The 55223-nt window shown below is 64.0% G+C and carries 54 protein-coding genes and 2 pseudogenes (1 of these 56 running past the window's edge); 26 read left to right on the forward strand and 30 right to left on the reverse strand.

The annotated features are described in order from the left end of the window. The 5 genes and pseudogenes from WKW77_RS32590 to WKW77_RS32610 all read left to right on the forward strand — a co-directional run. Positions 1–148, forward strand: a pseudogene (locus tag WKW77_RS32590) (3,4-dihydroxyphenylacetate 2,3-dioxygenase); the annotation flags it as partial. Between the two features lie 11 nt (positions 149–159). Further along, positions 160–963, forward strand: coding sequence for a 2-oxo-hept-4-ene-1,7-dioate hydratase (hpaH, locus tag WKW77_RS32595; protein WP_340361039.1), 804 nt, complete (start codon positions 160–162; stop codon positions 961–963). An 11-nt stretch (positions 964–974) separates the two neighbouring features. Next, on the forward strand, positions 975–2435 hold the full coding sequence (locus WKW77_RS32600) for an NAD-dependent succinate-semialdehyde dehydrogenase (RefSeq protein WP_340361040.1): 1461 nt from the start codon (positions 975–977) through the stop codon (positions 2433–2435). Between the two features lie 25 nt (positions 2436–2460). Further along, positions 2461–3183: pseudogene (locus WKW77_RS32605) on the forward strand (class II aldolase/adducin family protein); the annotation flags it as partial. A gap of 45 nt (positions 3184–3228) precedes the next feature. Next, positions 3229–4197 carry a Bug family tripartite tricarboxylate transporter substrate binding protein gene (locus WKW77_RS32610; protein WP_340361041.1) on the forward strand — a complete coding sequence of 323 codons (969 nt, stop codon included), beginning with the start codon at positions 3229–3231 and terminating at the stop codon, positions 4195–4197. A 30-nt stretch (positions 4198–4227) separates the two neighbouring features. Here the strand turns inward: WKW77_RS32610 and WKW77_RS32615 are convergent, their stop codons facing one another. Continuing rightward, on the reverse strand, positions 4228–4599 hold the full coding sequence (locus WKW77_RS32615; RefSeq protein ID WP_340361042.1) for a hypothetical protein: 372 nt from the start codon (positions 4597–4599) through the stop codon (positions 4228–4230). On the opposite strand from WKW77_RS32615, the gene WKW77_RS32620 reads away from it, so the two are divergent. Beyond that, positions 4598–5572 (forward strand): Bug family tripartite tricarboxylate transporter substrate binding protein, encoded by a 975-nt coding sequence (locus WKW77_RS32620; RefSeq protein ID WP_340361043.1) that lies wholly within the window; start codon positions 4598–4600, stop codon positions 5570–5572. The genes WKW77_RS32615 and WKW77_RS32620 overlap by 2 nt on opposite strands. On the opposite strand, the gene WKW77_RS32625 is transcribed toward WKW77_RS32620, so the two are convergent. After that, entirely contained in the window at positions 5559–6497 is a 939-nt protein-coding gene (locus WKW77_RS32625) for a LysR family transcriptional regulator (protein ID WP_340361044.1), read from the reverse strand. The genes WKW77_RS32620 and WKW77_RS32625 overlap by 14 nt on opposite strands. Before the next feature lie 95 nt (positions 6498–6592). On the opposite strand from WKW77_RS32625, the gene hisC reads away from it, so the two are divergent. Beyond that, a complete protein-coding gene (gene hisC / locus WKW77_RS32630) occupies positions 6593–7675 on the forward strand; it encodes a histidinol-phosphate transaminase (protein ID WP_340361045.1) in 1083 nt (360 codons plus the stop codon). On the opposite strand, the gene WKW77_RS32635 is transcribed toward hisC, so the two are convergent. After that, the gene (locus tag WKW77_RS32635; protein ID WP_340361046.1) at positions 7672–8652 is read right to left on the reverse strand and encodes a Bug family tripartite tricarboxylate transporter substrate binding protein; all 981 of its coding nucleotides are present in this window, start codon (positions 8650–8652) and stop codon (positions 7672–7674) included. The two genes, hisC and WKW77_RS32635, sit on opposite strands and share 4 nt — an antisense overlap. A gap of 112 nt (positions 8653–8764) precedes the next feature. Here WKW77_RS32635 and WKW77_RS32640 point away from each other — a divergent pair, with 112 nt between their 5' ends. After that, the gene (locus tag WKW77_RS32640; RefSeq protein ID WP_340361047.1) at positions 8765–9670 is read left to right on the forward strand and encodes a LysR family transcriptional regulator; all 906 of its coding nucleotides are present in this window, start codon (positions 8765–8767) and stop codon (positions 9668–9670) included. A 93-nt stretch (positions 9671–9763) separates the two neighbouring features. Here the strand turns inward: WKW77_RS32640 and WKW77_RS32645 are convergent, their stop codons facing one another. Continuing rightward, complete coding sequence (locus tag WKW77_RS32645) at positions 9764–9964, reverse strand: hypothetical protein (RefSeq protein WP_340361048.1); 201 nt, start codon at positions 9962–9964, stop codon at positions 9764–9766. Positions 9965–10069: 105 nt separating this feature from the next. Further along, positions 10070–10510, reverse strand: coding sequence for a hypothetical protein (locus WKW77_RS32650; RefSeq protein WP_340361049.1), 441 nt, complete (start codon positions 10508–10510; stop codon positions 10070–10072). A 364-nt stretch (positions 10511–10874) separates the two neighbouring features. Here WKW77_RS32650 and WKW77_RS32655 point away from each other — a divergent pair, with 364 nt between their 5' ends. Further along, the gene (locus WKW77_RS32655; protein ID WP_340361050.1) at positions 10875–11657 is read left to right on the forward strand and encodes a hypothetical protein; all 783 of its coding nucleotides are present in this window, start codon (positions 10875–10877) and stop codon (positions 11655–11657) included. Positions 11658–11744: 87 nt separating this feature from the next. Beyond that, complete coding sequence (locus tag WKW77_RS32660; RefSeq protein ID WP_340361051.1) at positions 11745–11840, forward strand: RidA family protein; 96 nt, start codon at positions 11745–11747, stop codon at positions 11838–11840. A 130-nt stretch (positions 11841–11970) separates the two neighbouring features. Here WKW77_RS32660 and WKW77_RS32665 read toward each other — a convergent pair whose 3' ends face one another. Both WKW77_RS32665 and WKW77_RS32670 read right to left on the reverse strand, forming a co-directional pair. Then, on the reverse strand, positions 11971–12951 hold the full coding sequence (locus WKW77_RS32665; protein WP_340361052.1) for a Bug family tripartite tricarboxylate transporter substrate binding protein: 981 nt from the start codon (positions 12949–12951) through the stop codon (positions 11971–11973). A 34-nt stretch (positions 12952–12985) separates the two neighbouring features. After that, positions 12986–13795, reverse strand: a complete 810-nt coding sequence (locus tag WKW77_RS32670) for an IclR family transcriptional regulator (RefSeq protein WP_340361096.1) — start codon at positions 13793–13795, stop codon at positions 12986–12988. Positions 13796–13958: 163 nt separating this feature from the next. Here WKW77_RS32670 and WKW77_RS32675 point away from each other — a divergent pair, with 163 nt between their 5' ends. Next, a complete protein-coding gene (locus WKW77_RS32675; protein ID WP_340361053.1) occupies positions 13959–15170 on the forward strand; it encodes a CaiB/BaiF CoA transferase family protein in 1212 nt (403 codons plus the stop codon). Between the two features lie 15 nt (positions 15171–15185). Further along, positions 15186–16418: an acyl-CoA dehydrogenase family protein gene (locus tag WKW77_RS32680; protein WP_340361054.1), complete on the forward strand. Its 1233-nt coding sequence runs from the start codon at positions 15186–15188 to the stop codon at positions 16416–16418. Between the two features lie 297 nt (positions 16419–16715). Here the strand turns inward: WKW77_RS32680 and WKW77_RS32685 are convergent, their stop codons facing one another. Continuing rightward, on the reverse strand, positions 16716–17204 hold the full coding sequence (locus WKW77_RS32685; protein WP_340361055.1) for an ABC transporter substrate binding protein: 489 nt from the start codon (positions 17202–17204) through the stop codon (positions 16716–16718). A 247-nt stretch (positions 17205–17451) separates the two neighbouring features. Between WKW77_RS32685 and WKW77_RS32690 the strand changes: the two genes are divergently transcribed. Then, entirely contained in the window at positions 17452–18336 is an 885-nt protein-coding gene (locus WKW77_RS32690; RefSeq protein WP_340361056.1) for a class I SAM-dependent methyltransferase, read from the forward strand. Positions 18337–18821: 485 nt separating this feature from the next. Beyond that, entirely contained in the window at positions 18822–19721 is a 900-nt protein-coding gene (locus tag WKW77_RS32695; protein WP_340361057.1) for a LysR substrate-binding domain-containing protein, read from the forward strand. A gap of 30 nt (positions 19722–19751) precedes the next feature. On the opposite strand, the gene WKW77_RS32700 is transcribed toward WKW77_RS32695, so the two are convergent. The 8 genes from WKW77_RS32700 to WKW77_RS32735 form a co-directional block, all read right to left on the reverse strand. Continuing rightward, positions 19752–20537, reverse strand: a complete 786-nt coding sequence (locus WKW77_RS32700) for a class II aldolase/adducin family protein (protein ID WP_340361058.1) — start codon at positions 20535–20537, stop codon at positions 19752–19754. A gap of 44 nt (positions 20538–20581) precedes the next feature. Next, on the reverse strand, positions 20582–21502 hold the full coding sequence (locus WKW77_RS32705; protein WP_340361059.1) for a hydroxyacid dehydrogenase: 921 nt from the start codon (positions 21500–21502) through the stop codon (positions 20582–20584). Positions 21503–21539: 37 nt separating this feature from the next. Next, a complete protein-coding gene (locus WKW77_RS32710; RefSeq protein ID WP_340361060.1) occupies positions 21540–22412 on the reverse strand; it encodes an alpha/beta fold hydrolase in 873 nt (290 codons plus the stop codon). A 1-nt stretch (position 22413) separates the two neighbouring features. Next, complete coding sequence (locus tag WKW77_RS32715) at positions 22414–24501, reverse strand: acetate--CoA ligase family protein (RefSeq protein WP_340361061.1); 2088 nt, start codon at positions 24499–24501, stop codon at positions 22414–22416. Between the two features lie 2 nt (positions 24502–24503). Continuing rightward, positions 24504–25472: a Bug family tripartite tricarboxylate transporter substrate binding protein gene (locus WKW77_RS32720; RefSeq protein WP_340361062.1), complete on the reverse strand. Its 969-nt coding sequence runs from the start codon at positions 25470–25472 to the stop codon at positions 24504–24506. Positions 25473–25504: 32 nt separating this feature from the next. Continuing rightward, complete coding sequence (locus tag WKW77_RS32725) at positions 25505–26476, reverse strand: Bug family tripartite tricarboxylate transporter substrate binding protein (protein WP_340361063.1); 972 nt, start codon at positions 26474–26476, stop codon at positions 25505–25507. A gap of 31 nt (positions 26477–26507) precedes the next feature. Then, entirely contained in the window at positions 26508–27665 is a 1158-nt protein-coding gene (locus WKW77_RS32730) for an acyl-CoA dehydrogenase family protein (protein ID WP_340361064.1), read from the reverse strand. 164 nt (positions 27666–27829) lie between these two features. Then, the gene (locus WKW77_RS32735) at positions 27830–28051 is read right to left on the reverse strand and encodes a hypothetical protein (protein WP_340361065.1); all 222 of its coding nucleotides are present in this window, start codon (positions 28049–28051) and stop codon (positions 27830–27832) included. A gap of 106 nt (positions 28052–28157) precedes the next feature. On the opposite strand from WKW77_RS32735, the gene WKW77_RS32740 reads away from it, so the two are divergent. Then, complete coding sequence (locus tag WKW77_RS32740; RefSeq protein ID WP_340361066.1) at positions 28158–28604, forward strand: cupin domain-containing protein; 447 nt, start codon at positions 28158–28160, stop codon at positions 28602–28604. Positions 28605–28788: 184 nt separating this feature from the next. On the opposite strand, the gene WKW77_RS32745 is transcribed toward WKW77_RS32740, so the two are convergent. After that, a complete protein-coding gene (locus WKW77_RS32745) occupies positions 28789–29904 on the reverse strand; it encodes an AraC-like ligand-binding domain-containing protein (protein ID WP_340361067.1) in 1116 nt (371 codons plus the stop codon). Between WKW77_RS32745 and WKW77_RS32750 the strand changes: the two genes are divergently transcribed. After that, entirely contained in the window at positions 29888–31135 is a 1248-nt protein-coding gene (locus tag WKW77_RS32750; protein ID WP_340361068.1) for an acyl-CoA dehydrogenase family protein, read from the forward strand. The two genes, WKW77_RS32745 and WKW77_RS32750, sit on opposite strands and share 17 nt — an antisense overlap. 657 nt (positions 31136–31792) lie before the next feature. Next, entirely contained in the window at positions 31793–32029 is a 237-nt protein-coding gene (locus tag WKW77_RS32755; protein ID WP_340361069.1) for a hypothetical protein, read from the forward strand. An 842-nt stretch (positions 32030–32871) separates the two neighbouring features. Here WKW77_RS32755 and WKW77_RS32760 read toward each other — a convergent pair. Together WKW77_RS32760 and WKW77_RS32765 are read right to left on the reverse strand one after the other, a co-directional pair. Continuing rightward, positions 32872–33282 (reverse strand): DoxX family protein, encoded by a 411-nt coding sequence (locus WKW77_RS32760; RefSeq protein WP_340361070.1) that lies wholly within the window; start codon positions 33280–33282, stop codon positions 32872–32874. A 34-nt stretch (positions 33283–33316) separates the two neighbouring features. Then, entirely contained in the window at positions 33317–35206 is a 1890-nt protein-coding gene (locus WKW77_RS32765; protein WP_340361071.1) for a tannase/feruloyl esterase family alpha/beta hydrolase, read from the reverse strand. A 237-nt stretch (positions 35207–35443) separates the two neighbouring features. Here WKW77_RS32765 and WKW77_RS32770 point away from each other — a divergent pair, with 237 nt between their 5' ends. Beyond that, on the forward strand, positions 35444–35935 hold the full coding sequence (locus tag WKW77_RS32770; protein WP_340361097.1) for a MarR family winged helix-turn-helix transcriptional regulator: 492 nt from the start codon (positions 35444–35446) through the stop codon (positions 35933–35935). Positions 35936–36143: 208 nt separating this feature from the next. Here WKW77_RS32770 and WKW77_RS32775 read toward each other — a convergent pair whose 3' ends face one another. From WKW77_RS32775 to WKW77_RS32785, 3 genes are all read right to left on the reverse strand, one after another. Next, a complete protein-coding gene (locus WKW77_RS32775) occupies positions 36144–36671 on the reverse strand; it encodes a cysteine hydrolase family protein (RefSeq protein ID WP_340361072.1) in 528 nt (175 codons plus the stop codon). Between the two features lie 30 nt (positions 36672–36701). Then, positions 36702–37034: a PRC-barrel domain-containing protein gene (locus WKW77_RS32780; protein WP_340361073.1), complete on the reverse strand. Its 333-nt coding sequence runs from the start codon at positions 37032–37034 to the stop codon at positions 36702–36704. Between the two features lie 318 nt (positions 37035–37352). After that, complete coding sequence (locus WKW77_RS32785) at positions 37353–37550, reverse strand: hypothetical protein (RefSeq protein ID WP_340361074.1); 198 nt, start codon at positions 37548–37550, stop codon at positions 37353–37355. A 111-nt stretch (positions 37551–37661) separates the two neighbouring features. On the opposite strand from WKW77_RS32785, the gene WKW77_RS32790 reads away from it, so the two are divergent. Continuing rightward, positions 37662–38288, forward strand: a complete 627-nt coding sequence (locus tag WKW77_RS32790) for a hypothetical protein (protein WP_340361075.1) — start codon at positions 37662–37664, stop codon at positions 38286–38288. A gap of 64 nt (positions 38289–38352) precedes the next feature. Here the strand turns inward: WKW77_RS32790 and WKW77_RS32795 are convergent, their stop codons facing one another. Continuing rightward, positions 38353–40962 carry an excinuclease ABC subunit UvrA gene (locus tag WKW77_RS32795; protein ID WP_340361076.1) on the reverse strand — a complete coding sequence of 870 codons (2610 nt, stop codon included), beginning with the start codon at positions 40960–40962 and terminating at the stop codon, positions 38353–38355. A gap of 433 nt (positions 40963–41395) precedes the next feature. Then, positions 41396–41599, reverse strand: coding sequence for a hypothetical protein (locus WKW77_RS32800; RefSeq protein ID WP_340361077.1), 204 nt, complete (start codon positions 41597–41599; stop codon positions 41396–41398). A 241-nt stretch (positions 41600–41840) separates the two neighbouring features. On the opposite strand from WKW77_RS32800, the gene WKW77_RS32805 reads away from it, so the two are divergent. From WKW77_RS32805 to WKW77_RS32815, 3 genes are all read left to right on the forward strand, one after another. Next, on the forward strand, positions 41841–42620 hold the full coding sequence (locus tag WKW77_RS32805; RefSeq protein WP_340361078.1) for a gluconate 2-dehydrogenase subunit 3 family protein: 780 nt from the start codon (positions 41841–41843) through the stop codon (positions 42618–42620). A gap of 18 nt (positions 42621–42638) precedes the next feature. After that, entirely contained in the window at positions 42639–44402 is a 1764-nt protein-coding gene (locus WKW77_RS32810) for a GMC family oxidoreductase (protein WP_340361079.1), read from the forward strand. Between the two features lie 95 nt (positions 44403–44497). Next, on the forward strand, positions 44498–45871 hold the full coding sequence (locus WKW77_RS32815; protein WP_340361080.1) for a c-type cytochrome: 1374 nt from the start codon (positions 44498–44500) through the stop codon (positions 45869–45871). A 62-nt stretch (positions 45872–45933) separates the two neighbouring features. On the opposite strand, the gene WKW77_RS32820 is transcribed toward WKW77_RS32815, so the two are convergent. Beyond that, positions 45934–47217: a phospholipase D-like domain-containing protein gene (locus WKW77_RS32820; protein WP_340361098.1), complete on the reverse strand. Its 1284-nt coding sequence runs from the start codon at positions 47215–47217 to the stop codon at positions 45934–45936. A 495-nt stretch (positions 47218–47712) separates the two neighbouring features. Here WKW77_RS32820 and WKW77_RS32825 point away from each other — a divergent pair, with 495 nt between their 5' ends. After that, the gene (locus WKW77_RS32825) at positions 47713–47871 is read left to right on the forward strand and encodes a DUF3606 domain-containing protein (RefSeq protein WP_340361081.1); all 159 of its coding nucleotides are present in this window, start codon (positions 47713–47715) and stop codon (positions 47869–47871) included. Between the two features lie 617 nt (positions 47872–48488). After that, entirely contained in the window at positions 48489–48857 is a 369-nt protein-coding gene (locus WKW77_RS32830) for a hypothetical protein (RefSeq protein WP_340361082.1), read from the forward strand. 642 nt (positions 48858–49499) lie between these two features. Here the strand turns inward: WKW77_RS32830 and WKW77_RS32835 are convergent. Continuing rightward, positions 49500–50027, reverse strand: a complete 528-nt coding sequence (locus tag WKW77_RS32835; protein ID WP_340361083.1) for a septal ring lytic transglycosylase RlpA family protein — start codon at positions 50025–50027, stop codon at positions 49500–49502. Between the two features lie 15 nt (positions 50028–50042). Next, a complete protein-coding gene (locus WKW77_RS32840; RefSeq protein ID WP_340361084.1) occupies positions 50043–50195 on the reverse strand; it encodes a hypothetical protein in 153 nt (50 codons plus the stop codon). Positions 50196–51301: 1106 nt separating this feature from the next. Here WKW77_RS32840 and WKW77_RS32850 point away from each other — a divergent pair. Beyond that, positions 51302–51781: a hypothetical protein gene (locus WKW77_RS32850; protein ID WP_340361085.1), complete on the forward strand. Its 480-nt coding sequence runs from the start codon at positions 51302–51304 to the stop codon at positions 51779–51781. 142 nt (positions 51782–51923) lie between these two features. After that, positions 51924–52103, forward strand: a complete 180-nt coding sequence (locus WKW77_RS32855; protein ID WP_340361086.1) for a GlyGly-CTERM sorting domain-containing protein — start codon at positions 51924–51926, stop codon at positions 52101–52103. 650 nt (positions 52104–52753) lie between these two features. On the opposite strand, the gene WKW77_RS32860 is transcribed toward WKW77_RS32855, so the two are convergent. The 3 genes in view from WKW77_RS32860 to pgaB are tightly spaced (at most 29 nt apart) and all read right to left on the reverse strand, a layout consistent with a single transcriptional unit that may run on beyond the window. Then, the gene (locus WKW77_RS32860; protein WP_340361087.1) at positions 52754–53350 is read right to left on the reverse strand and encodes a hypothetical protein; all 597 of its coding nucleotides are present in this window, start codon (positions 53348–53350) and stop codon (positions 52754–52756) included. A 17-nt stretch (positions 53351–53367) separates the two neighbouring features. Continuing rightward, a complete protein-coding gene (pgaC, locus tag WKW77_RS32865) occupies positions 53368–54621 on the reverse strand; it encodes a poly-beta-1,6-N-acetyl-D-glucosamine synthase (protein ID WP_340361088.1) in 1254 nt (417 codons plus the stop codon). A 29-nt stretch (positions 54622–54650) separates the two neighbouring features. Beyond that, positions 54651–55223: the 3' end of a poly-beta-1,6-N-acetyl-D-glucosamine N-deacetylase PgaB gene (gene pgaB / locus WKW77_RS32870; protein ID WP_340361089.1), read on the reverse strand. 1233 nt of this gene lie beyond the right edge of the window; only the last 573 of its 1806 coding nucleotides appear in the window; its start codon lies off the right edge, out of view — the gene reads right to left on this strand; the stop codon is at positions 54651–54653.

Raw genomic sequence — 55223 nt, forward strand, 5'->3', positions numbered from 1 at the left:
CAAGGCGGAGGTGGTGACGCCCTACTTCGGCTCCTCGGGCACGGGCCAGATCAACGCGATCTTGCCCGTCACGCCGCAGGATGGCGGCGCCATCCCCAAGGCCCAGGCGTCGAGCGCCGAGGGCTTCCAGGCTGTCTCCCGCCTCTGAGATCCGGACCCATGACTTTCACCACTGAACAGATCGCACAACTCGCGCGCGAGCTTCAAGAGAGCGAGAAGAGCCGCGTGCAGATCGAGCACTTCTCCAAGCGCTTCCCCGGAATGACCATCGAGGACGGCTATGCCGTTTCCCGCGCCTGGGTGCAGATGAAACTGGCCGAAGGCCGCAAGACCATCGGCCACAAGATCGGACTCACTTCCCGCGCGATGCAGCAGGCAAGCCAGATCACCGAGCCCGACTACGGCACGCTGCTCGACGACATGCTGTTCGAGCCGGGCGACATTCCGACGTCGCGCTTCATCGCACCGCGCGTCGAGGTCGAGCTCGCGTTCGTTCTCAAGAAGAAGCTGGAGGGCCCGCAGATCTCGACGCAGGATGTGATCGATGCGACCGAGTACGTGACGCCGGCCATCGAGATCATCGACTCGCGCATCGAGCAGTTCGACCGCCACACGAACGTGATGCGCAAAGTCTTCGACACGATCAGCGACAACGCGGCCAACGCCGGCATCGTCATTGGCGGCCGCAAGATGCATCCCCGTGAGCTGGACTTGCCATGGTGCGGCGCCATCCTGCGGCAGAACGGCGCGGTCGAAGAGACTGGCCTTGCCGCTGGCGTGCAAGGCGATCCCGCGATCGGCGTGGCATGGCTCGCGATGAAGCTCGCTCCGTGGGGCGAATGCCTGGAGGCCGGCGAGATCGTGCTGGCCGGCTCGTTCACCCGTCCAGTGGCCGCAAAGAAGGGTGACGTCTTCGACGCGGACTACGGTCAACTCGGCCGCTTCCAATTCCGCTTTGTCTGAGGAACCTACCGATGATTCAACTCAAAGACCCTTCCCTCCTGCGCTCGGCGGCGTATATCGCCGGCGAGTGGTGCAACGCAGACAGCGGGCTCACCATCAGCGTGCGCAACCCGGCCACCGGCGAGGAAGTGGGCACGGTCCCCAAGGCAGGTGCCGCCGAAACGCAACGCGCCGTCGAGGCCGCCGACCGCGCCTTCAAGCCCTGGCGCATGACAACCGCCGAGCACCGCGCCCGCATCCTGCGCCGCTGGTTCGACCTGATGAGCGAGCATCAGGATGACCTCGCGCTGATCATGACGCTCGAGCAAGGCAAGCCGCTCGCAGAAGCCAGGGGAGAGATCGCCTACGCAGCCGCCTACGTCGAGTGGTTCGCGGAAGAAGCTCGCCGCAGCTATGGCGACCTGATTCCTTCGCCCTGGACGGACCGCGACATCGTGGTCAAGAAGGAGCCTGTCGGCGTGTGCGCTGCCGTCACGCCATGGAACTTTCCGGCCGCGATGATCACCCGCAAGGTCGCGCCAGCATTGGCGGCAGGTTGCACGATCATCGTCAAGCCCGCTTCGCAGACGCCGCTGTCGGCGCTCGCGCTGGCGGAACTGGCCGCGCGAGCGGGCGTGCCCGCAGGCGTGTTCAGCGTCATCACCGGCAGTGCGGGCGAGATCGGCGGCGCGCTGACGAGCAGCCCGCTCGTGCGTAAGCTCAGCTTCACCGGTTCCACCGAAGTCGGCCGCACGCTGGCTGCGCAATGTGCGCCGACGCTCAAGCGACTGTCGCTCGAACTCGGCGGCAACGCACCCTTCATCGTCTTCGACGATGCGGATCTCGAAGCCGCTGTGGAAGGCGCGATCGCATCGAGGTACCGCAATAGCGGCCAGACCTGTGTGTGCGCCAACCGCTTCCTTGTGCAATCGGGCGTCTACGACCGCTTTGCCGACATGCTGGCTGCCGCCGTCTCCAGGCTTCGCGTGGGCAACGGCGTGGATGCCGGCGTGCAGCAAGGGCCGCTCATCGATCCGCCATCGCTCGCGAAGGTGGAGGAGCTTGTGGTCGATGCCGTTCAATCGGGCGCCAAAATAGCGATCGGCGGACGCCGCCATGCGCTGGGCGGTACCTTCTACGAGCCCACCGTCCTGACGAACGTCGCTCCGAGTGCTCGCGTCGTCAACGAGGAAATCTTCGGCCCCGTCGCGCCGCTGGTCCGCTTCGAGACCGAGGCAGATGCGATCGCCATTGCCAACAGCAGCGAGTTCGGCCTCGCCTCCTACTTCTTCTCCCGCGACCTCGCGCGCGTCTGGCGTGTGGCAGATGCGATCGAGGCCGGCATGGTGGGCGTGAACACCGGCCTGATCAGCACCGCCGTGGCGCCGTTCGGCGGCGTCAAGCAGTCCGGCATGGGGCGCGAGGGCTCGAAGTACGGCCTCGACGAATACATGGACACCAAGTACGTCTGCCTCGGCGGACTCAAGCGCTAGGCCGCCACGGTCACCACGAAAGAACACGATGGAATCACAAGCAAAGATCCGGGAAGACCTCGCCGCCTGCTACCGGTTGTTCGACTGGCTCGGCTGGACGGAACTCATCTTCAACCACATCACGGTCCGCGTTCCCACGCCGGAGGGCGAGAAGCCCGAGTACCTGATCAATCCCTTCGGCCTGCACTACGCCGAAGTCACGCCCGACAACCTCGTGCAGATCGACGTGGATGGCACGCCCCGCGCCGGAAGCACCGGCCAGGTGAATCGCGCAGGCTTCGTCATCCACAGCGCGATCCATTCGGCGCGCGACGATGCGCACTGCATCATGCATGTCCACACGACAGCGGGCTGCGCAGTGGCTTCGAAAGAATCGGGACTCCGGCACGACAACTTCTACAGCGCCATGCTGTACGGCGACGTGGCCTACCACGCCTACGAAGGCGTGACGACCAACCTCGATGAGCAGCCCCGCCTCGTGAAGTCGCTCGGCAAGCGAAATCACCTGATCCTGCGCAACCACGGCCTGCTGGTGGTCGGCCCCGACATTCCGACGACGTTCAATCGCCTGTGGGTGCTGCAGCGCGCCTGCGAGATCCAGCTCGCGTCCGACGCCGGCAGCGGACCGAACCGGGCCATCCCCGAGTCCATCCTGCGCACCGTGCCCGAGACGCGCGTTGCCGGCAAGGGCGAAGTCCACCGCGTCATCTTCGACACGATGCTCAGGCGCGCCGGCATTTCGTTCTGACCGTTCGAACCGCTTCCCCCATTCCAACAATCAACGGAGACAACCGTGCGCCCTTCCTTTGCCCGAAAACTTCTGTGTGCGATCAGCCTGACCACCGCGGCCCTCGGCGCGTACGCACAGGGCTTCCCTTCCAAACCGGTGACGATCGTCGCGCCCTTCGCGGCCGGCGGATCGGCCGATGGCATCGCGCGTGTGGTGGCGCGCGAACTCGGGCAGGTTCTTGGGCAGCCAGTCGTTGTGGACAACAAGCCCGGCGCCGGTGGCGCGACCGGCCTGATCCTGGTGGCGAATGCCAAGCCGGACGGCTACACCATCGGCATGGGTGCCACGGGCGCGATCGTGATCGGCCCTCACCTGCCCGATGCGCCGCCGCTGAATCCGGCAAAGCAGCTTCAGCCGTTGGCCAAGCTTGCGGATATTCCCTTGGTGCTGGTCTCGGGTGCCAACTCGGGCTACGGCAACCTGCAGTCGCTGCTGAACGCAGCGAAGGCGGCCGAAGTGCCGATGGCCAACGCGGGCCAGTACACCGCGCATCACCTTTCCGCCGAACTGCTCGCGAGCACCACCAAGACCAGGCTGCCCGCGGTTCCGTACCGTGGCAGCGCGCCGGCGGTGACGGATGTCATCGGCGGACAGGTTCCCGTTGCCATGGTGGACCTCACCTCCGTCGCGGGGCATCTCAAGGCAGGCACCGTGAAGGCGCTCGGCGTTACGAGTCCGAACCGTTCGAAGCTCGCACCGGAGATTCCAAGCATCTCCGAGGCCGTCCCCGGCTACGCCGCACCTGCATGGATGGGCCTGTTCGCGCCCAGGGGCGTGCCGACCGATGTCAGCGACAAGCTCGCGAAGGGCATCCAGACCGTGCTGGAGAAGCCCGAAGTGCAGACCCAGATCCTCAACCTCTCGGCCGAACCCGCCTACCTGGGTCCCAAGCCGTTCGCGACCTTCATCGAGGCCGAATCGAAGCGCTGGGCAACCGTCATCGCCAGCCTGCCCAGGCAGCCGCAGAAGTAGGTGCTGCCGCCCGGTCGTCGGTACGACGGGTCAACCTACATCGCGCACCGATTTCCAGTCGTCCCACGCCGTGTCGTGCCGGGGCGCCTGGTGCATGCCGCCGGCCTCGTCGGAAGATAGATGCGCCTCGGCGTCAGGCGAGGAGGCGGCGCTGTCGGCGCAAGCATAGGGACGATGCTCGGCGTGTCGGTGTTCGTGGTTCATGGTTGCAGTGCTCAATCTGATGCGGTCACTGTAATCACCGCGCACCGCGAACCAAGGCGGCTGCCAGGAATGCGGTGTTGATTCAAACGAAACAATCCCGATCGATCGCCAAAGGAAATCGCGATTCAAAAAGCCCGGTAGGCAATTGCGCCGCTTGCAGACAGCATCGCGAATATTCAACTCACCGAAATTTCTCATGCCCAACTTCGCTCGGCGCACTCTGCTTGCTTGTGGTCTCTCCCTCGTCGCTCTGGCCGGCGCGTCGCATGCGCAGACGATGCCACCGGTGATCAAGCTCGTAGTCCCCTACCCGCCCGGCGGCAGTGCCGACACCCTGGCACGGCTGATCGCGCAGCCCCTGCAGGAACAGCTCAAGACCACGGTGGTCGTCGACAACAGGCCGGGCGCCGGGGGCCGCATCGCCGCCTCGCAACTCAAGCGCTCGCCCGCCGACGGCAGCGTGATCCTGATCGCACCGAATGCGCTCACCACGATCCAGTCGCTCGTGTACGCAGGGCAGCTCGACTACAAGGTGATGGATGACTTCATTCCGCTGTCGCGCCTCGCGAGCTTCCCGATGGGCCTCGCGGTGCCCGCCACGAGCAAGTTCAAGACGGCCCCCGAACTCGTCGCAGCGATGAAAGGCTCGAAGGATGCGAACTACGGGACTTCGGGTGCCGGCGGCCTGGCGCACTTCGCCGGGCTGGAGTTCGGCAAGACGACCGGCATCGAGTGGACGCACATCGCCTTCAAGGGCGGGGCGCCCCTGGTCACCGATCTGATCGGAGGCCATCTGCCGGTGGCGATCGACGCACTCGTCGACCAGATCGAGCACCAGCGCGGCGGCAAGATACGCGTGCTCGGGATCTTCAGCGACAAGCGCTATTCGCTGGCACCCGATATTCCGACGCTTGCCGAGCAGGGCATCAAGATGGCGCCGGTCGAAGGCTGGTTTGGCGCATTCATGCCTGCAAAGACGCCGGCTGCCGTGGTCAACCAGATCGATCAGGCGATGGCAAAGGCAATTGCCAACCCCGAGGTGAAGGAAAAGCTCAACAAGCTGGTCCTTCAGACGGCCTACCTCAACTCGGCTGACTTCACCCGACTGCAGGCCGCCGAGCTTCAGCAGTGGGCGCCTGTGGTGCGGGACTCGGGATTCAAGCCCGACTGACGCCTTCCTGATCGAAGACGCCTGTCAGCCGCGCGAAAGAGCGCAGCATCGCGACGAGCTGCGCAGCCTCCGGGCTAAGCCGTCGGGCGGCCTTCGACACGATGCCGACCTGGTACGCGAGGTTCGACTGCTCACGCACCGCGATCTCGATCAGATTGCCCTGCGTGAGCGGATGCCGGAGCAACTGCGCGGGCAGGCGGGCGACGCAATCCGACTCGATCAGCATCGAAATCGCGCCGAACACGGAATCGGAAACAGCCGCGAACCGGGGGCGACCCAGGTGGTGCTGGAGGAAGAGTTCCTGAATGCTTTCGTCCTGATGCCCAGGCCGGGAAGGGTCACCCACGACGATCCAGTGCGAATCGACCAGCTCACTGACGCTGGTGGCGTGGCTCAAGGGATGCCCACGCCGCGCCAAGATGGCCGCACTGGTCGAGTAGAGCGGCTGAATGTGCAGGTCATCCGACATCAGGTCCTGCGGGAGCCTCATCACCGCGAAATCCAGGCGGTTGTCGAGCACGGCCGCGACGAGCTCGTTCGACGAGCGCTGGGTCAGGTGGATCGTCGTTTTCGGAAAGGCATTGCGGAAGTCCTTCAGCACGGAAGGCACGAGCCTGAGCGAAGGCTCGACCGAAGCACCCACCTTGACCTGCTTGGGCGCCGGCCGCCGCGCGCGGTTGAGCCACGCTTCCGCGCGGTCTGCCTCCTGCAGGACCGCGCGCGCGTAGGAAACGAACTCCTCACCCGCCGCGGTCAATGCGATGCCTTGCGAGGTGCGCTCGATCAGCACGATCTCGTGTTCTTCTTCCAGCTTCGCGAGGCTCTTGGTCAATCCGGCCTGCGAAACGTCGAGCGCGCGTGCCGCAGCCCGGTAGCCGCCGTGGGACACCACGGCCAGAAGATCGCGAAGTTGTTGCAGTCGCATGACGCAATGCTAAGTGGTGGTCTCTGATCGCCAAAGGTGATCGTGAAGCGCGATGTGCGCTAGCCACGCACATCCATCTGGAAGAACATTGGACGATGAATTCACTGATCTCCTATCCCGCGCACGTGGCTGCGCTCAAGCCTTACGTTCCAGGTCTCCCGATCTCCGCGGTCGCGGCGCGCTCGGGAATCGCGGAGGATCGCATCGTCAAGCTCGCATCGAACGAGAACCCGCTGGGAGCGAGCCCGAAGGCGTTGGCGGCACTGTCGAACGCAGCGATCGATCTCTCGCGCTATCCCGATAGTGACTGCGCCGCGCTTTCCGATGCGATTGCCGAGTTCCATGATGTCCCCAGCGACTGGATCGTGGTGGGTGCCGGTTCCGAAAGCGTCCTCAGCAACCTGGTCTCGACGCTGCTGCAGCCCGGGCGCACGACAGCGTATGCGCAGTATTCCTTCCAGGCCTTCGTGAATGCCGCGCAGAAGTTGGGGGCGAGTTCGACCGTGGTGCCGTCGCCTGATTTCCACGTCGACCTGAACCGCCTCGCAGACTCGATCGATCCATCGACAGCGCTTGTCTACATCGCCAACCCCGGCAATCCCACCGGCACCGTGGTCGATCCGGATTCGCTCGAGGCATTTCTGGAACGCGTGCCTGCGCATGTCGTCGTGCTGCTGGACGAGGCGTACTTCGAGTTCATGCCTGCCGACCTGCGTGGCGATTCGGTGGCGTGGGTGCGCCAGCATGCCAATCTCGTGGTCACGCGGACCTTCTCCAAGGCGTACGGCCTCGCGGGATTGCGGATCGGATATGGAATCGCTCAATCGGGCCTCGCGGACGTGATGCGCAGGGTTCGATCACCGTTCACCATCTCCGAAGCCGCGCAGATCGCCGCGATCGCGGCACTTGGGGACGGCGAATTCCTCGAGCGAACCGTGGCGATGACCAACCAGGGACGGACCGCGCTCACGAGCGGGCTGCGCGCGAAGGGCCATCGATGCATCGAGTCGCACACCAACTTCGTCCTCGCGGATGTGGGTGGCGGGGCGGCATTCGCAGGCCGGCTCGAAAAGCACGGGCTGATCGTGCGCCCCGTGGCGGCTTACGGCCTGGCCGACTGGGTTCGCATCAGCATCGGCACACAGGCGGAGATCGACAGATTTCTGGCGGTGCTTTAGTCCATCGTGGCGCCGGATGCCTTGACGACGGCGCCCCAGCGTGTGGTCTCGGACTTCACATAGGCGGCAAGCTGATGCGGGGCGAGCGTGGCCGCCTCGACGCCTTCGGAAGCCAGGCGCGCCTGGATCTCCGGCTGCTTCATGACTTTCTCGAGTGCAGACGAGTACTTCGCAATCAGCTCCGGAGGCGTTCCGGCAGGGGCCACGAGGCTTTGCCATGCGACGGCCTGGAAGTCCTTGGTGCCGGCCGCGCCGGACTCTGCAATCGTCGGCACGTCGGACATTGCCTGCTGGCGCTTCGAAGACGTGACGCCCAACGCGCGCAGGCGGCCGCCGCGCACATGCGCAAGCGCCGGTGGAATGTCGCTGAACATCAACTGGATCTGCCCACCGAGCAGGTCGGTCATCGCGAGCGCGCTGCCGCGATACGGCACGTGGGTCAGATCGGCGCCCGTGGCGGACTTGAACATCTCGACGGCGAGATGCTGCGGGCTGCCGCTTCCGGCCGATCCGTAGCTCAGCTTGCCGGGCTGAGCCTTCGACAGCGCGATGAGCTCGCCGATCGATTTCACCGGCACCGATGCATTCACCACGGCGACCAGCGGCACCGAACCGATCATCCCGATGGGCGCGAAATCCTTGATCGGGTCGTAGCCCAGGCGCTTGTAGAGCCACGGATTGATCGCCAGCGTGGTGCTCGTCGCCACGAGTAGCGTGCGGCCGTCAGCGGGCGCGTGCGCGGCATACGCTGCACCCACACCACTGCCGGCGCCCGGTTTGTTGTCCACGATGATCGCGGTGCCCAGGAGAGGCGCCATTTCCTTCGCCAGGATGCGCCCGAGCAGGTCAGTGGTGCCACCCGGTGCGTAGGGCACGACGAGCGTGATCGGCTTGTCGCCCTGGGCCCATACGCTGGCCGCACCCGTCGCCGCCGCGACGGTTCCTGCCAGCCGGATGATTGCTTTGCGTCTGTTCATCAATAAAGTCTCCTGCGCAGTCCGGCGATCGATGCCGGCCTGCAGATTGGTATTCAGCAAGGATGTCTTTGATTAGAGTCCAAGGGTCTGTTCCTGGAAAATGAATCCTTCTATGGCGATTCATAAGCAACTCTTATCCTCCCTCCCCTCCGTCCGGCAGCTGCGCGCCTTCGTGGCCGTCTATCACACAGGCAGCATCTCCGCCGCGGCGCAAGAGTTGTCGCTCACGCAGCCGGCGGTCACCATGCTGCTGCGCGAGTTCGAGACGCGGCTGGGCGTGAGCCTGTTCGATCGTCACACACGGGCACTCCATCGCACCGATGCCGCCACACGCGCCATCGGCTATGCCCAGCGGGCGTTGGCGGAAATGGAAGGACTGTCGACCTCGATGAGCGAACTGGCCGGGCTCCATGCCGGCCGGGTCCGCGTGGTGGCCACGGCGGCGGTAGCGCAGGCGATGCTTCCCCCCGCAATGCGCAAGTTCCTCGATGAGCATCCTGGCGTGAGCCTGGAGATCGAGGAAGTCGGGCCCGCGGAATTCGTCAACGCGATCGAGTCGAGCCAGGTGGACTTCGGTGTGGGGACGCTGGAGGGAACGGCCTCAGGACTTCGCGAGGAAGTGCTCATTCGCGAGCCCCTGGTTGCGGCAGCACTCCCGTCGGCCGCGTTTCCGGGCGGCGTGCCGATGACATGGAAACAGCTAAGCGCGCTTCCGCTGGTGACTGTTCGCTCGGGCTACGGCATCCGGGGGCGCATCGAGGCAGCTGCGCGGGAGGTTGGCGTCGAGCTCAAGATCGCGCATGAAGTCTCGCTGCTCGCAACAGCGGTGGCGCTGGCGGCGAACGGGCTCGGCGTGGTCGTGGTGCCGCCGTCGATCGTGGCGCACGAGACGAAGCTGGTGACGCAACGGCTCATGCGACCGACTGTCGAGCGCGTGATCGGTGTCCACTATCGGCGGGAACGAACGCTCTCGCCGGCTGCTAGTGCGTTCCTCCGGGTGCTCAAGCAGATGCACTGAGCGGCGTTGGAACCTTCGGGAAGGCCTGCGCGAGTGAAGCCGTCATGGCCATGAAAGGCGCCAAAGGCTGCATCCAGACCAGCTCGCCGAGGCCTAAAGGTCCCCTGTCATGGTGGTGTAGTACCCGGTCAGCATGCCGCCCTGCGTTGCCTCGGCTCCGCGTGCCTTGCGGGTCGACAACAGCAGGGTTGCGGCCGCCACCCCGAACAGCGCGAGAAGTACCCATGCGCCGAATGCGAAGACCAGTCCAACTGGCAAGAGAACCGCGAAGAGGAGAAAGAGCGTCCTGACCATGGCGTCAGTTTGCCTCCCTGAGGCCATCTTGTGTCGTGACAAAGTGGACGCGGGGCATAGAAACAGGCGGGCGCCCACAGTTCGCTCCTGGTCGGGACTCGTCGCCTACTGCGAGGAGCTGTCAAGCTTCTTCGCACAAACGGCATGCCAGGCAACAGCATCCATCGGCTTGGCTGAAGTCCAATCAATTCGCTCCGAAGACGATGGATGTGCAGCAAAGCCGAAGAACTGGGACGGCTTCCTCGAGTGCCCTTTGCTTTGCGCCAAACGAACGCCGCCGGTTAGCAAATTCATATCCCGCCAGTATCTGGAGTTCATCAGGCTCTTGAACTCGTCGAAGCTGGAGGCGGCATAGTGAACGCCACCGACCAGGACGTCCAGTTTCTCGACATTGCCATGAGGCCTAAGGAAAAAAAGGTCTCCAAATGCCGAGGCGCCGATGGGGACGAGAGGGCCCGACACGGTCTTGGGCCACAGGTCGAGCAAGCGCTGAAAGTCCAGATGAGACGCGTCCGTAAAAAGGTCAGCCCATGAAAGTTGGGTCATTGATGAGTCACACGAAAGCCGGGGCAGGCAGAAATCATATTGGGCGAGTGACCATTGATGCTGGACAAACGGGATAGCTCTTCCAGCCAGGGCTGTGAAACGGACTCGCGCGAGCCGCCACATAACAGGCATTGGTGCAGCCCTCTCCCCATGCCCTCGCGAGCTTCTGTCCCGTGCCTAAAGTTGCGCGACACGCGGGTTCTTCGCGCCTCGGCAGATCACGCGGCCGCGCGCGCCTACCTGTCGTGGCCCTCTCAAGAAAAGTTATCGCACCGTTTTCTTTCAACTCTGCAGTAGCCGGAATTGTTGCTGCGACGCAGCAGGTGAGGCCAAATGGCCTCGGATTGCACTCTCATTTCGCGACTTGGAGGTTCAACGCTTTTACGATTTGGCCATCATGAGTGCAGGGTTGCGGGTGAGAGACGAGTTGAGCCAGTTCTTCTTCTGGCTCCGGGAGTTCGAAACGAGGGTGCGAGGCGTCGGCGGCGGCGCTCGCTGGTACACCTCTTCCGGGCTACAGGCTCGCGTTCACTACTCCTGGTTCGAAGCCGCTGTCGCCGGCGCTCCGGCGCTTTGCATCTCCAATCTTCAATTCTTCGGGGCCGATGAGGGTCAAGGCTTCATGGCGGCACTGCCCGAATGGTTCTCCAGCGACCACCACGCTCTCGAGGCGGAAGTCCTTGTCATAAGGCATCCATGTGGTGCGACGGTTTGCCAATGGCTTGCACCGAGTCCATTCGAGAGAATTCGAGCGCCGGGTGAAGTCGACCACTCTTGGTACTTGAAGCGACCCTGTGGACCCGTCGAAGAGCCCGCTGTCTGCCTGCCACCGTACGCAGCCGCACTCACAGGAATCTGGTTGGGTCGCGTTGGCGCAAGCAACGCGTTGGACGAAAGCAAAGAAGAGGAGAGACAGGTGACATCCAAAGGTACATTCGGCATCAGTAGCCGAGACGCGGTACTCAGCGCGCTTCGCAATTCGAAGGGCCCTGCAGACGGGTTCATCGTGGCCAGGGCCGCCAAGGTGAGTCCTCTACAGGCCACACGAGCGATGGAAAAATTGGTTGTCGAAGGACTGTTGGTCAAGAAGGACGCGCTGGATGGATTCAGTGACCCATCAGCGACGTTCGAAGCGATGCGACCGTAGGCTCTCGACGCCGCCTGAGGGCCGGGAGGAACCGGGGCGCACAGGTCACGGCCGGTGCGCGGCGATCGCTCCATCGATACCGGTCCGGTGGAGCAACAGACTCGCCTCACCCTGCAGAACATCGAGCGCTCGCTGAGCGCCGCCGGCGGCAGGATGAGCCATGTGGCGCAAGTCCTGATCTAGTACGGATGAACGCGACATGCAGGCGATCGATGCGGTCGACCGTCCAGCGTCGCGGTGCGCGCACTCGTCGCGCCGGGAATGCGCGTGGAGATGGTCGTCTACGCCTGCATCATCGTTCCGCGCGCTGCTGCTACTCCGCGCGGATACCCGCCTGCTTGACGACGCGGCTCCAGCGCGCCACTTCCTCCTTGACGAGCGTATCGACCTGCGGCCCCGTCTTGAAGCCGCCCTCGAGCCCCAGCGCTTCGACCCGCGGCTTCACGTCGGGTCTGGCCAGTACCTCCGCCACATCGTCCGAGAGCTTCTTCAGGACAGCGTCCGGCACCTTCGCCGGTGCCAGCATCGCGAGCCAGGTGCCGACGTCGAACCCGGGAAGACCAGCCGCGTCGGCGATCGGAGGCGCCTGCGGCAGCAACGTTGAAGGCCGTGCGGTCGTGACGCCGAGCGCCACCAGCTTGCCCGCCGTGATGTATGGCAGCGCGAGTGATGTCGACATCGGCATCATGCTCACGCGCCCGCTCAACAGGTCGCTGGTCGCGTCGGGCTGGCCCTTGTAGGGCACATGCGCGAGTTCGATCTTCGCGGACTGCGCGAGAAGTTCGCCGGTGAGGTGCGACGACGTGCCGATGCCAGAACTCGCGTACGTCATCGGGTCCTTGCTGTTGCGCGCCAGCTGGATGAAATCCTTCATCGTCTTCGCCGGCACGCTGGGGTGGACCACGATCACATTCGGGATCACGCCGAATCCCGCCACGCCCCGGAAGTCCCGGACGGGGTCCCACGTGATGCCCTTCTGCAGCGACGGCGCGACCGCATGGCTCGGCGACACCATGAGCAGCGTGTAGCCATCGGCCGGTGCCTTCGCAACAATGCCGGTGCCCAGCGCACCACCAGCGCCGGGCTTGTTCTCGACGATCACCGGCTGGCCGTACTTCGATGAGAGCCCCTGCCCCACGATGCGTGCGACGCCATCCACGACCCCGCCTGCCGGGAAGGGAACGATGATGCGGATGGGCTTGTCGGGATAGGTGCCTTGCGCAGCGGCAGGTCCCGCAGCGGCAAGGCATGCGATGCCGCCGAGCGCGACGAGAGAAGGTCGGAACGATGTCATGGAGTCTCCATTCTTTGGTGTCGGATTCGTGGGCCTACCGGATATGCATCGCCTCTTCGAGCTGCCGCACCGCATCCTTGAGCAGTGGCACGACCACGCGAACCAGCTTGTCTTCGGCCGCGCGGTGCGAATACAGCGAGCAGTTCATCGCGAGCGCGGGATCTCCGTGCCGATGGCCGATGGGCATGGCGACCGCATGGATCTCCTCGCGCCACTCGCCCAGCGCCACGCAGTAGCCCTCGCTCGCGAAGAGCTTGCGGTTGTGCTCGAAGGCCTCGCGGTGCGCGGCGAACTGCTCGGGGTCGTGGACCTTGAGGTAGTTGACGATCGCGGTGCGCTCCCCGGGCGGTGACGCGAGGATCAGCGCCCGGCCAATCGAGCTCGCCAGCAACGGGCGCGTGGTGCCGATGTCCGGCAGATGCGAATTGGCCCTGTCGGCCCGCACCGAGTCGACGTACACCACGCTCGCACGGTCGCGGATGCCGAGGTTCACGGTGCAGCCGGTCTTGCGCGCAAGCGTTTCCATCATCGGCTTGGCGAGTTGGCGCACCTGCATGCTCGCGAGCAGCGGATGTCCGAGCGAGAGCACGCCGGGGCCGAGCCGGTATTTTTGCAGCGCGATGTCGCGCGAGAGGTAGCCCAGCAGGGTCAGCGTGTAGGTCAGCCTCGACACCGTGGCCTTCGGCAGCCCGGTGCGGTCGGAGATGTCGCGGTTGCCGAGCACCGGGGTGTCGGCCGTGAACGCACGCAGCACCTCCATGCCTCTGGCGAGGTTCATCGAGAACTGCCGGTCATCCGCGAGGTCGTGCGGATCGACGAGGCCGGGGAGTGCGATGGCGCTCATGGTGCGTCGTGCGGTGTTGCGTTCATTCATGTTCCGTGCTCCACGTCGCTCACGTCAATGAAATCGGCTCGCAGTTTCGCGTATCGAAACAGACGTTGCCGCAGTGGGATTCATCTGCCACAAACCATGCCTCACACATCACGCAAGCTCCAAGGAAGACTCCATGCCCTCGACCCCCAAGCCCCAAGGTGCGCTGCATGGCGTACGCATCCTCGACATGGCCACCGTTCTCGCCGCACCGGTCGGCGCCACGCTGTGTGCGGACCATGGCGCAGAGGTCGTCAAGCTGGAGCTGCCGGACGGCAGCGACGCGCTGCGCGGCCTGCAGCCCGTGAAGAACGGGGTGCCGCTCTGGTGGAAGGTCGCCAACCGCGGCAAGCAGGGCATCACGCTGGATGTGCGCAAGCCCAAGGGGCGCGAGATCCTGCTGTCCATGCTGCCTGAGTTTGATGTGCTGGTGGAGAACTTCCGCACCGGCACGATGGCCCGCTGGGGCCTGGACACGGAAACGCTGCACCGTGCCAATCCGCGCCTGATCGTCATCCGCCTCACAGGCTTCGGGCAGACGGGTCCGTACAAGGAGCGCCCCGGCTTTGCGCGGATCTTCGAAGCCATGAGCGGGTTCACCAATCTGACGGGCGAAGCCGGGGGCCCTCCCCTTCACAGCAACTATCCGATCGGGGACTACATCGCCGGACTCTTCTGTGCATTTGCCATCGCGATGGAAGTCGCCCGACTGCGCGGCGACCCGGAGGCACCCGGCACCGAGGTCGACCTCGCGGCCACCGAAGCGCTGTTCAGACTGCTCGACCCACTGCCGGTGGAGCACGAGCAGATGGACTTTGTACGCGGACCCTCTGGGAACCGCGCGAGCTACACGGCGCCGTCCAACATGTATCGCAGCCGCGATGGCGTATGGCTGTCGCTGGTCGCGTCGTCGAACGCCATCTTCGCCCGCACCTGCGACGCGGTCGGTCTTGCCGGCTGGGCCAGCGATCCACGCTTTGCGACCAACCCCGCGCGTGTCGAGAATCTGGACGAGCTCGATGGCGCACTGGTCCGCTGGTTCGCAGGGCACGACTACGCCCACATCGCCGGGAAGCTCGAAGCGGGCGGCATACCTTTCAGCAAGGTCTATTCGATCGAGGACATACGCAGCGATCCGCACTTTGCCGAGCGGGGCGCGATCGTGCGAATGGCCGATCCGGAGCTGGGCTCCGTGCCTGGCCCGTGCATCGTGCCGCGCGTCGCCGGACACGAACCCGCCATCCCTCGCACCGGGCCTTCGCCCGGCGAACACAACGAAGCCATCTACGGCCGTTTCGGCCTCGGCCCCGAGGAACTCGCGCTGCTGCGCGAGCAGAAAGTCATCTAGCCAGGAGACCCGCTCATGAAACCAACCCAACCACCTGCCCGCCTTTTCGGAGACCACTTTCTTCGCCAGTTGAACAGCGAGGAGCGGGCCGTCGTCGATCGCGTCAGGGGCCTCACTGCGGAGGTCCTGGGCCCCTCGGCCGCGGAAGTCGCGCAGACCGACACCTTCGCGTGGGACACCTTCCGCCTGCTGGCTCGCGAGGGCATCGTCGGCACCGCATTCCCGCGCGAGTACGGCGGCAGCGACGCCCGACAAGTGCTGCGCATCCGCATCATCGAAGAGCTTGGACGGGTATGCAGCACGTCCGCGTCGATCATCACCGGAACGGATCTTTCCAGCCGAGCCATCGTCGCAGGCGCCGCCGCCGAGATGAAGGACAGGCTGCTGCCACGCCTTTGCACCGGCGAGTTGCAGGCGGCGTTCGCGCTGACGGAGCCCGAGGCCGGATCGGACGTACGCGGCCTGCAGACGCGCATCCGACGCCAAGGCGGGCGGTACGTGGTCAATGGACGCAAGAAGTTCATCACCCGCGGAACGACGTCGGACTGGTTCGTCACGGTCGGCCGCGCCGAGGAAGATCCGTCGATGTTCATCGCGGTGCTTGTGCCACGCGACGCCGCGGGGTTCACCATCAGTCCCGAAGTCGGAAAGCTGGGCTGGTATGGCGTTCCGATCTCGTCACTCGAATTCCGCGATGTCGAGGTGCCGCACGGCCACCTTCTCGGGGCCGAGGGCGAAGGCTTCGATCTCGCGCAGGACGCCTTGCTGCGCGCTCGCATCGGCCACGCCGCCATGGCGCTCGGCCGCGCGATCGGTGCGGTCGAAATCGCAGCCACCTACATGTCGGATCGCAGGCTTTTCGGCAAGGCGCTCGGCGAGCACCAAGGGCCGCAATGGATGCTGGCCGATATGGTGACGAAGATCGAGGCCACACGCGCGCTGGTCGCGCTCGCCGCCGAGAAGTACGACGCCAAGGACGCCGATGTGGCCATCTTCGCGTCGATGGCGAAGCTCCAGGCCACCGACCTGTGCATGGCGGTGGTCACGGATGCGCTCCAACTGACCGGCGGGCGCGGCTACCTCCAGGACTTTCCGCTCCAGCGCTTCTTCCGCGACGCCAAGCTGAACCAGATCGGCGAGGGATCGAGCGAGGTGCACAAGACCGTGATCGGCCGTGATGTCATGCGCCGTGCGAGAGACGCCGATCGCAATCCTTGCCTGCGTCCCGGCTCGCTTGTCGAGTATTGAGCCGGCGATAACTCACCTCAACCGAAGAACGTGCGCGCCGTGCGGTCCATGACGTACGCATAGTCCGGTCCATAGCTCATCAACAAGCCGGCTACAGGGAAGGTGCTGAAGTCGCCGATGGCCGGCAATCGATTGGTCAGCGCCAGCGATGAGATCCTCTTCTCCTGCCCCAGGGATTGTCCAGGAGGACGCCATCCACGCCATGCCGGTGCATCTGGTCGAAAGCATCCTCAATATCTGCCAGGTCCCGCAGCCTGATGATTTCCATCCTGAACCCCGCTTTGTCCGCGGCGTCGGTCAGGGCTGTTCGTAGTCCTCGTAACGTGGCGAAAAACCAGGGAACCCACGCAGATAGGCGATCGCCTTCGGTCGAGTCATGACCTGCGTGAGCAGCTGCAAGCGTTTCAGAACCAGCTCCACGCCGAAGGTGCAGTTCCCCGTCACATTACCCCCTGGCCGCGCAAGACTGGTCACCAGTCCGTCCCCGACCTGATCCGAAGCGGACATCATCACGATGGGAATGGTTGAAGTCGCCTGCTTTGCTGCCAGAGCGCTCAGTGATCCCCCCATGGCAACGATCACGCCAACGCCGGCAGCGACCAACTCCCGGGCTGCCGCGGTGAACCGCCCGCGTTCATCGGGGATCTGAAACACGACGGTGAGGTTGCTTCCCTCCACCAGCCCGCGCCGCGCGAGTTCCGATCGAAACTTGCGCTCAGATTCGGGTAGAGCCATGATGGCAGGCGTCACCGGCACGCCGAGGCGGACGCCCTGGTTCTTGGTCAACCCGGGCCCGGCTACTCCAATCAGCGCGCCGGCGCACACCAAAGAGCGACGGTGCATCGATACCACCTATTTTGCTTCACAGGGCTCAGCCGCCACGCCGGGGATAGAGCGGCAATTGTGAGCCTGGGCCGGTGCGCTGTCGACGGCACCGAGCTCCAATCGGAATCTGGAACCGGCGGACCCGGAATTGAAAAGTAGACGGCCGGCGGCACGAGTCACAACCCACGAAAGAATTCGAGGCCCAGCCATGCCCATTAGCTGCCAAATCATTGCTGCCCATCGATGGCTGGCCCGCACGACCAGCGCGGCCTGCGTCACACTGATGCTCGCAGCATGCGTGGCCCCTTCGCAACAGGCTCCCGAATCAGCGGTGCTCTCGCCGGTCCGCGTCGCCGAGATCGTCGCGAGCCCGGACCGCAGTGATGCGGACCGCGTGAATGACGCCCGGCGCAAGCCGCAGGAGATGTTGATGTTCATCGGCGTGCGTCCGGGCATGACGGCCCTCGACTTGAGCGCTGCGGGCGGCTACACGACCGAACTAATCGCACGCGCCGTTGGCCCGAACGGCCGCGTATACGGGCAAAGCGCACCGCGCCCGCCGGAGAGCCGGCCAACGCAGCCCGAAGGGGCCGCGTCACCGATACCCATGCCTGCAGCTACTCCGAGCCGCGCCGGCGGTGGGCCGCGGCCGTCGCCCGTCGTACTGGCGGAGCGCGCCAAGAACCCGAATGCGCGGAACATCGTCGCCGTCGTGCGTCCCTTCGCGGATCCTGCGCCGCCGGAATGCGCATCGAACTGCCTCGACCTCGTCACACTGATGTTCAACTACCACGACTTCGGCCACCTGGGTGTCGACCGTACCGCGGTGAACCGGGCGGTGTTCGCTGCTCTGAAACCGGGCGGCATGTATGTGATCGCGGACCATTCGGGCCGGCCCGGCACGGGCATCTCCGAATCGGGAACACTTCACCGGATCGAAGAAGCGTTCCTGCGCGCGGAAGTCGAACAGGCAGGATTCAAGCTCGCCTCCGAAGGCAACTTTCTGCGCAATCCATCTGACCCGCGCGACCGCAACACGCCGGAGCCGCCGCAACCCAAGGATGAGTTCGTGCTCAAGTTCGTCAAGCCCTGACGCCGCAGCGGTCGGTGCACCCATTCGCCGGGCTCGCAGAGCCTTGCGATGGACTGTTGGTACAGGCCCCCGAAAATGGAAGTTGGAGAGGTGGACTTCGAAGATTGGCGACTCGCAGGCCTTCCACGCATCCAGTGAGATGGACTTGAGGGTCGAGCTGGACCACGGCAAATCTTCAACGGGCACCAAGCAGCCGATCGCCCTGCCCGGCTCGCAGCTTGAGCGGACCTAGAGCCCATCCCGATTGAACGTCCAGTTGTTAGCGCTCTCCGGACGCCTTCTGGCCCATTGAAAGTCGATGCCCTGAAGACGATGGCGTGCGGCCGTACCTATGGCATCCAGCCGGACCGCAAAGGGTGGCGATGGTGGCACTGGGGCGCGCCGGCAAGCAGCGTCCGCGTGCGCGCCGCGTCGCGCTCCTCCACGCAATGACGGGCTCTCGAAATCAGAGGCATGATAAAAAGGCATTCCTAAACCCAGCACCGATGAGTCGCCGATACCCTCCTCTGAATCCACTTCGCGTTTTCGCGGTTGTAGCGCGCCTCGAAAACTTGACGGCGGCCGCGCAGGAGTTGCACGTCTCTCAATCTGCAGTCAGCCGCCAGATCGCCGCATTGGAGAGCTACTTGGGCGTCGAGCTGCTTCGACGCGAGCGGCACGGAGTGACTCTCACGCGGACGGGAGCCTCCTATGCAAAGCAGGTGTTACCCGCGTTCGACGAGATTGCCTCAGCGACGGAAAAGGTCCTGCGCAATGCATCTCATGGGGTGCTGCGGGTGCGGACCTACACCACATTTACTGCGAAGTGGCTCATTCCGCGCCTACCCGACTTTCACGCCCGCCACCCTGACGTTGAAGTATTGGTTAGCAACGCAGTGCCGGACGTGGACTTCGATCGGGACGCAGTCGACCTGGCCATCCAGTTCGGTGACGGTCATTGGCCACGCGTCCAACTCGATCTGCTGTTCCCCGACGAGATCGAGCCCGTGTGTTCGCCGCAATACCTCAAGTCTCTTCCGCGCGGCACCTCGAAGGAAAGTCTTCTAGGCAAGCGATTGCTTGTTTCGCACTATCGGCGCACAGACTGGGAAGATTGGCTCGCCGCCACCGGCAGATCCAGTTTGGCTGAATCTGCGGAGCGAATGAGCTTTAGCACCTCCGTGCTGACATGGCAGGCCGCCCTCGATGGATTGGGCATGGCGATTGGGCAAACCGCGATGTTGCAAGCCGAGTTTGAGAAGGGTACGTTGATCCGCCCTTTCAACCAGCCCATTCGACGGCTGAAGGCGCACTATCTTGTGCGGCCGGCCAGTCAGCGGTTTTCGCGGCGCGTTGAGGTGTTCAGGGACTGGCTTCTCGCCGAAGCAAAGAAGACGATGGCCTGATGCCCATCAGAGCGCCCGCGCCCCGCGACGTCATTCGGCGTAGCTGGGATCGATCCGATTCAGCTTTCGCAGCATCGCCGGCCACTCCATGAGTCCAAAGGGGCGCCGGGTGTCTGGCAGATAGTTGCGACGCGTGCTTTCGACGATCTCCGCCGGCACCATGGTGGTCTCGCGTCCGCAGGAGAGCGATGCAATCTGAGCGCGGCAAACCTGCTCGAAGCGATGCATTGCGTTGAAGGCCTCTGCAGTCGTCGACGTTGCAACGAGCAAGCCGTGGTTGCGCAGGACGAGGTAGCTTTCCTGACCCATGTCGCGCAGTAGGGATTCTTTCTCCTTCTCGTCAAGGACGATGCCCTCGAAGCCGTGATAGGCCGCGGAAGCGAAGCGCATCGCGGTCTGGTTGAGGGGCAAGATGCCTTCGGCAAGCGAAGAAACCGCCATGCCCGCAACAGTGTGCGTGTGGGCGACACACCCTACGTCCTCACGCGCCGCATGAATCGCGCTATGAATGACGTAGCCAGCTCGGTTGATCCCGTAGTTCAGATCGCCGAAGTCGGGGGTGAACAACACCTCGCCACTTTCGTCGACCTTGATCAGGCTGGATGCCGTGATCTCGTCGTACAGCATGCCATAGGGGTTGATCAAAAACGCGTTCTCCCCCGGCACCCTGGCCGAGATGTGGTTGGCCGTGAGATCGGACAAGCCGTAGAGGTCGAAAAGCCGATAGCACGCGGCGAGGTCGACGCGGGCTTTCCACTCTTCGGGGGATACAACACCCTTCAGGGAAGGAAGCTTGAGATGAGCTTGGTCGGTCATGACGAGGCCTTTCTGCTGTTCGTTTCGAGTATCAAGGGCCTGAACTACCGATGCGCAGCTGCAAGCATGCCCACGAGGTTGTTCGCGGCGGTGAGGCCGAGGTTGACGTAGGTATCAACGGAAACACCACCGATGTGAGGGCTCAGAACCACGCTTGGCTCTTTGAGGAGCGGGTGATCGGAAGCCAGGGGCTCTTGCGCGAAGCTGTCCAGACCGGCGGCAAAGACCTGGCCCGAGCGCAGGGCCTCGAGAAGCGCAGCCTCGTCAACCAGGCCTCCGCGCGCGGTATTGACGAAGATCACGCCGGGCCTGCACTTGGCGAGCACCTGCGCATTGATCATGGCGCGATTCGAGTCGGTCAATGGGCAGTGCAGCGAGACGACATCCGAGCGCTTCCAGATGTCTTCGAGCGAGACCTTCTCTACATACTCAGGAAGATCACGCGCGTTCGGGTCATACCCGATAACCTTCATGTCCATCGCGTCGGCGATACGAGCAAACCTGCGCCCGATCGCACCCAGCCCAATGAGCCCGACAGTCTTGCCTCCAAGTTCTTGGCTCTTGTGCGTAGATTTGTCCCAATGACCATCGCGCATCCGCGCATCGAGCTGGACGGTCGACTTGGCGCATGCGAGCAGAAGCGCAGCCGTGTGCTCTGCGACCGCCGCCGCGTTCACGCCCACAGCAGAGCGAACCTCGATATTCAATGCTTTGGCTGCATCCAGGTCGATGACGTCCACACCGGCGCCATGGCGTGAAACTGCCCGCAGTGCTGGGGCGGCTTCCATGGCAGATCGTCCGAACCTGCCGTAGCGGACGATGACGCCGATAGGGTTGTGCATCTTGCACAGCTCCACGACGTCGAACTCAGTGGGGGTTTTTCCCGCGAAGACCAGCTCGTAGCCGCTCAGTAGTTCCAGCGCAGGCGGGGCCAGATCGGCGCCCGTGACAAGTATCTTCTCCATGTTCTTGCTTCTCTTTGATTCTTGAACATCAACGCGATCAGCCTGCAGGCTTGAACCAGCTCAGCAGCAGATCGTTGACTCGATTGGCGCTCTCGTACTGGACCCAATGGCCAGCGCCTGAGACCAAACACCACTCCCGATGCGAACGGCCATTTCTCAGCAGTTCGGCAACTCTTTCGGGATGGGCGGTCACATCGTTCTCACCCCACAGCAGCAGCACCGGCGCTTCGACACGGTTCAACAGGAACTCCAGGCCACCCGCACGCGAGAGCGCCTTGCTTCGAAATCGCGCGCGCACGCAGGATCGCTCGTGCACCGTCAGAGCGAGTTCGTCGTCGCCGTCTCGCGAATGCAGCATGAAGCTGTACAAGTTCTGCCTCAAAGCCTCGCGACGTGTAGCGGGCGTCTGCGCGGCTCGCCAGTCCACAAGGGGCGTGACTTGGCGTCTCGCCGTTCCGTGGCCCGCGGGACCGATAAGCGCGAGGCGCCGCACGGTCGGAGTTCCCGAAGCGAGCCGTGCAGCAACGAGTCCCCCGAAAGAAAACCCGACCAGATCGAACGGTGTTTCCGATCCGATCAGGGACTCAATAGCTCCGTGCAACGCGGCCACGAGGCCCGCCAACGGGTCGGAGTGCTGCGGCGATGAGCAGAGGTCATCCGAATCATTGAACCCTGGCATGTCAGGGACCAGGACGCAATGCAGCTTTGACAGCGCTGAAACGTTGCGCACCCAATGAAGCCAGCTCCCATGGCCTCCGTGCAGCAGCACAAGGGGCGAACCCGATCCGAAGATCCGCCAGCGCACGATGCTGCCGCCGACATCGACGTCTCGCACGCTGCCGCTCGACTCCAGGCGCAGGATGATCTGCGTTGCCTCCCCGTCGCGCCCGACTACCTGCGGCATGTCCATCTCACTTCCCCTGAAGGACCAGTGCATCCACCGCCATCACGCCTTGCCCTTCAGGCATCACCATGAGCGGGTTCACTTCCGCTTCGCGAATCTTGAGTTCGGGACGCATCGCCAACTGGGACAGCGAAGAAACCGCATGGGCCAGTGCCTCCAGGTCGCCGCGCTCCTTGCCGCGAAGCCCACGCACCGTCTTCAGCGCTTTCACCTCCGAGATCATCTCCCGGGCGGTTTCCAGGGAGACCGGTGCCAGACGAATGCTGCGGTCTCGAGTAACCTCCGCCCAGATGCCTCCCGCAGCCAACATGACGATAGGACCGGCGTCCGCATCGATCTTGTATCCAACGAGAACCTCCGTCAGACCCTTGCGCATCGGCTGGACCAGGAACTCGTCGCATTCGACACCCGGCGCACGGGTGCGAAGGTTCGTGCGCAGCGTATCCATGGCCCGTTCGAGCTCGTTCGGGTTCTTGATCCCCAGCACCACGCCACCCACTTCCGTCTTGTGTTGTATCTGGGCGGAGCACACCTTTGCGACGACGGGGAAGTCAAACGGCAGTTGAGGCGTCGATCCACTCAAGGCGGCGGTGACCGCGGGCGCGTGAGGCACGCCAAGCTGGTCGAGTACCGCGTAGGCGGCCGCTTCGCTCAACGAAGCGCCCGAGTCGGAGGGCTGCGCCGGCAGCTTCACGGCGTCGGGAACACGGCGCGCAAAGACGGAAGCGATCGCGTCGGCACACGCCTCGGGGCCGCGGAAGCACGGCACGCCTGCCGCAGTCAACACCGCCAACGCCTCGGGGGCATCCGGCACCATCATGGCCGCCAATGGCGTCGTATGGTGGCTACTGTCGACGATCGGCTTCACCGCCAGTTGCGGCTGAAAACGAGCCGACGAACCGATCGTGGCGAGCACAAGGTCAAATTCCGGCGCCTCGAGCAACACGTCCAAGGCGGCCTTCATGACCTCGTACTTGACGCCCGCGAGGGTCAGGTCTACCACGCGGCCCGGCGAGACATTGATGCCCTTGTCGCGCAGGCGTTGCAGCGTTTCAGCCGACGGGGCCTGCACGGTGACGTCGCGGATGCCCAACTGGTCAACGGCCATGGCGGCTCCGCCACCGGTGGTGGTGACGACCCCCACGCGAGGCGAGCGCTCCCACCTTCTAAGAGGGATGCGCCGAGCCAGAGGGGACACTTCAAGCAGGGCGTCAAGGACGCCGACGCGAGCGACACCGCAGTCTTTCAGGAGCGCGTCGGCAATGTCATCTTCTCCAGCCAGGGCGCCGGTGTGCGTGGCCGCCATCTCAGCGGCTGCATCTGAGCGACCGAGCTTGTACGCGACCACCGACTTCCCTCGCCGAGCCGCTTCGGCAGCAAACGCCTTGAGCGTGTCGCCATGGTGCAGGGACTCCAGGAAGAGGAGGTAGCCTTCGATGCCGTCATCGTCCAGCGATGCAGCGCAGATCTCTCCCAGACTCAACTCGGTCTCGCTGCCGACGGAAACCAAGCCAGCGAACCCGATTCCACGCGCGATGCCTCGCGACACGAGTGCGCCGATCATGCTTCCACTGTGAGAGGCAACGAAGAGTCCCCCCTTGGGGAGATCCGGCTCGGCAAACGCCGCGTTGGCCGTCAGTACCAGGCCATTGCGGGGATTGACCACCCCGATGCTGCTGGGCCCCACGAGACGAACTCCCCCACGACGGGCTGCTTCCCGCACCTCCGTCTCCAGGGCAGCGCCCTCTTTTCCTGACTCTGAGAAGCCGCTGGCCAGGATGGTGACCACCTTGACGCCGAGCCTACCGCACTCCTCGACGACGGGCAGAACGCTCGACGTCGGCGAGAGGACGAACACGTGATCGGGTACTTCCGGCAACTCAGACAGCGAGGCATAAGCTTTGTGCTCCTGTACCGTCGTTCGTTTGGGATTGATCGGGTACACCACGCCGTTGAATTGCGCCCGCGAGAGGTACTGCTGAGGGCGGCCAGCGGTCTTCGTCGCATCGTCGGAGGCTCCGACCAGCGCGACGCTGCGCGGGTTGAAGAGGGCTGCATGCAGTTCGGCGCCCGTGACAGAGGTTCTCGTTTCCATGTTCAGTCCAGAGTCACTTTGTTGGTCTTCATCAGGCCGCCCCAACGCTCAACCTCCTTGACAAGGTAGGAGCGGAAGCTTTGCGCAGTGCCGCCAACGACAACCGCGCCTTGCGAGGTGAGCTTCTCCCGGACTTCGGGATCCTGCAGCGCCTTGTTGACCTCGGCGTTCAATCTCGAAACGATCTCAGGTGGTGTCTTTGCGGGTGCGAACAGGCCGTTCCATGACTCGGCCTCGAAACCCGGATAGCCCATTTCGGCCACGGTCGGGACATTCGGCAACTGAGGCAGGCGCTTCTCCGAAGCAACTGCAAGCGCCTTCGGATTTCCGCTCGCAAGATGTGGAATGGCAGACATGGACGTCATGAACGACATGTCCACGTGTCCGGCCACAAGATCGTTAAGCGCGCCGGACGCACCCTTGTATGGCACGTGGACGATGTCGATGCCAGCCCGTTGCTTCAGGAGCTCACCTGCCAAATGGGGGGAGCCTCCTGCGCCACTGGACCCGTAAGTGAGCTTGCCAGGCTGCCTCTTCGCGAGAGCAACCAGATCCTTCAGGTCTTTCACCGGCAGCTTCGTCGATACAGCCAGGATCTGAGGTGCGGTCATGACGTTGGCGATCGGCTCGAAGCTCCTGAGAACGTCGTATTTGACGTTCTTGTAGAGCATCGGATTCCAGCTGATGGGCGCTGCGGCCAGAAGCAGCGTGTAGCCGTCTGGCTTTGCCGCTGCTACAAACTCCGACGCAATGTTCGAACCGGCGCCGACCTTGTTCTCCACGATGATGGGCTGGCCCATGGATCGCGTCATCTTGTCAGCGATCAACCTGGCGGTCAGGTCCGTCGGGCCACCGGCTTGATAGCCGACGACGATCTTGATCGGCTGGGAGGGGTAGCCTTGCGCATGTGCACCCATCGAGGCCCCAGCGAGTGCCAAGGCGGCGCAGAGAATCTTCGTTGCGAAGTTCACGTGTGTCTCCAGATTCATTAGGAAAGAAGAGCTCAATCGATCTTCAGATTGGCTGATTTGATGAACGCGTTGTTTCGCTGGACCTCGGCGCGCACCTCGGCCGCAAACTCGCTGGAACTGTTGCCGATGGGTGTGGCCGCCTGGTCGACGAAGACCTTGCGGACATCTGGTTCCTTCATGATCTTGACCACCGCATCGCTGAGCTTTTGCACGATGGAGGGCGGCGTTCCAGCCGGGGCAAACAGTCCATTCCAGGACTCGACATCAACGCCAGAGATGCCCGACTCCTTGAGCGTCGGAACGTTCGGCAACTGAGGAAGACGCTCATTCGATACCACCGCAAGCGCCCGCAGCTTTCCGTCCTTCACATACTGGATGGCAGACAGGGCGGTCATGAACGAGACATCGACCTGTCCACCAAGAAGGTCCGTAAGGGCCGGCCCCGCCCCCTTGTACGGGACATGCGTCATCTGAACGCCCGCGGCGGACTTGAAGAGTTCGCCGCTCAGATGGGGAACCGTGCCGTTGCCCGAAGACGCAAAGCTGATCTTGCTTGGCTCCCGCTTGGCAAGGGAGACGAGGTCCGCGACGGTCTTGATCGGCAGGTTGGGACTGACTACAAGCACCGCAGGCGAAGCCATGATCTTGCTGATTGGTACGAAGCTGCGGACGGGGTCGTACTTGACGTTCTTGTAGAGAGCGCTGTTCCAGGTCATCTGCGAGGCCGCGACCAGGAGCGTGTATCCGTCCGCAGGGCTGGACGCTGCTTGTTCCGAAGCGATGTTGGATCCGGCACCTGGCTTGTTGTCTACGACGAACGCCTGGCCCAGCGCCGTCTGCAACTTCGTAGCAATCAGGCGCGCGGTCAGATCCGTCGGACCTCCAGCCTGGTAGCCGACCAGAACTTTCACAGGCTTGCTCGGGTACTCAGCTGCCGCCTGTGCAAAGCACATCGTGGGTACTGCCGCCGCAACCAAGAGAGCGACGTTCAAGCACATGTTCATTGCTGTCTCCTGTATCGTGATCGCCAGCGGCTCAGGCGGCCTTCGGCGGACGCTGGGAGAACGATCGACCGAACACACCTTCGGCAATTCGGTTCTTGAGCATCTCGATGGACCCGCCGGCGATCATCCAGCCGCGGATTCGGCGTACGCAGTACTCGACGATGGCTTCCTGGCTGAAGCCCATGCCTCCCATCACCTGCAGCGCTTCGTTGGCAGCGAACCAGCCTGCTTCGTTGCATGCCAGCTTGGCCATTGCGGTACTCTGGGCCGATGGCAAGCCGTGTTCGCCTTCCAGTGCAGCTCGGTACAGAAGAAGTTGTGCTTGCTCCAGCTTCATCCACATGTCCGCGAATTTCCATTGCAGGCCCTGGAACTCGCAAAGTTCCCGTCCGAATTGCTTGCGGGTGACCGCATGCTCCTTGGCGACGTTGAAGGCGTGGCGGCCGAGAGCCAGTGAGCGCGAAGCGTTGCCGAGTCGCTCGACGTTGAATCCGGAGATCTGCTTCTTGAATCCCCCAGGGCCCAGGAGGACGTTCTTCGCGGGGATGCGTGCGTCTTCGAAGTAGAGCTGAGACCACTGCTCGCCGTTCATGAAGCTGGCGGGTTTGCCGACCGTGAAGCCGGGCGTACCACGCTCCACGAGCACGGAGCCAATGCCGTCAATGCCAGGGCCGAAGCGCATGTAGACAAGAAAGAGCTCCGCTTCCGGGCTGTGCGTGGAGAAGATCTTGCTGCCGTTGATGAGGTAGTCGTCGCCGTCCTGCCGCGCACTCGTTTTCAGCTCTGTCACGGCCGACCCGGCATCCGGCTCGGTCATGCCAAGCGAGATCAGCTTGCGGCCGCCCAACAGGTCCGGCAGAAACCGCTTCTTCTGCTCCGCGCTGGCGTACTCGACGAAGGTGCGAATCGGCCCAAAGTTGCCTGCCTGCACGATGTCAGCGCTCTTCGGACACACGAGGGCGATCTCCTGGATCGCCAGCACGGCATGCATCAGCGTGCCGCCTTGTCCGCCATCCACTTCGGGAAACGCGATCCCCAGTAGGCCTTGCTCGGCCAGCATCCGTGCGACTTCCCACGGGTACTCGGACGAATGCGCGCGCTCCAATGCGCCTGCTGCAAGCCTGTCCTTGGCGAAGCGGCTGACGGAATCAGCGAAGGCCTGGTGCTCTTCGCTCAGATCGAAGTTCATACGTGTCTCTTTCGTTAGGGCAGTGACGGAATGCTCCGTCTTTTCCCCCGAAACGTGAACTTCAGATTGGGTGCTCAGACAGAACTAAAAGTCATACCTCATCGCGGTGTGTCATGCGCTTCTTGTCGCGCCGACGCTCGCGGCCTACGCAGTGGGTGTGGCTCTCATTCGCCAGTGATCAAGGCGCGGGAGAAGTCGCAGCACTCCCGCGCCAGCAGGACGATGGACGCGATCAGCGAGCTGCGCTGCCCCCCCCTGCACATCGCGACGTAGTGAATGTCGGGCAGTTCGGGCGTCACCTTCACAATCGACAGGAGACCCGCATCGACGATGGGGCGCAGGCAATGACGAGGCAGAAAGCTGATCCCCAGGCCAGACACCGTCATGGCGATGATTGCAAATCAGGTTGTTGCTGGTGATGGTCTTGGCGGAAGTGATCCCTGAAGACTTGAACCATCGTTCGTAGGTCAGTCCTGTTCCGGATCTGGAGCCTTGCGTCAGCAACAGGTGGCTTGCCAGCTCATGCATCCGGTAGACCTTGTTGGCAGGCAACAGACCCGGCTTGCACATCCAGGCGTTTTCCACCTTTCCAACAGTCTGCTTCATCACACGGTTGTCCTCCGGCACCTCCGGGACGATGGCCGTGAGTTCCGTCACTCCGAGGCGAAGACGACGGAAAGGCGGCCCGCCAATTTGCCCACGGTTGTGCTTCAGAACGGACCGGGCAACAATGGGTCGGAAGTGCGCAATGGCATGGCGTACAACATCAAGGCAGGCGATGTCGTCGTGATACCGGCCGGCTCGGGCCACTGGTTCACAAGGATCGATGACCACATCGACTATCTCATGGTCCGAATTGATCCCGACAAAGTGACGCCGACCAAGTCCGAGGCGCAATCACGAGAATACTTGTCCAAGCCGGCGCGTCGCGGCGAATAGTGGAAAGCAAGCTCGAAGACATGGATCAGCCTGGCGCGGCCTGATTGCAGCGGAAGCGGGCCTCCAGATAGGCGGGTACGGACGACTGCCAGGTGGCGCTCAGCGGACGTTTCCGTGGCGCCCAGCGGCACCACACCACAACCCCTGTGACGCGGAGGGTGCTGGACCGCGCCGCGGTGGTACATCAGGTTTCGGCTGAGCGGATCTGCGGCTTGGATGCGCTGGCTCGTCGACGATACTCTGAGGGGCTGCACCCATAGCGCATGCCGAAGGACTTCGTGAAGTTCGGAATGTCCTGGAAGCCCCAGCGGCTGGCGATTGCCGACACCGGGCGCCGGTCTTGCGGATTGCCCAGATCCGACGCGCAGTGCTCGAAGCGCTGCAGGCGAATCCAGGCCGCCAGGCTGGACGGCTCCTGTGCAAAGGCCTTGTGCAGATAGCGGGGCGACACGTTGAAGCGCCTCGCAAGCGCTTCGGCGCCGAGATCGTGCGAACCGAGGGCGCCCAAGATGTAGGCTTTGACGACACGCACCAGTGCCTGCCGGTTGGCCTGCGACGCTTCGGGGCCGAAATCCCCGCCGGCACCTGGTCCGCGCGCCGCCTCCGAGATCAACTCGCACAGTTGAACGGACATGCGCTCGGCCGCTTGCGCGGTGAAGCTTTCTGCGCCGGCATCAGCGAGCGAGCGCATGAACGAAGCGGCGACGAATCCTGTGCCGTTGAGACCTCCCAGAGGCCGCGCCATGAGGCCGTTCGGATCGCTGACCAGAGGCAGCAACAGGCGGCGTGGAACCCGAAACGACAGGAGCTCGAAGCGCCCCTCGAAATGCAGCGTGTACGGTCTCGCAATATCGACAACCGTGAAGGAGCCCGGCATGACCTTGGCCTCCCGATGTCCTTGGCGCACGAACCCATGGCCCGCCAGTTGCAGGTTGACGAACAGGCGGTCCTGCGGATCGTGCCGAATCTGCGCGAACCCCCGCACCACGGTCTGCGCGGCCGATCGGATGCGAGCGACGTTGACAGCCCCCATCTCGCTCAGGTCCGCCCGGCTGCTGAAGTTGACGCCCGACTCCAGGGGTCGCGGGTCGAGGGCGGCAAATGCCTCGCACACGACTTCCCGCCAGTAATCGAACTGCTCCGGGCCAGGAACTGCTTCTGTGGACCAAGACTTCATGACCAACGAGTTGTATGTCAGCGGGCGCGTTTCAACAAGACGCCGTGCACGAAAACACAAGACCCGCGGAACAGACTCCAGCCACCAGCAATCACCGGAGCAAGCCATGGCGATCGATTTCACTTTCAGTCCGAATCAACGCGAGCTGCAACGCCACGCGCGCAGCGTAGCTCGTGAGGTGCTCTCGCAGGTTCCGGGCGCGATCCGGCACCTCGCGACGCCCAGCGAGCGTTTTCTCGCGACGCGTCCGATGTACGAGCAGGTCATCCGGGAGGGATTTCTGCGGCGCCTGATCCCGATGCCCTTCGGCGGGGAGGGAACCGGGCTGCTGGACATGGCCATCGTGGCAGAGGAGTTCCACGCGGTGGACTGCAACGTGTCGTTGACGATGTTCGCCAATATCCTGGGGCTTGCGCCGATCTTCATCGCCGGAAGCCCGGAGCAGCAGCGGCGATTCATCGCCCCCTTCCTGAGCACGGAAGGCGCGCCGCTCGCAGCACTGGCGAATAGCGAGCCTGGCGGGAGCGCCAATTTCGCCTCGCCGGCGCCCGGCGCCGGGGTCAGGAGCACCGCCAGACGGGTCGACGAAGGATGGTGTATCGACGCCGAGAAGCAATGGGTGTCCAGCGCCACGGGGTGGGACGGCACGGGCGCCGACCTCCTGTGCGTGGTCTGCAGGACCGATCCCCAGGCGCCGCCAGACCAATCCATCTCTGTCATTGCCGTGCCCCGGGGAGCGCAAGGCCTTAGCACCGTGCGCGACCTCGAGTCAATGGGCCACCGCGGCCACCTGGTGCCGAGATTCCGACTGAGCAGCGTCACGGTAGCTGAGGACAATTTGGTGGGCCGACTGGGCGCAGGCCAGGAGATCATCGAAGGCAGCTTCGCCGGCACCGCTGCGCTGGTCGGCATCATGGGCGTGGGGCTGATGCGTGCCGCCTTCGATTTCGCTCTTCGGTTCGCCAAGACCGAGCATCGCGGTGGACCGGTCCCGATCATCGAACACCAGGCGGTGGGCTATGCCTTGGCCGACGCAAAGACAACGATCGAGGCGGCCAGATATCTGGGCTGGAAGGCCTGCCAGGCGATGGACCAGCAACTGCCGGGGGCGCTCGAGCTTGCGCTCCATTCCAAGATCTTCGGCTCCGAATCGGCGGTCCGCGTGATCACCGACCTGATGCGGGTGGTCGGCATCGACAGCTACGACCAGGCACTGCCCCTGGCCGGCTGGTTGCAGGACGCAATCGCACTTCCGCTTTTCGACGGCGGAAACATGGGCGTTCGCCGGCGTCAGCTGCATCAGATCTTGCGCGAGAGGGCTTACGATCCATTGCATGCGCCCGCGAGCGCTTGAGATCTCGTCGTTCATCGACAACCGACAGTCCGCGACGGACGAAAGCAGCCAGCCTTGAACTGCGGACCGGAGGTCCTTCGCAGCGTTAACGGCGAACCACCGAGCAGTCCGTCAACAGCCGTGATGGGCCCATTTCGGTCTTCTCGCTAGGCCGAAAGAAGCGGCCGCTGTCCGCCAGTTTGCGGTCGATCGACCCGCATCCGCCGTTGTCCGGACAGCTGCAGCGCGGCGCATCCGACCCGATATGCACAGCATTTCGCGGACTACCCGCCGCGGGAAGGCGCTCTTGATCGGTGTGACGCGAATACGTCGCGACCGGCGCCGTCGAGCTCTTGACCGCTCCCGAATCAGACGTCGTAGTCCCCGGAGCGACTACCGGCCTCCTTGCATCTGATACGCAAACTTTTCCGGTGATCTGATTCTGTACGTATCGCCTCGAAGATGAACACTAGACAGCACGATGAGAGTGCTTCTGTGGTGCCGACAAACTGCTCCGCCTTTCGACCGATGGCTCGCGTTCCTTTCGACGTGCCTTACAGACGCCCATTCAGCTCACCGCGACCGTTCGTTAAATTCTTTTCTCTGCTTCTTCATCGGTCTAGTGACTCGCCGCACTCGGGCACTTCGCCGTCTGTCACCCCCAATATCCTTTAAATCATGAATTCAATCCCTATCTCCTTCATTATTTTCAAGGTTCTCGTGCTCAGCGTAGGCATGTACTTGGCCGTCAAGTGGCATTACGATCGTGGACAGAAGGACAAAAATCAGAAGACAGCTGCAGTGGTACTAACATCTATCAAGGTGGGCGCGGCGTTTGTCGCTTCTGCGTTCCTCATGCTGTTCCTCACCTTTGAGTTTTGCAACAGGATGGGTCTGGATCTGACCATGCGGTGATTGGAAGTTTTCGGTCGATAGGCCGGTACGGCACGACGAGCGGCACGACGCTCTCAGAATGGACCCCGACACGGCCGCGCTACGATCTCTTGGGAGTTGTCGCGATTTCAAACTCACTGAGCTTCGGAGTCCTCGGCCCTGTAGGGGCGCGGCGTTCGTGAACTCATCGCCTCGCGCTGCTTAACAATGTGGAAAGTCTCCAGCCTGAGTGACCTGAGATAAATGGCTCTCAGGTCCTCACTCTGTTGCGCGCAGGTCTACGGTTGAGCCCTTGGCCTCGCAGCGCATCCTCGCGACCGGCCCAGCTCGGGCTTTGGACATGCGTCGTCTCAGCCATGTCGCGGATGGAACCACGCGTGCGTCCTAGGCATTCATCGCGCCATCGCCTGCTCGCAGTCTTGGCTTGCTCTGCCCGACTTCGCAGCCAAAGCACCGGGGTGACGGCGACTGGAAAACTGCACGCCCTCGTGCACTGCGCGCGAAGGAGCGTCTCTTCTCCGCGACAGCCGAGGTGGCCAAAAAGGCTCGAGGGAGCGGGAGGGAAGGCGGCGCGACACCGCCCGTCAAGACGGGTTCGCTGGACGCATACCACGCAGAGGTCTGCAACGGGCACCAACCCGCAGTTCCCCCCTGCCCTCCCAAAGGACGGTTCGCGCCGCACAACGGAATTTCCCGGTCGGCCTTTCGATGGCAATTGTGGGGCCCACTGCAGTCCTAGCTCCTGCGACATGGTGCGACTGGTCTCCGGCTGCGGATTCAGCCGGTCGATCATGCCACTCGAGCTTCTACCTGCTCTCGCATTGAGCGCCGCTTCTTGTCCGGACTGACCGGGCGCAGCGCAGCTAGGCGCGCACCTTCCTTGCAGTTTTCAGTGCAAAGATACCGTCACCCAGAAAGAACAGCGCAACCAAGCCCACGGCCCAGAACGCAGGATATTCCCAGCCGCCGCCCTTGTTGGTGAATAGCCACCCGTTGCCGCCGTGCACAAGAACGATCGTGCCGAGCATCTCGAGTGCCAGAGGCAACGCGATAAGGGGAGCGTAGACGCCGAGGATCAGCGCGAAGCCGCCGAGGAGTTCCAACGCAATGACGGCATACGCCAGGGCCGCCGGCAGCCCCAGAGAGACGAAAAAGCCGACAAAGCCGGGAACGGAAAAGACAAATAGCTTCAGGCCGACATGAGCCAGGAACATGATTCCAAGGCTCACACGCAGCAGGAGCGCGGCATAGGGTGCTGTAGATACATTGATCATGGGAACAAAGCCGGAGAAGGTTGCTTGGGGAACGCTACGGACAGACGAAATTCGCAGCGTCGTCGAGACTTCCGGTGCCCTTGTACTTCGGGAACTTCGGGTACGGGCACAACGGCCGGGTGCGGCCGGCCGGGATGCCTGAGCCGGTCATGTCCGGGTTCTGCGCCGCAGTTCGCGCTGTGCCGACCACGCTATCGGGTGCCCGGCCTTGCTCGACCCATGCGACCAAGGCGGTCACGAAATCGAACTGGTCGGTCGACGGTCCGCCTTGCGTGTGGGTCATCCCCGCCACGTTGAACACCCGTGCGAAGTTGCTGGCATCACCAGAATTGGCGGCCATGAGGCCCTTGTACCAGGCGATCGTGTCGTTGTAGGAGAACACCGGATCGGCCGTGCCGTGGAACACGATCAGCTTGGCGCCACGATCGCGCAACTTGCTCAGGTTGGTCGGGTCGGGCGGCGTCATGAAGGACATCGACGATTCGGCGAATACCGGCGTGGTCCCGTTGATCAACGCTTCGGCCTTGTCGAAGTCGTAGTTCAAGGTCCAGTCGATCATGGTGGGGCCCAGACCGGTCATCACGGTCGGGTCCGCGGGCGGCGTGCTGAAGATGAAAGCCGCCGCCGACACGAAGCCCACGTTATTGCCGTACTTGTTCGTACCGACGCCCGCACCGTTGGTGACGCCTGTCATGTAGCCCCGCCAACTGGCGCCGTAGATGCCGTTCGTCCAGGGCCAGTCGGAGTAGAGCGCCTTGCCGGCGGAATTCTTGGGGCCGGCGAACAGTTTGGCCAATGCAGTCTTTTGCACTGATGTCAGACAGGTGCCATCGGGCGCCTGGCCCGCAGCACAGGTCGCGACATCGTTGGCCAGCGAGAACGCGCTCTGGCATCCCTGCACGTCCTGCACGATGCCGTCGACCGCACCGTCCAGCGCATCGCATTTCGCCAGCACGCGATTGCTTACGTAGGTGAGGTCGACCAGAGAGAATGAGCTCCAGATCGCCGGCCGGTTGGTCACTGGATCGATGGATGTGGCGGCGCCCATCAGGATCTGATTGGCCCACTCCTCCGCGATGCGGGACTTAGGCAGGTTGAATCCCGGTGAGCCCGCCAGGATGCCGTCGTAGTCGGCCGCATAGCGGGCCGCAGCGACCATGGCGTGGCGCCCCCCATTGGATGCCCCGACCATGTAGGAACGGTCGGGCCCGCGGCCGTATGCGGCGGCGATGAGGCTCTTGGCCATCGGCGTGAGCGAACCCACGGCGGCGTAGCCGTAGTCCTTGCGCGCTTGCGGGTCGAGGCCGAAGACCTGACCGGAGATGCCCAGTCCGGTGGCCGGGTCGTTCGGGTAAGACGCGCTGTTGGGCGCATGGCCGGCGTCGGAAGTGAGCACTGCGAAGCCCTCGATCAAGCCGTTGCTTGTCGGGCTTCCGCCGAGCTTGCGGCCGAAGGCGCGCGTGGTGTCGGTCGTGATGAAGCCGTCGTTGCCACCATTGACCTGATGGAAGAAGCGGCCGCTCCAGCTGCTCGGCAATCGCATCTCGAAGTTGATCGCGTAGCTCTTGCCGTCGATGCCGGTGCGTGGGTTCATCTTGCCGACGACGACGCAGTGGGCGGGCAACTTCAGAGTCACGCCGTCGGCGGTGGACGTCACCGCGTCCGCTGCGACCAGGCTCGCGGACGTGATGGTCGTGTTGGCGAAGGTGAATCCGGTCAGTGATGTGCAGTTCGCAAGCTTGCCGGGCTGCGCGGCTGCGAGCTGCGGAAGGGCCGGGCCAGTGACGCTGGCGAACCCACCGCCACCGCCACCACCACCACCCCCTCCGCAGGCGGAAAGCATGGCAGCACCACAGGATGCGGTGATGGCGGCCCAGGCGAGGAATCGCTTGGTTCGGGCGACGGCGAACGGACGAGGGGTCATCGGATTGCTCCAATCAATGTTCTGTGTCCCGGCAATGCGGTGCGCTGGATCCAAAGGCTGCCGGGGCCCAGATGGAAAGAGCGAAAGCAGCATCCGCGCCTCCATCTGGTTACTTAATATAGTTAAGTGCATTAACCATTATCTCGGTACTTTCCCCTAAGAACCGGTCGGTCACATTAGCAAATTTGGTTTATTACTTGGCCCAGGAAGCACGTACGCTGGATCCCCCCGGTGAAAATGGACGGCATGATTCACAAAGAACCGCAAGGCGATGAACTCACGCCCCTGGGCGGCCTCGACGAAGGGGGAATGCACCAGCTGCTCGGGTACCAGCTCGCGCAGGCATCGATCCTCACGACCGCGGCCTTTGTGAGCGTCGCGGGCAAGCCGCTGCGGCTGCGGCCGGTCGAATTCACGATCCTGCATCTGGTTCACGAGAACGCACCGGTGACGGCGACAAAGCTGGCGAAAGCCCTCGGGATCACGGCCCCGGGTGTCACCATCTGGCTGGATCGTCTTGAGGCGCGCGGCCTGCTCAAGCGCGAGCGCAACGAGACCGACCGCCGCACGCAGGACGTCGCTGTCACGCGCAAAGGCGCTGAACTCGTTGCCACGGCAACGGAGCGCCTGATGCTGGCCGATCGGGAGCTTCTGCGGCATTTGAGCGAAGGCGAGCGGCGCATGCTGCTGGAATTGCTGCACAAGGTTGCACGCGCCCGGAAGCGCTGAGCGCGCCCGGAAATGACCGGACATCAAAGCCCTCGGCCCGACAGACCGCTCGTGTTGGCACAACGGAATTTCCCGCTGGGCCTTTCGATTGCAATTCCGGAAACTCTCCGGTACTAGCTCCTGCGCCCTCTCGCTCACTCGTCCTTCATGCCGGTGGCTGCTGCTGGCCGGCGACGCGAGGATCCGATCGAATGAAGCTACCGCGACGCTAGAAGCGTATGCGCGGGCCCGGTGTGGTTGGCAGTCGATGGACTGCCTCGAACTGCCTGAGCACTGCGGAATGGCGCGCGCGGGTCTGGCTGGCGACGCAATCCGAGGGCACGATCGCATCGAGCGAACGCATGCGCGCATCGAGGGCGGTGCTGAGCACGCACTGGTCGCTCGCTACGCCCACGATCACGATGCGCCGGATATTCAGGTGCTGCAGGAGCAGCTCGAGCGGCGTTCCGAAGAAGGCGGACTGGCTCGGTTTGAGCACGAAGTAGTCGTCGGGATCGGGCATCAACGCCCGCGTGATCGCCGCCGCGGCGCCGCCAGTATCCAGCGAGCGCTGCACCAGCTCGGGGAAGTTGGAACGCCAGCGCCCGCGGTTGTCATTGGCGTAGATCACCGGCACCTCGGCTCGTCGGCAGCGCGACTTCAAGGTTGAGATGCTGTCGACGATTCCATGTGCGCCGCGCAATAGCTTGTCGGCATCCGGAAAGTCCCAACTGCTGATCATGTCGATGATCAGCAACCCGGAGCTCTCGGAAGCGCACACTTGGGGTCAGAGGCCGTAATACTTGTCGACGCTCGAACGATAGATGTCGTCGTAGTCGGGGACCGCGTCGCTGCTGTAGCGAGGAGCGCCTTCGAGCTGGGTCTTGTCCAGGGGAACCACGTATCCGTCCACGGCGACGTCGTATTTGAGCATGCTCCACGGAATGGGGTAGCGGTCCGTTCCGATGCCGAGAAAACCACCGAACTCGAGCGCCGTATAGCAGACCTGCCCCGACACCTTGTCAATCATGAGATCGTCGATGCTGCCGAGCTTGTCGCCCGCTGCGCTATAGACATTGGCTTCCTCGACGCGGTCGGTAGAAATCACATCAGAAGCCATGAAAGTCTCCATGCCGGTATTTAGGAAGCCGATCCCGCGCCAACGCGCGGATCTTCCTCATTAGTCGAGTTCCGCCAATCTCGATTCAGCTTCGAGGGTCGCCTGTTCCACGAGCTCCTCGGTCAACGGCGCGTCATCAGGCGGGTTCGACATTGCAGTTAGCGTTGGCCAATGTCATGCAACCGTAGCGCCCGGCGTCGCGGCACCCTGTAGGGTGAGAACCCACGACGGCCGTCGGTTCGGTCTTGTCTGGCCTTCTGATCGCTTCGCGAGCAGCAGTGCCGGCGGGCCGTGCCCCGTTACGCCGCCGAGGTGAGATCAGGTCTTCGGATCGATGCCGTGGATGGGCGCCTGTGTGACGTCCTTGCCGATTTCAACCGTTTTGTTCGCGTTTGCCTCATCGCGAAACTCGGCGGGTTCCTTTTCCGTGGCCTTCTCCATGTTTTGTTCGACGGAGGCACGTTGATCGTCCTTGGGCGAGGGCTGCACGGGCGTGTTCTGGACGGGCTTGTTCATTCGTTCTCCTTGGCAATTGGGTGATGGGAACGCCGATAGTTGCGCGAGGCGATGCACCAAGGTATCGGAGCATCGACGGTGGCCGTGTAGGCCCCCGGCGGATGGGAGTCGATGGCCAAGGTCATCGACCGGCTTTCTGTCGACTCAGCCGCGGTTTCATCTCCCGATAGGCGCTCCTCGCTCGGGTCTTTTGCCTATGCATCACAAGGTCCGTTTCCTACCCCCTGCACCTCAACTCAGCCATATGGTCATCCTCGCAGTCGACGGAAAGGTCTCGCATCATGGCGGAACCCCTTCGCGAGTGCAGACGCAATCAATCCATTGAGGGAACTGATCATGAAAAAGCCATTGCTCGTCGTTGCATTCGCCGTTACCTGCTTCGCCATGAGCGGCGCGAATGCGCTGACCCAGCACGAATACAAGGTCGCAAAGGAAAAGATCGAGGCCGACTACAAGCTCGCCAAGGCGAAGTGCGACGCGCTTCAAGACAATGCCAAGGACGTCTGCATGCAAGAAGCCAAGGGCACTGAAAAGGTCGCCAAGGCCGAGCTCGAGCAGCAGTACAAGCCCTCGGCAGCGCACGCCAGAAAGGTCGCCGAGGAAAAGGCCGATATGAACTACGAAGTGGCCAAGGAAAAATGCGACGACCAATCGGGCGACGCGAAGAGTGCCTGCGTCAATCAGGCCAAGGCGGACCACGAAAAGGCCAAGGCTCACATCAAGTCGAGGAAGGGTTGACCACGTGACCATCGAACGGGGCGCCTGTGGGCCCTTGGCCATGCCATCACTTCGTTCGGGCAAATTACCTGCCCAACATCGCCCGCAGGTACTCGGCGGTTCGGCTAGCCTTGACATTCGAAACATCGGCGGGCGTTCCACTCGCCACGATCCGTCCGCCGTCACTTCCAGCGCCCGGCCCAACGTCAATCACCCAGTCGCATATCGCGACAACCCGCATCTCGTGTTCCACCACGACCACGGTGTTTCCAGCGGCGACGAGTCCGTCGAGCTGCACCATGAGTTTGTCGACGTCTGCTGGATGGAGGCCCGTGGTCGGCTCGTCCAGCACGTAGAGCGTGCTGCCATGCTGCGCGCGTTGCAGCTCCGTCGCGAGCTTGATGCGTTGAGCCTCGCCGCCCGAAAGCTCGGTGGCAGGCTGGCCGAGCCGCAAATAGCCGAGGCCGATGTCCTGTAGCAGCTTGAGGGAACGTTGTACGTTGAGTTCGCCTTCGAAGAAGTTGAGCGCCTCGTCGACCGTCATTGCCAGCACCTCGGCGATGTTCCTGTCTCGCCATGTGACCCTGAGCGTCTGTTCGTTATAGCGTGCTCCATGGCAGGTGGGACAAGGTGCGTACACGCTCGGCATGAAGAGAAGCTCCACGCTGACGAACCCTTCACCTTCACAGGTCTCACACCGCCCCTTGGGCACGTTGAACGAGAAGCGACCGGCGTCGAGGCGACGTGCACGGGCGGCCTTTGTTGACGCGAACAGCTTGCGCACCTGGTCGAAGAGCCCCGTGTAAGTCGCGAGGTTCGAGCGCGGCGTGCGGCCGATCGGCTTCTGGTCCACGCGCACGAGGCGGGAAATCGCCTCCATGCCGCTAGCAATGCGGCCGGCGGAGGGACCCAGCGGCGTCGCATCCAACGCCTCTCCCTCGTCTTCCGGGAGGGGCATCTCGTGGCCGAGGTGCGCCGTCACCAGATCGACCAGCGCCTGACTCACGAGGCTCGACTTGCCTGACCCCGAGACACCCGTCACCGCGGTCAAGACGCCAAGCGGAATGTCCACGTCGATTCGATGAAGATTGTTCCGCGTGACACCTTCCAACCTCAGCCAGCCCAGCGGTGCCTTTGGGGCGCCCCGCCCCGGCGCCACCTCAGCGAAGAGATAGCGCGCTGTGTGGGACGCCTCAACGCTTCGCAGGCCTTGCGGCGGCCCGCTGTAGAGCACCTGCCCTCCCCGTTCGCCCGCATCCGGGCCGACATCCACGATCCAGTCCGCGCGGCGCATCAACTCGACATCGTGCTCGACGACAAAGATGGAGTTGCCCGAATGCCGAAGCTGTTCGAGCGCTGCAAACAGCGCCTCGCCATCCGCCGGGTGCAATCCGGCCGAGGGCTCGTCCAGCACGTACACCACCCCGAACAGATTCGACCGGATCTGCGTAGCCAGCCTCAACCGCTGCAACTCACCGGGCGAAAGTGTCGGAGTGCTCCGGTCGAGGGACAGGTAGCCCAGCCCCAATCCCACGAGGGTCGCCACACGTTCGATGGTCTCGCGCGCGATGCGCTGCGCCGCGATGCGCTTCTCTTCCGAGAGGTTCGGAGTCCGACGAACGTCCGGCGCAGCCTGATGCGCCGAGCCGCCTGCCAGCACTCGCCGCTCGGTGTCCTTGCGGGCGGCTGCTCGACTGACCGCCGAGTCCGCGGCCGCCTGCGACAACGTTCCTTCCGCGGCGGGTGTCAACACCTCCACGAGCCTGGCCAGCGGCATCTGAGAAATCTCGCTGATGTCGTAACCAGCGAAGGTCACGCCGAGTGCCTCCCGTTTCAGGCGCTTGCCTTTGCACACCGGACAAGATTGTCCGATCATGAATCTCGATACGCGCTTTTTCATGAGCGCGCTCTGCGTTGTGGCGAAGGTGTGCAACACGTATTTGCGGGCACCGGTGAACGTTCCCTGGTAACTCGGTTCCATCTTCCGGCGCAGCGCCGCGCGTGTTTCCGCGGGCGTGAAGCCGGCATACACAGGCACTGTCGGCTGCTCGTCGGTGAAGAGAATCCAGTCCCTGTCCTTTCGGGGGAGGTCGCGCCAGGGCGTGTCCACGTCATAGCCCAGTGTGACCAGAATGTCGCGCAAGTTCTGTCCGTGCCACGCAGGAGGCCATGCCGCGATGGCGCGCTCCCGGAGCGTCAGCGAATCATCCGGCACCATCGATTTCTCGGTCACCTCGTAAATGCGACCGAGGCCGTGGCAATGAGGACATGCGCCTTGCGGCGTGTTGGGAGAAAAGTCCTCGGCGTAGAGCATGGGCTGTCGCGGCGGGTATTCGCCGGCACGCGAATAGAGCATGCGCAGCAGGCTGGACAACGTGGTCACGCTCCCCACCGATGAGCGCGCGCCCGGCGTGCCTCGCTGCTGCCGGAGCGCCACCGCCGGTGGAAGGCCGTCAATCGCGTCGACAGCAGGCACGCCCACCTGGTCGATCAGCCTACGGGCATAGGGCGCGACCGACTCGAAATAGCGTCGCTGCGCCTCCGCGTAGAGCGTGCCGAACGCCAGCGACGACTTGCCTGAGCCGGAGATCCCGCTGAACACCACAAGTGCGTCGCGCGGAACATCGACGTCCACGTTCTTGAGGTTGTGTTCGCGCGCACCGCGGACCTGAACGAATTTCGTGGGCTTTTGCATGGAGTCGGAACTGGCCGGATGGTCATGAGGCCGGGATCGACAATGCGCCCAGACGTCGGGGACTTTGTCGGTATGAGGAGTCGGGCCCTGTAGGAAACGAAGCGCGGGCCTCACGCGCAGATCAGGCGCGCAAGTAGCTTTGATTCACGCCGCAACGGAAGGTGACCGGGTCGATCGCTTTCCTGCACTGCCGGGGACGCCCTACCGTGATCCGCTCAACACGTGCCGAGCCGCAGTTCAGCCACTTCGTGGATCGTATTCGACGCGGCCAGTAGATCCTTTTCTCCTCCATCCATCCCGGGCCGCCCTGAAGCCGCCCCGCGCGGGGTTCTTTTGGCTCCAATCGGCTTCAGGCACCTACACCACCGTCGCGGCAGATCCCCGTTCGCTCAAAGCGTTGGCCGGTGATCTATGGCTCCAGCGTTGACAAGTACTACGGGCCCTGACTCTTCTGCTGCTGCACGGCGGCGGGAGGCGCCGCAGCAGGTTTGGGCAGCGGGCCTTCGCGCTTGAACGCGATCACGTTGTAGATCACCACCAGGAGCAGCAAGAGCGCCACTATCCCGATGCCCCAGCCGAAGATGCGGTTGTTGTCCTTCTGATCGCCGTTGGCGCCGGTGCGTCGTTGAGTGGCCATGGTTGTTCCTTCAATGGTGAACCCAGCCTAGGACCGTGAATCGCGTTCGCTGTCGGATCGGGGCGCGTTCGAGGCGGGAACCCCACCTTCACCCCCGCCGCCTGCGCCGGACCGGGGCCGGTGACGCCATCCGCAACCGGCTCCACGATGGGCCGCCGTCCTACGCCCGCACGTCGAGCGCGGGGGAACATCTCTCGGGCACCGATCGAACGCACGACGACACGACGAGAAGGATGCAGCGATGACCCGCACGAGAGACGACGCGCCGCGACGCGATCCTTCCCCGGCATTGACGCGTCGACGCCTGCTGACCATGGGTGCGGTGCTTCCGATCGCCGCCGCGGGCGATGCGGCCGTCATCCGTGACGGCATGCCCTGGGACGAAGGCCGCGCCAAGCCGCCCGACCAGGCACTGCGCCCGGAGCGCGAGCGCGGCACCGGCTATACCTTCTTCACCCCCGCCGAGGCCGCATTCGTCGAGGCCGCCGTCGCGCGCCTGATCCCCGACGACGACCTCGGGCCGGGCGCGGTGCAGGCCGGCGTGCCCTTCTTCATCGACCGCCAGCTCGCCGGCGACTACGGACGTGGCGAGCGCTGGTACATGCAGGGACCGTGGTCCAAGGGCGAGCCGACGCAGGGCTGGCAGACGCGCCTGAGTCCCGCGGCCTTGTATCGCGCGGCGGCGCGCGAGATCGATGCGGCGACGATGCGGGACGCCAAGGCCGCCTTCGCAAAGCTGAATACGCCCGACCAGGAGAACTGGCTGCACCTGATGGAAGACGGAAGGCTCGACCTCGGCAGCGTCGATGCCAAGGCCTTCTTCAAGCTGCTGTGGCAGAACACACTGGAGGGCTATTGGTCCGATCCGGTCTACGGCGGCAATCTCGACATGGCCGGCTGGAAGCTGATCGGCTTCCCCGGCGCGCACTACGACATGAGCGCCTATGTCGAGCAGCACGGCAAGCCCTTCCCCTTGCCCCCGGTCGGCCTGCGCGGGCGCCCGGCATGGCATCAGGGATGAGCGCGGGATTCGACGACCATGGCCGCCACCCGCCTTCCTTCCGTCGATGCGCTGTTGATCGGCTTCGGCTGGACCGGCGCGATCATGGGGCAGGAGCTCACCGAGGCCGGGCTGAACGTCCTCGCGCTCGAGCGCGGCACGTGGCGCGACACGCCGACCGACTTCGCCACCACCTTCGCGCAGGACGAGCTGCGCTACTACTGGCGGCACGCGCTGTTCGAACCGCTCGCGCACGAGACGCTCACGATCCGCAACAAGCCTTCGCAGCTTGCGCTTCCGATGCGCCGCCTCGGCTCCTTCCTGCCGGGCACCAACGTCGGCGGCGCGGGCGTGCACTGGAACGGCCAGGTCTGGCGCTTCCTGCCAAGCGACTTCACGGCGAAGAGCCACAACCTCGAACGCTATGGACCGAAACAGCTCGTCGATGGCATGACGATCCAGGACTGGGGCATTACCTATGACGAGCTGGAGCCGCACTACGACCGCTTCGAGTACCTGTGCGGCATCGCGGGCAAGGCCGGCAACCTGAAGGGCACGATTGTCGAAGGCGGCAATCCCTTCGAGGGGCCGCGACAGCGCGAATACCCGACGCCGCCGATGAAGATGACCTACCCGCCGACGCTCTTTGCGGCGGCCGCGTGCGAGCTGGGCTACAGGCCCTTCCCGCAGCCCAGCGCCAACATGTCGCAGGCCTACACGAACCCGCTGGGCGTGCAGCTCGCGCCGTGCACCTACTGCGGCTTCTGCGAGAAGTTCGGCTGCGGCAACTACTCGAAGGCGACGGCGCAGACCACCATCCTGCCGGTGCTCATGCGCAAGCCCAACTTCACGCTGCGCACCGAGGCCGAGGTGACGAGGATCAATCTCGACTCCACCGGCAAGCGCGCGGTGAGCGTCACCTTCGTCGATGCCGCTGGCGAGGAGTTCGAGCAGCCGGCGGAGCTGATCGTTCTGTCCGCGTACATCCTGCACAACGTGCGGTTGCTGCTGCTGTCGAAGATCGGGCGTCCGTACGACCCGACGACCGGACAGGGGGTGATCGGGAAGAACTACGCCTACCAGATGACCTCGTCGGTGCACGTGTTCTACGACGACAAGCTCCTGAACCCGTTCATCGGTGCGGGCGCGCACGGCATGCTGATCGACGAGTTCAACGGCGACAACTTTGACCACGCGGGACTGGGCTTCATCGGCGGCGGCTTCATGGGCATCGTGCAGACCGGCGCGCGGCCGATCGAGTCGCATGCCACGCCGGAAGGCACCGCCACCTGGGGCAGCGGCTGGAAGAAGGCCATCGCGCACAGCTACCTGCGCTCGACCAGCATCGCCACGCACGGCGCGGTGATGAGCCACCGCACCAATTACCTGGATCTCGACCCGACCTATCGCGACGTCTATGGCCGACCGCTGATGCGCATGACCTTCGACTTCAGCGACAACGAGCACCGCATGTCCGACTACCTGACGGACCGCGCCGCCGAACTCGCGAAAGCCATGAAGCCCGCGAGCCTCAAGGTCGAACGGCGCACCGGGAGCTGGAACGTGGAGCCGTACCAGACCACCCACAACACCGGCGGCGCGATCATGGGCAGCGACCCCGCCACGAGCGCGGTCAACAAGTACCTGCAAAGCTGGGACGTGAGCAACCTGTTCGTGCTCGGCGCGAGCGCGTTTCCGCAGAACCCCGGCTACAACCCGACGGGCACGGTCGCGGCGCTGGCCTATTTCGCGGCGGAGGCGATCCGCACGCGATACCTGAAGTCACCGGGCCCGCTGGTATGAAAACACCCCCCAAGGCGCTTCGCGCCCCGCGCAGCCGCCAGAGGCAGCAGCCCTGGGTTGGGACGCGGGGTGCGACGGGGGTGGCCTGCGTGCTCATGGCGGCTGCCTCTCTGCTTGCGCTGCGCGCGGCGGGCCAACCCAGCGGCACTGCGAACCAGCCTCCGCCGACCGCTTCTGCCGCGGGCGCCGATCTGCAGCAGGTCGTACGCGGCCGCTACCTTGCCGCAGCCGGCGATTGCGTGGCCTGCCACACCGTGCCGCGCGCCGCGCCTTTCAGCGGAGGACGGCCGGTGGAAACGCCCTTCGGCGTGGTGCTCTCGGCCAACCTGACGCCCGACCCGGTCACCGGCATCGGGCGCTACGACAACGACACCTTCTATCGCGCGCTGCATGAAGGCATCGACCGCAAGGGAGACCATCTCTATCCGGCGTTCCCGTATCCCTACTACACCCGCGTGACGCGCGAGGACAGCGACGCGCTGCTGGCCTACCTGCGCTCGCTGCCGCCGGTGAACCATGCCGTCGATCGCAACCAGCTGCACTTCCCGTTCAACATCCGGGCGCTGATGGCTGGGTGGAACCTGCTCTTCTTCGACAAGGGCACCTACCAGCCGGACAAGGCGCAATCGGCCGAGTGGAACCGAGGCGCCTACCTTGTCGAGGGCCTCGGGCATTGCCAGGCCTGCCACACCCCCCGCAATCGCCTCGGCGGCCCGGAGAAGGACGAGGCATTCCGCGGCGGGCGGTTCGCCGACTGGTTCGCGCCCGACATCACGCCCAACCGGCGCGCGGGCATCGGGGCTTGGGGGCGCGAGGCGGTGATCGAGTTTCTGCGCACGGGCCGCAACGTCCACAGCGGCGCGGCGGGCGAGATGAGCGAGGTGGTGTCGTTCTCGACTTCGCGCATGACGGACGCCGACGTCAACGCCGTCGCCACCTACCTCGGGAGCCTGCGGCCTTCTCCCGTGGGCATCATCCCGGTTGCGTCGAATGCGCAGATGGCGCAGGGCGAGGCGGTCTGGAAAGACAACTGCGCCGCCTGCCACCGCGAGGACGCGAAGGGCGTGCCACGCGCACTGCCGCCCATCGCGGCAAGCGCCAACCTCCAACAGCGCGATCCGACCACGGTGCTGCACTACATCCTCGCCGGTGCACGGCACCGTCCCACCGACGCCGCGCCGACGGGGTTCGCCATGCCCCCCTTCGCCTGGAAGCTCGACGACGCTGAGATCGCGGCGGTCGCGACCTACGCGCGCAACAGCTGGGACAACCAGGCATCTCCCGTGACGACCGGCCAGGTCGCCGATCTACGCAATCGGATGGCGAATGCCCCCGCCGCATCGCAGCCATGGCCGCCCGAGGTGAAGCCGGCGCACGATCTGAAACGGCCCGGATCGGCCACGTGGTCGACGGCCGACACCGACAGCCGCGACAATGGCACGCCGCGCGCGGGAAGCCCCGCGCAGTGAATCATCTCCCTGGATCCGGGAGATGCTCCGACGAAGAGACAGATTTGTCGCTCGGAGCTTGCCTATAGCTGTGAAGAGAGAAGAATCGAGATCTTCTCCATTGCCTTCTCGTGCAAGGGCCTGTTGCGCCAGGCCTCGAGCGTCACGGGCTTCGACTGCCGCAGGTCAAGTTCGAAGCGCGCGGTCTCCGAAGCGGCGAATGCCGCGTCGTAGATGTTGAGGTTCGCCTCGTCGTTGAGCCTGAACGAACGGTTGTCGAAGTTGGTGGAACCCACCGATACCAACAAGCCATCGACCGTGAACACTTTGACGTGGAACATTGTTGGCTGGAATTCGCGCATCTCGGCGCCGGCTTCGAGCAGCGGCCCCCAGTTGGCGCGAGATGCGCTGCGGACCGTCTGCGAATCAATGATCGGTCCTGGCGTGATGATGCGCACGCGAACGCCGCGCTTCATGGCTGCCACAAGCGCTTCTACTGTGAGGTCGTCCGGCACGAAGTAAGCGCTCGACAGATCGATCGTGTGGCTTGCTGCCGCAATGGAGAGCAGGTACATCAGGTGCACACTTTCGCTCCCGCCCGAGGGTGAACTGCTGAACACTTGCGCCCGGCCTTCGCCAATGGGCGCGAGTGCAGGGAAATAACCCTCCCCATGCAGCACGTCGCCCGAGACCTTGACCCAGTTGTCCATGAACACGGCCTGCATCTGCGCGACAACCGGGCCTTCGACCTTGTAGTGCGAATCTCGCCAATGCTCCGCGTCCTGAGCGTCGCCGGTCCACTTCGGAGCGATGCCGACGCCGCCTGTGAAGCCGACGCGGCCATCCACCACCAGCAGCTTGCGGTGGGTGCGGTTGTTCATTCGCCACACGTCGTACCAGTTCGGCTTGTGATACTTGCGGATCTGCACACCCGCCGCTTCCATCTCGTTGAGGAATGCCTTGTCGATTCGGCCGCTGCCCACCCAGTCCAGCAACACGTGAACCCTGACGCCGGCCTTGGCGCGTTCGGCAAGTGCATCCGCGAACTGCTTGCCAATGTCGCCCGACCAGTAGATGTAGGTCTCGAAGGTGATGGTGTGCCGGGCACCGCGGATCGCATCGAGCATTGGGGGAAAAATCCGGTCGCCGTTGTAGAGCGCCTCGAACCTATTGCCGCCCACAATAGGAGGTCCGAGCAACGCTCCCAGCGAGCGCTGATATTGCGGGTCGTGAAGGCTGTATTCGCGTCGAATCTGCTCGTCGATCTTCTTTTCACCGCCGCTGAAGTTAACGATGAGCAAGGCTGCCGCGAGCGTCAGGACGAACGTCCAGACAACGGCCGCGACGGGGAATCCGGTTCTTTTCATCTGACGCCGAGCATTCGACTTCCCCACCGTCCGCTGCGTACGCGGGGGCCTCGGAAGGATGTCGGCGAGCGAATCAAATCCAGTGATTGCAAAGCGACTTCGTCGAAAAGGCTCGGCGCTCACAGACTTCTGTCGAAATCGTGTGCAGACCCATCGCGGATCTCGCGCCGCCGGAAGCGTCAGGCCCCGGGGCTCAAGTAGAAACTCGGCATCAGCCGGTGGTAGTACGCAGCTCCGAGCGCGCGACCAATTCAAAAAAATCGGCATACCCGAGTTCGGCAGCGCATTTGTGCCGCCCGACCTGGACTACTGGAGCTAGGTCTATTCGGGTGCGATTCAAATGCCATCAGAGCTCTGCAGGGCATTGGCCTAAGCTCAGCGAACTCAGGCGGGTACTGACCGATGTTCACTATTTCCACTGCTGTTCGCTGGTCCCTCCAAGCTGGCATCCTGGTGTGACCGAGAAAACTTTCCTCGACGTTTTCAGGGCACATCATGTACGAGGACCTTAAGAGCGCAGATTTGGACTTGGAGCTCGTTTCCCTCAACGAGCAGCATGAACTGCGGTATTGGAAAGAGACGCTTGGCTGCCGCGAGCTGACTCCCCGAAGGGCAGTCGCTGCGATCGGCAATGCGGTCCCCGATCATTGCTGACCGGCCATCGGAAGCGATCGGATCGGGGATCGTACCTAGATCCCGCCCCCAGGACAGGTGGACGAACGACGGTTTTCGCCCGCATCGGCCCGCCATGCTGATCGAGCGCACTCAAAAGACAAGCGGCACCCGGGGTGCCGCTTGCTGCCTGCAGATCGGTCCACTTGTGCGGAGCAGCTGATCTGGTTGTTGGCATGCCGCGAGGGCTTCGCAAACGCCCAGTTCGGGCGCGCGCAATCGTTTGACCACCTGCTGAGCAAGCCCGTCGACGTTGCAGGATTGGTCGAACTGCTCAAATCTGCCAGGCGCAGCTAGTTGTGAGATCCGCTCGCGCAGCGCGCACCCGGTCCGCGGCCAGAGCCAGCGGCTAGGCGCGAGCCCTGAGAATGCCTGCAAGGTGCCGAGAGCGACATCTGAATCCCTACGCTGAACTGCCGCTGCCGCCCGGCCGAGACCTGGCGATCGCGCGCAAGACACAGTTTGAGATCCCGAAGGTGATGCTCCGAATGCATTCGGCCTCGCTGTCCTACGGCCCCTCGGCCTGCAGGAGGACGCTTCCGATCAGGTACGGGCCGCATAAGAGTTTGTACCTCGATAGAGCTTCGTCTCAAGCCGCTATGAATGACACCACTACTCATCCATCGTGCTCAGCACCTCGCGATGAGGACCTTGCCGAGCAGGCCCGTCCTGGTCACGGTGTTCCATCGCAGGACCCGAACCCTGCGGCACAGAGACCGCTGGAGCCCGAGGAAGCCGAGCGCGAGGCCAAGTCGGTACTGGCGGGTGGTGGCGTGGTGGGCGGTGCGGCCATCGGCGCCATCGTCGGCGTCGTGGTTGGCGGCCCGGTGGGTGTGGTGGTGGGTGGCGCGCTGGGTGCCGTTGCCGGCGCATTCGGTGGCGTCGCCGCCGGCACGGTGATGCGTCCGAAATTCGAGCGGCGCCGACCCGGTGCTGAACGACAGCGCGCCTGGCATGTTCTGGAGTGACCACTCCTAGTCCCCCGCCCCCGCCGCCAGATAGCTCAACTTAGGCAGACGTCAGCTTCGCGGCGTGTTGGCTTGTGGTGGCCTCCGATCCTTGCTGACCGACCAATCAGGCAATCCGGGATCGCACCTGAGTCCCCGTGCTGGTAAGTGGTTGGGCAACGGTTTTCTCTTGCACCTTTGGACCGCGGGTGGTGCCGGTGGCTCGAGCGTGTCGGCGAATGGCGCCTATTGGCGCGACGCCAATACCCGCAGTGGGCCCCGGGTGCGGACTTCTACGAGTGCTGCCGGAATGGCAGGTCTCCCGGAGGAGGCGGACCTAGCCTCAACGTCAGTATTCGCTGCAGTCCTGCGGCTCGATTCGGCTAGCGCGGCGCTTTTGAAAAGGATCAGATTGGCGATCGGTACGAATTGCGGCGCTCGAAGAGGAATCCCTCGCGCTCCGTGTTCTGGCGCGCCATGCGCCCGATCAAGCGCTTGAGGCGTTTCGCCCCCTCGTCACCCGCCTGCAGCTCTTCGGAACCCGCTGCCACGGCGGCCTGGAACCGGATGTGCTTCTACCTTCGGGCAGCCACTTGCGGTTTCAAATCTTTAGGCCGGAGGTCCGATGAGTCGCGCTCCGGCAACGCGCCCAGCAATTGCCTGCTATCGCTTGGCTTCACTGGCCGTATTGGACGGCACGGACAGGGGCACCACCTCGACGTTCGCCACGCCATCTTCTCGGGAGATGCCGAGTTCGCGCGCAGTAGCGGGAGAGACATCCACGATGCGACCCTTCACGTAGGGCCCCCGGTCCTGGATGGTGACCACCGCGCTTCGGCCGGTGTCGAGGTTGGTCACCTTGGCCGTGCTTCCGAGAGGCAGCGTCTTGCTGGCGGCGTTGTCGTCCTGCGGGTCCATGCGGGTGCCATTCGCCATCTTTCGGCCCGCGAACTTGTCGGAATAGAAGGACGCCTTGCCGACTTGCTTCGTGCCGGAGCGATCCTGGCCCTGCTTTGCTGCGGCAGCGCGCTTCGGCTGGGACGGGGCTGTCGATGTCTCACGCGAGTTGGCGGACGGCGTCGAATCACGCGCTGAATTGCTGTCGGACCCTGGAGCGATCGCGCAACCTGAAACGAGGCAGGCGGCGCCGATGGCGATCGAGGTGGCGTACCGGTAAAGAAGCTTCGACATGGCACGACCCTCCGATCAACCTTGCCGCTTGAAGTACTGCACCTCGCGCTCGTGCTGCTCAGCTTGCGCCCGGGAGTCGAAGGTGCCGAGGTTGCGGCGCCGTCCGGTCTTCGGGTCGACCTTGCGCGAATAGAGGCGGTATTGGCCTGATGCCAGCTTGCGGATCATGATGACCACTCCTTCTTAAGCTGATGGAGGCAGCATTGGCGATTTGCCCGACGTCGGGCGTCGGACGTCGCCGATTCGGCTGGCGGACCCAGCCGAGTGGCGGTGTCGGGAGGCACCAGCCCAGGCGCCTGCAGGGCTTTGGAAATCGCAGACCTCGCGGCTTCAGGACCCTCCGGCCGCTGAGCCGGACATCTCCTCACCCCTTGTCTCCTCCCGCACCCACGGATGGGTTTCGGCCGCGTGCAGCAATGCCCGCGCCGATGCCGTCGTCCGATCTATCCGCCAGGTCGAACAGGAACGACTGCGAGCGGAGCCGTCTCTTGTCGAACCCAGCTTCCCACGGGAATCGCCCTTTTCCATCATCACGCCTTTATGGGCAAGCGGTTTGCGACAACGCCGCAGGCGAGGCCTGTCCGTACTCGACAAGCTCACGCGGCTGTCTGCAATGGGCACGTGCCCACCCATCCACCCTGCCCTCCCGAAGGACGCTTCACGCTGCGAAGCCGAGATTCGCGGGTGGAATGGGACGGGCAAATCAGGGCCTGTTGCTGTCGGTCATCCCCGGGGCGACGAACGACAGCTAAGCCCGAAAGCAGCCAAACCCATCGACATTGCGGAACGCATCAACAGAGCCGTCAAGGCCGCGTGGCCCCGACGAGGACGAACAGCATGGTCGCTGGTTTGTCGCTCTTGTTGCGCCACGCGTGACGCGTGCCGTTCTGGATGACCACCGGCCGCCGCGCCGATCTCTTCCATCGAGATGGCTGCCTACTGACAAGACAGGGGCGGAGCCCGCTGCCGCCCACCGCCCGTGGCACACAGCCTGTGTACCTGTCTGCGGCACGACCGTGTTGGCGCCACGCCGGCGGCGATCCAGGACCGCTGCTTCGTGAACTAACGCACGAATCCCGGCGGGGGGCCCTCGCTTCCCCTCCCTGAAGGAGGGCATCGCACGAGTGGCCGAAAAATAAATTCATTGCACGGACCCAACAGACCCCTGCTTCGCGTGGTCTCGCTTGTCGCGTCCTGCCTCAGATACGAGAGGAGCGGCGCTTGCCCAACCCTGAATCAGGGCCGGGGGATTCGGTCCTCAATCAAAAGGAAATATGAAGATTCGTTTGTTGGTCGTCGGCGCTGTGCTGACGCAGGTGGTCGGCTGTGCATCGATTGTGACTGGTCACAACCAGAGCTTGTCCGTCGAAACCCGTGATGCAGCCGGGGCCGTCGTCGGTGCGAGCTGCAAACTCGAGAACGACAAGGGTACTTGGTTCGTGACAATGCCGGGCTCCACCACCGTGCGCCGCAGTCTTGCAGATATGGCGATTCGCTGCGACAAGGACGGTTCGGTGCCCGGCATCACGTCGACCAAGTCATCCACGAAAGGAATGGTTGCCGGCAATATTCTGTTCGGTGGTTTGATCGGCGCTGGCGTCGACGTGGCGACCGGCGCGGCGTTTGACTACCCGAGCCTCATCACCGTCGAAATGGGCAAGACCGCCGCCCCCTCAGGCGATGCCGAAGTGGCACTGAAGAACGCTGCTGCTGCCTGCCGTCGTGCCGGCACTGTGGGCGCCCCCGCCTGCTAAGGAATCGGGCCCGAGAGACCCGTTGCTCAGGACGCGTACGCACCGCGACCAGCGCGACTACGTTGGCAGGCACCTGCACGGCATGCCTGCTCTGCGACCCCGACCAATAAACGCAGAAATCGAAATGAGCTGGAGACAATACTTGACCTTGCCGGTGCTTGCCGGCGCCACAGGCTTCCTATGCTTGGTGCTGCTGGTTGCCCTGGCCAGGTGGCGCCGCAGAGCCAAGCTGATCGGGCAGCGTGTGGATCTCGCGCGTCAGAGAGCCTTTCACCGGCATACCGAGCGAATGGCGACGCAGATCAACGAGCCGGATTTCTAGGCTCCGTCGCTTACGTGCGTCGCGCAGCGCAGCGCCGGGTCCCTCGCGAGTGCGGGGGCCGCAGCGTGGGGGCGGCGATACCGGCGGGACTGCGAATATCGATTCAGCGGAGCGCGCTAGGCGCCCGGGAGGTGTAGCAGGGGGAATAGTCCTGCGGCGTCTCCGCAACAAAGACGCAGCACTACAACCTTTGGCTGGTTTGGAATTTCGGGATGACGCGAACAATGCCTCACATGCGCCACCAATTCAGCCTGTCATCCCTACGCTCCCAGCGGGACCGGCCTGGGTTTCATCCTTTGCCAGTGTCCGCTGGCACGCCCGACGCGGGAAGTCCTGACAATTCGGAGCCCGTGCCGGCGCCTCCACGCCCACAATCAAGCGAGGAGCTTCGCGCGCTCACCGCGCTTTGGCGTGCGCGCGCTGTGGCTGGAGACGAGCGTGCGGAGCGGGTGGCCGACGCACTTGAATGGCTCGCGCAGCACCGCGCAGGATCGAAGAGATCGCGTTTCCGATCGGTAGCCGAACGCGTTTCAAATTGGATGGGCCTCTAGATCGCCGTTCACTTGGACGCCGGCACGGATGCCTCTTCTTGCCGACTGTAGTCCCCTGCGGCCGCCAGAGCTTCGGGCCAAGTGTTGTCCATCCGACCTTTACAAAGAGTCCGTCCTTGAATCTGCACAGAAGGTTCGCGACGTGCGGACATTCGATTCACCCATGAACGGGTCTTGCTCCGTCGCCGTCATGACGGTTGCTCCTGCGATCTGCCCGTCGCGGTCATGGCGCACGCGCAGGCCCCGTGCATTGCGCCAGTCGCCCTGCTGCGCGAGCGGCACACCGGCGGCTTCGAACTGTGCGTCCGCCGCCAGCGGCTGCAGGTGCTGGTCGGCGCTCGGCAACCGACGAAGGTCGCCGCGCCGTCGCACGCCACTCAGGACCAGCCACAGCACGAGCCCGCTCGCGATCCAGAGATAGGGCGTCGTGTCCAGGGCATAGTCGATCGTTACCACCTCCTTCAGCCACGAGCCCACCGAAGGGCTGATCCACGTGACGAGGTTCACGATGGGCTTGCGCAGGATCACGACGTAAACGAGCCAGGCGAGCAGCGTCAGCAGCAAGTCGCGGACACGAACGAGCAAGGGCACGTGCGTCCAGAGAATGAGCGGCGGCCACATGAGCGGGGCGGCGAGTTCAGGCGGCCCATCGGCTTGTGCGAGCGACGCGCTTTGGGCTGGCGTGGTGGGTGGCATGGCCGGGTCCTTCCGTCTCAACGCAAGCCCCGGTCCGGGCTCACCCAGGTACCGCGCGCCTTTCCCATGTGGCGGACCGCGCGCCAGAAGCCGACGATGGAGCTAAGGGCCTGCAGCGCCCAGAAAGCGAGCGGATACCAGACCAGCCAGATCAGCGAGCGCGAAATGCCGGGCTCGAAGCGCTCGTCGATGCGGACGCTGACGACGGCCTGCGCCAGATACGTCAGCGCCAGCACCTCGCCCCAGCCCTGCGGCAACACGCCGAAAGCGGGCCACAGATCCGCGAGGTCGATGCCCCACGGGGCCAGGAACGCTGTGGAGATCCAGACGATCGTGCCAAGTGCGATGGCGTACGACCAGAAGACCGCCGCGAAGTGATTGAGCCACACCGGCAGCATGCGCGGGCGCCTGCGCAACTGGGGCGCGACCTTGAGCATCACCGTCGCGCCGCCTTCCGCCCAGCGCAGGCGCTGCCGCCACAGGCCGCGAAGGGTTTCGGGCATCAGGATCCAGCATAGGGCCTTGGGCTCGAAGGCGATGCGCCAGCCGGCGAGCTGGACGCGCCAGCTGATGTCGACATCGTCCGTCAAGGCATCGCGCGACCACCAGCCGGCGTCCTGCAGCGCCGTCTTGCGGAAGGCGCAGATGACGCCCGAGACCGTGAAGGTCGATCCGTAGACGGTCTGCGCCCGCTTGATCAGCCCCACGATCGACGAGAACTCGCCGACCTGCACCCGCCCCAGCAGCGTCGCGCGGTTGCGGATGCGCGGATTGCCGGTAAGGCCGCCGATGCGCGCATCGGACTGGAACCGGCGCACCATCCATGTCAGGGCATGCGGGTCGAGCAGCGCGTCGCCGTCGATGCACAGGAGCAGTTCGTGCCGCGCCGCAAGGGCTCCGGCATTGAGCGCGGTGGACTTGCCCTGGTTGCTTTCCAGATGCACGACGCGCAGTCGCGGCATCTTCGCTGCGATCGCATCGAGCCATGGGCCGGTGCGGTCGGTCGAGCCGTCGTTGATGGCGATCACCTCGTAGTCGGGATAGTCGATGCGGGTCAGGGCGCCGAAGGTCTCCGCCAGCAGGGATTCTTCGTCGTGACAGGGCACCAGGATGGAGACCCCGGGATAGGCATCCAGCTTCGGCGGTGCTTCAGGACGAGGCTCATGGCGCCCGCGCAACCAGTGGTAGAGGATGCCGCCACTCATCCAGTAGAACGCCATCACGAACGGATAGCCGAAACAGAAGGCGGCAATGAGGTCCTGGATGCTCATGACATGGTGCGCGCAATGGGTGACTGCGATCAGCGCCGCAGCGGGAACTCGGCGGCGGAAACGCCCGGGGCCGCGATGGCGGCGTTCGGCAGATCGCCGGAGGGATCGTCGGGACACCAGCCGATCGAGACGGCGCCCCGTGTCTGGTAGGCGAGCGCGGTCCGCTTGAGCGCTTGCGCGTCGGGTGGCACGTCGCCGGTGAACCAGTACGTCATCCGGGGGTCGATGGCCGCCAGTCGATCTTCGGCAAGCGCCTCATCGAACGCCACGGGCACCAGGCTGATGTCCGCCAGCGGATGCGGTGTGCTCGTTCCGGCCGGCGCGAGCCAGACCAACTCCAGCCCCGGTCGGGCCGAGTCCAGCCGCGCGAATGCCTGCCAGCCCAGGGCATCGGGGTTCGCTGCACTGTCAGGCGCAGCCTGCATGGACTGCCGACGCACGCGCTGGACCCATGCGGACCGGCTCGGCGGAATGCCCGGCCGATGCTCATACAGCGGCGGCGGATCGGCGAAGCGCATTGGGGATGCGGGAGCGTCGGCGTCTTCCAGCAGCCAGCCATCGAGCGGCACCATCCCGCCCAGGTCCGCATAAAGGCGCTGTAC

Origin of the sequence: Variovorax ureilyticus (assembly GCF_037889935.1) — a bacterium.
Lineage (GTDB): Bacteria > Pseudomonadota > Gammaproteobacteria > Burkholderiales > Burkholderiaceae_C > Variovorax > Variovorax ureilyticus.

What these genes read in the sequence shown, in the direction of transcription:
- WKW77_RS32680 (WP_340361054.1), top strand. Translation starts at nt 15,186, where the DNA reads ATGAAACCAACCCAACCACCTGCCCGCCTTTTCGGAGACCACTTTCTT.
- WKW77_RS32840 (WP_340361084.1), bottom strand. Translation starts at nt 50,195, where the DNA reads ATGATCCGCAAGCTGGCATCAGGCCAATACCGCCTCTATTCGCGCAAG.
- WKW77_RS32710 (WP_340361060.1), bottom strand. Translation starts at nt 22,412, where the DNA reads ATGGACATGCCGCAGGTAGTCGGGCGCGACGGGGAGGCAACGCAGATC.
- WKW77_RS32765 (WP_340361071.1), bottom strand. Translation starts at nt 35,206, where the DNA reads ATGACCCCTCGTCCGTTCGCCGTCGCCCGAACCAAGCGATTCCTCGCC.
- WKW77_RS32825 (WP_340361081.1), top strand. Translation starts at nt 47,713, where the DNA reads ATGTACGAGGACCTTAAGAGCGCAGATTTGGACTTGGAGCTCGTTTCC.
- WKW77_RS32665 (WP_340361052.1), bottom strand. Translation starts at nt 12,951, where the DNA reads ATGACATCGTTCCGACCTTCTCTCGTCGCGCTCGGCGGCATCGCATGC.
- WKW77_RS32750 (WP_340361068.1), top strand. Translation starts at nt 29,888, where the DNA reads ATGGCGATCGATTTCACTTTCAGTCCGAATCAACGCGAGCTGCAACGC.
- WKW77_RS32830 (WP_340361082.1), top strand. Translation starts at nt 48,489, where the DNA reads ATGAATGACACCACTACTCATCCATCGTGCTCAGCACCTCGCGATGAG.
- hisC (WP_340361045.1), top strand. Translation starts at nt 6,593, where the DNA reads ATGAATTCACTGATCTCCTATCCCGCGCACGTGGCTGCGCTCAAGCCT.
- WKW77_RS32820 (WP_340361098.1), bottom strand. Translation starts at nt 47,217, where the DNA reads ATGAAAAGAACCGGATTCCCCGTCGCGGCCGTTGTCTGGACGTTCGTC.
- WKW77_RS32705 (WP_340361059.1), bottom strand. Translation starts at nt 21,502, where the DNA reads ATGGAGAAGATACTTGTCACGGGCGCCGATCTGGCCCCGCCTGCGCTG.
- WKW77_RS32835 (WP_340361083.1), bottom strand. Translation starts at nt 50,027, where the DNA reads ATGTCGAAGCTTCTTTACCGGTACGCCACCTCGATCGCCATCGGCGCC.
- WKW77_RS32695 (WP_340361057.1), top strand. Translation starts at nt 18,822, where the DNA reads ATGAGTCGCCGATACCCTCCTCTGAATCCACTTCGCGTTTTCGCGGTT.
- WKW77_RS32735 (WP_340361065.1), bottom strand. Translation starts at nt 28,051, where the DNA reads ATGACGGTGTCTGGCCTGGGGATCAGCTTTCTGCCTCGTCATTGCCTG.
- WKW77_RS32785 (WP_340361074.1), bottom strand. Translation starts at nt 37,550, where the DNA reads ATGAACAAGCCCGTCCAGAACACGCCCGTGCAGCCCTCGCCCAAGGAC.
- WKW77_RS32715 (WP_340361061.1), bottom strand. Translation starts at nt 24,501, where the DNA reads ATGGAAACGAGAACCTCTGTCACGGGCGCCGAACTGCATGCAGCCCTC.
- hpaH (WP_340361039.1), top strand. Translation starts at nt 160, where the DNA reads ATGACTTTCACCACTGAACAGATCGCACAACTCGCGCGCGAGCTTCAA.
- WKW77_RS32725 (WP_340361063.1), bottom strand. Translation starts at nt 26,476, where the DNA reads ATGAACATGTGCTTGAACGTCGCTCTCTTGGTTGCGGCGGCAGTACCC.
- pgaC (WP_340361088.1), bottom strand. Translation starts at nt 54,621, where the DNA reads ATGAGCATCCAGGACCTCATTGCCGCCTTCTGTTTCGGCTATCCGTTC.
- WKW77_RS32760 (WP_340361070.1), bottom strand. Translation starts at nt 33,282, where the DNA reads ATGATCAATGTATCTACAGCACCCTATGCCGCGCTCCTGCTGCGTGTG.
- WKW77_RS32690 (WP_340361056.1), top strand. Translation starts at nt 17,452, where the DNA reads ATGCCCATTAGCTGCCAAATCATTGCTGCCCATCGATGGCTGGCCCGC.
- WKW77_RS32640 (WP_340361047.1), top strand. Translation starts at nt 8,765, where the DNA reads ATGGCGATTCATAAGCAACTCTTATCCTCCCTCCCCTCCGTCCGGCAG.
- WKW77_RS32780 (WP_340361073.1), bottom strand. Translation starts at nt 37,034, where the DNA reads ATGGCTTCTGATGTGATTTCTACCGACCGCGTCGAGGAAGCCAATGTC.
- WKW77_RS32600 (WP_340361040.1), top strand. Translation starts at nt 975, where the DNA reads ATGATTCAACTCAAAGACCCTTCCCTCCTGCGCTCGGCGGCGTATATC.
- WKW77_RS32730 (WP_340361064.1), bottom strand. Translation starts at nt 27,665, where the DNA reads ATGAACTTCGATCTGAGCGAAGAGCACCAGGCCTTCGCTGATTCCGTC.
- WKW77_RS32635 (WP_340361046.1), bottom strand. Translation starts at nt 8,652, where the DNA reads ATGAACAGACGCAAAGCAATCATCCGGCTGGCAGGAACCGTCGCGGCG.
- WKW77_RS32650 (WP_340361049.1), bottom strand. Translation starts at nt 10,510, where the DNA reads ATGACCCAACTTTCATGGGCTGACCTTTTTACGGACGCGTCTCATCTG.
- WKW77_RS32670 (WP_340361096.1), bottom strand. Translation starts at nt 13,795, where the DNA reads ATGAGCGCCATCGCACTCCCCGGCCTCGTCGATCCGCACGACCTCGCG.
- WKW77_RS32800 (WP_340361077.1), bottom strand. Translation starts at nt 41,599, where the DNA reads ATGGCCACTCAACGACGCACCGGCGCCAACGGCGATCAGAAGGACAAC.
- WKW77_RS32860 (WP_340361087.1), bottom strand. Translation starts at nt 53,350, where the DNA reads ATGCCACCCACCACGCCAGCCCAAAGCGCGTCGCTCGCACAAGCCGAT.
- WKW77_RS32850 (WP_340361085.1), top strand. Translation starts at nt 51,302, where the DNA reads ATGAAGATTCGTTTGTTGGTCGTCGGCGCTGTGCTGACGCAGGTGGTC.
- WKW77_RS32810 (WP_340361079.1), top strand. Translation starts at nt 42,639, where the DNA reads ATGGCCGCCACCCGCCTTCCTTCCGTCGATGCGCTGTTGATCGGCTTC.
- WKW77_RS32815 (WP_340361080.1), top strand. Translation starts at nt 44,498, where the DNA reads ATGGCGGCTGCCTCTCTGCTTGCGCTGCGCGCGGCGGGCCAACCCAGC.
- WKW77_RS32770 (WP_340361097.1), top strand. Translation starts at nt 35,444, where the DNA reads ATGGACGGCATGATTCACAAAGAACCGCAAGGCGATGAACTCACGCCC.
- WKW77_RS32790 (WP_340361075.1), top strand. Translation starts at nt 37,662, where the DNA reads ATGGCCAAGGTCATCGACCGGCTTTCTGTCGACTCAGCCGCGGTTTCA.
- WKW77_RS32625 (WP_340361044.1), bottom strand. Translation starts at nt 6,497, where the DNA reads ATGCGACTGCAACAACTTCGCGATCTTCTGGCCGTGGTGTCCCACGGC.
- WKW77_RS32805 (WP_340361078.1), top strand. Translation starts at nt 41,841, where the DNA reads ATGACCCGCACGAGAGACGACGCGCCGCGACGCGATCCTTCCCCGGCA.
- WKW77_RS32795 (WP_340361076.1), bottom strand. Translation starts at nt 40,962, where the DNA reads ATGCAAAAGCCCACGAAATTCGTTCAGGTCCGCGGTGCGCGCGAACAC.
- WKW77_RS32755 (WP_340361069.1), top strand. Translation starts at nt 31,793, where the DNA reads ATGAATTCAATCCCTATCTCCTTCATTATTTTCAAGGTTCTCGTGCTC.
- WKW77_RS32620 (WP_340361043.1), top strand. Translation starts at nt 4,598, where the DNA reads ATGCCCAACTTCGCTCGGCGCACTCTGCTTGCTTGTGGTCTCTCCCTC.
- WKW77_RS32700 (WP_340361058.1), bottom strand. Translation starts at nt 20,537, where the DNA reads ATGACCGACCAAGCTCATCTCAAGCTTCCTTCCCTGAAGGGTGTTGTA.
- WKW77_RS32645 (WP_340361048.1), bottom strand. Translation starts at nt 9,964, where the DNA reads ATGGTCAGGACGCTCTTTCTCCTCTTCGCGGTTCTCTTGCCAGTTGGA.
- WKW77_RS32615 (WP_340361042.1), bottom strand. Translation starts at nt 4,599, where the DNA reads ATGAGAAATTTCGGTGAGTTGAATATTCGCGATGCTGTCTGCAAGCGG.
- WKW77_RS32675 (WP_340361053.1), top strand. Translation starts at nt 13,959, where the DNA reads ATGCCCTCGACCCCCAAGCCCCAAGGTGCGCTGCATGGCGTACGCATC.